The following is a 55,881-nucleotide window of genomic DNA, read 5'->3' on the forward strand; positions in this document are numbered from 1 at the left end:
CTAATTTTGAATGAAATATACTACATTAAGTTGAGTCAAATATAAAAATCCGTGTAAATCCGCGTTTTCGCTTTAGCGAATCCGTTTCATCCGCGTTCAACATCACACAATCTTAGTAAACGGAATTTCATCTTTTAATGCCCGCAGAATAAAATTATCATTTAATCCGTTGACGATCCAGGTTTCTATGTTGGCTGCTTTTGCGATTCCGGCTGCTTCGATTTTTGATTGCATTCCGCCTGTTCCGTGTGAGGATTTTGATTCGCCGATTTCTTTTTCCAATACTTTTAAATCATTTACCAAACCAATCGTTTCCGGTTTTTCATCGTGAATGGAATCTTTTTTATAGATTCCGTTTGTATTAGTGGCGATTATCAGAATATCAACATTTAACAGCACCGCGGTTAACGCTGCTAATTTATCGTTATCTCCAAACCTAATTTCGTCTGTTGCAACGGTATCATTTTCATTAATAATCGGAATGTAATTGTTCTCGACCAAAACGTTTATCGTATTGACAATATTTACTTTAGACTGCTCTTTTTCGAAATCAGAATACGACAATAAACATTGTGATGTCAATAACCCTAAATCGCTGAAATTCTCATGGAAAATCCGCATTAAATGGGGTTGACCAATTGAGGCTAATGCTTGTTTTAATGCAATTTCTTTGCCTTTACTCTCTAGTTTTACGAATTGTTTGGCGGCGGCAATGGCTCCTGAACTTACAATTACAAATTCGTAATCTTTGTTGAGAGCGGCAATTTGCATTCCGATATCTTCGATCTTTCCCCGCGAAATATGATTGGTTTCTTTGGTTAAAGTATTACTTCCTATTTTTAATAAAATCCTTTTTTTCATTGTTACTGTTTTTGCCACGAAGACGCTAAGACACAAAGTTTTTTTATATTGTAAATGTTTTTTACCGCAAAGGGCGCAAGGTTTTTTATTTTGATTGTGTTTACAAACGCTAAGTTCGCAAGGTTTTGTCTTTAATAAATTACAACAATCTGAAATCAGCAATCGTTAATCATCAATCTAAAATCTAAAATCTGAACTCTAAAATCACCTAATCTGTCCTTCTCCGTAAACGTACCATTTATTGGTAACCAAATGTTGTAAACCAATTGGGCCTCTTTGATGCAATTTATCGGTACTTATGGCTAATTCGCCTCCTAAACCAAATTGTCCTCCGTCTGTGAAACGTGTTGAGGCATTTTGATAAACGGCTGCGGTATCTACGGCATCCATAAATTCTTGCGCTGCTTTGTCGTCTTTGGTTATAATTACTGCGGAATGTCCGCCGCAATATTTATTAATTTTCTCGATTGCATTTTCTTCTGAATCAATGGTTCCAATTACAATTTTATAATCCAAAAATTCCTCGTACCAGATATCTTCGTTTTGAAGTGTTTCTGTATCTTCAAAACTCTCTAAAGATTTATCAACGATAACTTCTACATTAGATTCTTTTAAAGTCTCTATTAAAATAGCTGTAAAACCTTCAAAATTGGGCAATTTAGAATCTATTAAAACTTTATCAACTGCATTACAAGCCGAAATCTTAGAGGTCTTGGCATTCAAAATTATTTTTAAAGCCAAATCTGTATCTGCTTTTTCATGAACGTAAACAAAATTATTTCCTCGGCCGCTTACAATAACGGGACAAGTAGCATGTGCTTTTACAAACTCAATTAATTTCTCTCCTCCTCTTGGAACTATTAGATCAACTTTTTGAGTTGGTTTTTCTAAGAAAGCCTGAGTTTCTGTTCGATTATAATTCAGATACTCTACCCAATTCTTAGAAACTCCATTTTCTTCGAGTGCCTGATGCCATAAATCAACAATTTTCAAATTTGATTTTAAGGCTTCTTTTCCTCCTTTTAATAAAATCTTATTTCCGGATTTAAAGGCAATTCCGCCTGCTTCGATGGTAACATCAGGACGAGATTCATAAATGATTAATATTGTACCAAAAGCGGCAGTTTTATTAATGACTTTGATTCCATTATCATGAACAAAATGAAAACGCTCTACTCCAACCGGATCTTCCTGAGAAGCCAATTGGCTTAAGGATAAAATCATCTCGTCGACTTTTTTATCATCTACTTTCAGGCGTTCTTCCATTGCCAAATCTGAGCCATCGTAATCAGCAAGATCTTCCTGATTGGTCAAAATAATCTGAATCCGCTCCTGCTCGACCAGCTTTGCCATAGATCGCAAAACGAGATTGCGTTTTTCAATTGATAATGGATTCATTTTTTTGGTTTAATGGTTAATCGTTAATTCGTTTAATCGATTAACCAGTTAAACGATTAAACGAATTAGCAGTATATGGTAAACTTATTTTTGAAGTTCTTCTAAACTTTCTTTTAAAGCTACGATAAATGTATCAATATCAGCTTTTTTTACTGTAAGTGGTGGCAAAATTCTTAATAGATTTTTGTTGTTGGCACTTCCTGTAAAAATATGTTTCTCTATAATTAGCTTTTTTCTTAAAGCTGCTACATCAAAATCAAATTCTACTCCAAGCATTAAACCTTTTCCTTTTACTTGTTTGATTCCGGGAACTTCCTTGATTTTTTCTAAGAAATATTCATAAACTTCGTTTACATTCTTTTGTAAATCCAGTTTTTCAATTACATCAAGAACCGCAATTCCTGCTGCACAAGATAAATGGCTTCCGCCGAAAGTGGTTCCTAATAATCCGAAACTTGCTTCAAATTTTGGAGAGATTAAAATGGCTCCAACCGGAAATCCGTTGCCCATTCCTTTTGCTACCGAAATGATATCAGCGCTGATTCCGTGATGTTGGAACGCAAAGAATTTTCCGCTTCTTCCGTATCCTGATTGTACTTCGTCTAAAATCAAAACTACATCATGTTTTTTACACGCTTTTTCTAAAGCCTGAAAAAATTCTGTTGTTCCCTGATCTAAACCTCCAACTCCTTGAATTCCTTCGATAATTACTGCTGTAACATCTCCTTTTGCCAATTCAGCTTCGACTAATTCGATTTGGTTAAGCGGTAAAAAAGTTACGACTTGTTGTGCATTAATTGGTGCTACTATTTTTTTATTGTCTGTAACGGCAACAGCTGCAGAAGTTCTTCCGTGAAAAGAATTATCAAAAGCTACAACTCTGGATTTTCCGTTATGAAAAGAGGCTAATTTCAATGCATTTTCGTTTGCTTCAGCTCCTGAACTGCATAAAAACAATTCATAATCTTCTAAGCCGGAAAGTTTCCCTAATTTCTGAGCCAATTCTACCTGCAAAGGATTCTGAATGGCATTTGAGTAAAATCCTAAATGATCTAATTGATTCTTTAGTTTTTCTACATAATCAGGTTGCGTATGGCCAATCGAGATTACACCATGTCCGCTATATAAGTCTAAATATTCCACTCCGTTATGGTCTGTAATGGTGCAATCTAGTGCTTTTACAGGAGTAATATCATAAAGTGGGTATACGTTAAATAAATTCATTTTTCTTGTTGTTTAATTGTTTAACCTTTGATTTGTTTAATCGATTAACCGAATAACCGATTAACCGTTTTGACAACAATTTAAAATCCGCTTGGTTTCAAATGTAAACCGGTGGTTTCTTCTAATCCAAACATTAAATTCATGTTTTGAACCGCCTGTCCTGAAGCCCCTTTGGTTAGATTGTCAATGATAGAAGTGATTAAAATCCGGTTTCCTTTTTTTAATAAACTAATGATACATTTGTTGGTTTGAACGACTTGTTTCATATTGATGTTTGTCGTTGTTACGGTTACAAAAGGCTCATTTTTATAGAAATCCTGGTATTTGACAACTAAATCTTCTAAGCTTTCTTCAGAAGTTGTGTATAATGTTGCAAAAATTCCTCTGGTGAAATCGCCTCTATTCGGAACAAAAATCAATTCATCTGAATAATCAGCTTGCAATTGATTCACGCTTTGGTTGATTTCTCCCAAATGTTGATGTTCAAAAGCTTTGTAATGCGACATATTATTGTTTCTCCAACTAAAATGCGAAGTTTCGGCAAGACTTACTCCTGCGCCTGTACTTCCGGTTGTTGCATTAATATGAACATCGGATTTCAATAAATTATTTTTAGCCAAAGGCAATAAAGCCAATTGAATCGCTGTAGCAAAACAACCCGGATTTGCAATATAATTTGCTTTTTTAATTTCCGCTTTATTCAATTCCGGCAAACCATAAACAAATTCTTTTCCTTCGAAAATCGCATCCTTGGTTAATCTGAAATCGTTTCCTAAATCAATGATTTTGGTGTGACTTGCAAACTTGTTTTCTTCAAGAAATGAAATAGATTTTCCGTGACCTAAGCACAAGAAAACTACATTTACATCAGGATTTACAACATCTGTAAAATTCATTTCAATATCTCCCATCAAATCATGGTGCGCCACCGAAAGTGGTTTCCCGGAATTGGTTGTGCTGTAAACAAAATCGATGTTTACATTGGGGTGATACATCAAGATTCTGATAAGTTCTCCGGCTGTATAGCCCGAACCACCAATTATTCCGATATTAATCATGAGTTAAATGGTTTACGGATGAAAATATATTTTGTGCATTTCCAAGAATTTTGATAAATCCTTTTGCATCGTCAGATGTCCAGGCATTGTTCATTTCTCCATATTGACCAAAACCGGTATTCATCAAATCGTTTTTAGATTCGATTCCGTCAAGCGAAAAATGATATGGTTTTAATGAAACCGTTACAGTTCCGTTTACTGTTTTTTGTGTGTCTTGCAGGAAAGTTTCGATGTTTCTCATTACAGGATCTAAAAACTGACCTTCGTGAAATAACATTCCGTACCAGTTTCCTAATTGTTCTTTCCAGTATTGCTGCCATTTACCAAGTGTATGTTTCTCTAACAAATGGTGCGCTTTTATGATAATTAATGGTGCAGCAGCTTCAAAACCAACTCTTCCTTTAATTCCTATAATGGTATCTCCAACGTGAATATCTCTACCAATTGCATACGCATTTGCCAGTTTTTCAAGTTTTACAATATTATTTTCAGGTGCATCTTTTTTACCATTTAATGCTACTAATTCTCCTTGTTCAAAATGCAAAGTCACTTTTTCTTCTCCTTCTTTTTGCAATTGAGACGGATATGCTTCACTTGGTAGCGGCTGGCTAGAAGTTAAGGTTTCTTTTCCTCCAACGCTTGTTCCCCAAAGTCCTTTATTGATCGAATATTGTGCTTTTTCCCAAGAATAGTGTACGCCGTTTTGCGCCAAATAATCGACTTCTTCCTGTCTTGAAAGTTTTAAGTCTCTAATTGGAGTAATAATTTCGATTTCCGGAGCGATGGTCTGGAAAATCAAATCAAAACGAATCTGATCATTTCCTGCACCTGTGCTTCCGTGTGCAATAGCACTTGCGCCTACTTTTTTAGCATATTTTATGGCTTCAATTGCCTGAAAAACACGCTCTGCACTTACTGATAATGGATAGGTATTGTTTTTTAATACGTTTCCAAAAATCAAATATTTTATCGCTTTATCATAATATTTATCAATAATAGTCAAATTAGCGTGCTGTGCGCTTCCTAATTCGTAAGCTCTTTTTTCGATTGCTGATAATTCTTCGGCATCAAATCCTCCTGTATCTACAAGTACGGTGTGAACTTCGTATCCTTTTTCGTTTTTTAAATATTTCAAACAATACGAGGTATCTAATCCTCCACTATAAGCTAATACAACTTTTTTCATTTTTTATAATTTAGGCTAATACTTTCGTATGTAGCAAGTTTGAGATTTCTTTTTAATTTTTATTCTTAAGATAAAAAGCCAAAAGCCAATATTTTATTTAAGAATAAAGCTTGTTTTATTTTTTTTAATCTGCTCAAAACAGCTTCGTTAAAAGGGTGTCTTGGCGGATCTTTTTGTTTTTCTTTCGGGTCATACAACATTCCGGTACAAAGACACATTTTGTTTTCTTTGCTTTTTAGAATTTCATAATTGGTACAGGTTTTACAGCCTGCCCAAAAGCTTGGATCTGTTGTAAGCTCAGAGAAAGGAACTGGTTTATATCCCAAATCAGAGTTGATTTTCATTACAGCCAAACCGGTTGTTATTCCAAATATTTTAGCATCCGGGTATCTTTTTAGGGAGTAATCAAAAACTTTTGATTTGATTTTTTTTGCCAGACCTAAACTTCTGTAATCCGGATGTACAATTAAACCGGAATGTGCCACGAACTTGCCGTGTTGCCAACTTTCGATATAACAAAAACCTGCAAATTTTCCGTCTGCCAGAGCAATCATCGCATCACCGTTCGACATTTTTTTCTGAATGTATTCAGGAGTTCTTTTAGCAATCCCTGTACCTCTTAATAAGGCAGATGATTCTATTGTATCGCAAATTTCCTGTGCGAATTTGAAGTGTTCTTCCTGAGTAACAACAATAGAGATTTTCATTTCAATAGTTGAAGTTAGAGTTAAAAATTAAAACGTCTTGTTTAGTTTGAAATCCGGAAATCAATCCAATAAAAATAGACAAAATAGAAGTAACATTCTCAAAATCAAAAACTTGATTAAGAAAACTTAGAAAATAATATATACTTTTAGGATATGTTTGTCCAATGGACAAATGATGTGATTTCAAAATGAAAAATGAATATAAATAAATACGCGGCGAAAAACTCGGTGAATACTATAGAGATAGTATCCGTACTTCGGGAGAAGTAACAGGTGAGTTTGTCCGTGACAAAGAAGTTATATGTAAACTTATTTTATTCATTGGTGCAAAAGTACACTATTTTTTTATTTTCAAAACAAAAAATTAAAATTCTAACATTTTTTTAATGAAATGTTATTTTTTTAAGGTACTGAGATTCTGAGGCTCTGAGGTTTTGAGTTTTTTTTTAAAACCTGAAATTTGAAAATTGAAACAAAAAGAAAACCCGATAGTTAGTTATAGCTATCGGGTCTTAAACACTTTGTTGTTTTATATTTTTATTTTTTAGTAAACGGTATTGTTTCTCCGTTACCTAAAATGATCATATCAAAACCACTTTTTGCTTCGTTAAATTTAAATTTTAATCCTGCACTTGTAGATTGAAATGTATCTTTTTCGTTTTCTACAGGCACTACAGTAAATTTAGGAAAGTTCGTAATTTCGACATTTAAAGTACCATTTTTTTCTGTAAAATCTATTTTCAATGGTGCTCTTGTAGTTGAGTATGACCCCAGATACCCATCTAAAATTATATCTTTTTCTATTTTACCTTTCGCAGCTGTCCAAACATTGTTTGCTTCATTATTATCCGGGAAAAGATGCTCCGGGTCGAGTGTTATACTTTCGATTTCTTCAGTCGAATCGTGTTTAAATGTCCAAACATTATTACGTTGCCAAACTTCTACCGGTAAATTAATCCTTGATACTTTCCCGCTTTTTGTTTTTACATCCAAAATAACTGGCATAGGCATTTTATCAAAATTTTCGATTGTAATTGCTACTCCTTTTGATGGATCGTTTTTGATGTATTTAATCGAATTAATTCCCTGGTCAAAACGCCAGTTGTTTACAAACCAGCTTCTCCAGAACCAGCTTAAATCTTCGCCTGCAACATTTTCCATCGATCTGAAAAAATCATCTGGTTGTGGGTGTTTGTATGCCCAACGTTCGATATAAGTACGGAAAGCGGTATCAAAACGTTCTTTTCCTAATACTTGTTCTCTTAAAATTATCAAAGCCGAACTTGGTTTAAAATAACACAACATACCAATATTAGCTTCTTTCATATTGTCAGGAGAACTCATTACAGTCTCTAAATCAGGTCTTGTAAAAGACTCTGCTCCTTTATGAAAATCTGTTGGTGCTTCTACATATTCTCCTTTGTTAAATTCTGCTGTACTTAGTGAATTAATAAAAGTATTGAAACCTTCATCCATCCATCCAAACAATCTCTCGTTTGAACCTACAATCATAGGAAACCAAATATGTCCAAATTCATGGTCTGTAACTCCCCATAGATCTTGTCCTTTAGATTCCCATCCACAAAAAACAATACCGGGATATTCCATTCCGCCCTCATTTCCTGCTACGTTTGTTGCTACGGGATAAGGATATTCGAACCATCTTTTAGAATAATTTTCTATCGATGCTTTTACATATTCAGTAGAACGTCCGTAAGCTCCTTGTCCTGCACTCTCTACCGGATAAGCAGATAATGCCAATGCTTTTTTACCACTTGGCAAATTAATTTTAGCTCCGTCCAGAATAAAGGCAGGAGATGATGCCCAAGAAAAATCACGAGCATTTTTTATTTGATAATGCCAGGTTTTTTCTCCTGTTGCATTTGTATTTGCTGTTGCAGCAACTTCTTCGGCAGAGCGAATCGAAACTGTTTTATCACTCAAAGAGGCTTCTTTATAACGCTTAAATTGGTCTGCCGGCAATACTTCGGCTCCATTTAATAATTCTCCTGAACCTACAACAAAATGATTTGCCGGCACAGTAAGTTTTACATCAAAATTACCATACTCTAAATAAAACTCAGAAGCTCCCAAATAAGGTGCGGTATTCCAGCCTCTTACATCATCATAAACACACATACGAGGATACCATTGGGCAATAGTAAAAATTTTACCGTTTTTAGTTTCTAAAACTCCCATTCTGTCTGATCCTTCAAAAGGTGCAGTAAACGAAAATTCGATTCTGATTTTTACAGCTCCTCCTTTTGAGGCTAATTCTTCCGGAAGAAAAATTTGCATTCTGGTGTCTGTAATTACATATTTTGCTTCAATTTCAGTTTTTTTCTTTCCTACCGAAATTACTTTTACTGCTTTTATTTTATTCCCTCCGTCAAAAACCTGTCCTTGGGCACCATTACGACTACCTGTCAGAGGGACAACGGAATTTCCTCTGGAATCTTCTTTAAATAGGTTCTGGTCTACGTTTAACCAAACAAATGACATTTTATCCGGACTGTTATTAGTATACGTGATTTCATCTGTAGCAATGATTTCATTTGTAGTACCGTTTAATTTTGCCGTTATCTGATAATCAGCTCTGTTTTGCCAATATTCAGCTCCAGGCTGACCACTTGCAGACCGAGTGGATGTTCCGTTTTTTGTGTAAAAATGAGGTCCAAAGGCATCATGATAATTGTAATTATTAACTGGATTTACTGCTGTTGTTGCAGGCGTTTGTTGTGCCCAAACAGAAGAAATTCCAACAAACAAAGCCATGGCTAATAAGGCTTTTGAAGATTGTATTTTCATATTTTTTAGCTGTTTATGTAGCAAATTAATGAAAAAAAAAGCTATCTACAGAGAAAACAAGAATCATAAATTGAATTTTAGCAAAAATTTATCAAAAAAATAATTTGAAGCATTTTCTTAAAAAACTAAAATTTATAAAATATATTTACATCACTATAAAATTAACTCATTTCAATCTTAAGCACTTTGAATACAACTATTTCAAATTCAACACTAACTGCCAGTATAAATCATTCGGGAGCCGAATTGTTTTCCTTAAAAGACAACCAAAACAAAGAATATATCTGGGAAGGTAACCCTGATTTTTGGGGCAAGCATTCTCCTATACTTTTTCCAATTGTGGGAACTTTAAAAAACAACACTTATACAATTGACGGAAAAGAATATCAACTGCCAAGACATGGTTTTGCTCGTGATATGGAGTTTCAATTGATTGATAAAACCGAAAAAAGGGCTGTCTTTTCTTTACAATCTACACCAGAAACAGTTAAGAAATATCCTTTTGAATTTGAATTGCAACTTATTTATACACTTAAAGATACTTCTTTAAATATCGAATATAAAGTATTTAATAAAGGGGATATAAAAATGCCTTTTTCTATAGGAGCCCATCCTGCAATAGCTTTACCGGAAAATTTTGAAAATTATGCTCTTAAATTTGAAAAAGAAGAAGTTTTAAAATATTATCTTTTAGAGAATGATTTGATTTCTGACCGTACCAAGATTTTAGAAACTACTAATAATCAGGTTGCTTTAAATTATCAATTATTCGAAAATGACGCTTTAATTTTTAAAACTTTAGAATCAAATTCTCTCACTATTCTCGAAAATTCGAAACCTTATATAAAAGTCACTTTTGATGATTTTCCGAGCTTAGGGATCTGGACCAAAGAACAAGCGCAATTTGTTTGTATTGAACCCTGGTTAGGTTACTCTGATACTGCCAAAAACTCTGGAGATCTATATGAAAAAGAAGGAATTTTAATTTTAGAGGCACATCAGACTTTCAATTCTAAATTTACAATCAACATATTATAACTAAGAAAAATGCCAGAATTTAATTTTACTCCATTTCCTGTAATAGAAACAGAGCGTTTACTTTTAAGAAGAGTTACAATTGATGATGCAAATGATATTTTTATATTGCGTTCAAATCCTGAAACGATGAAATTCATTCCAAGACCATTGTTGAAAAGTGCTGAAGATGCTCTTGTACTTATCGCCGAGATTGAAAGCAAAATAAATACAAATGTTGGGATCAATTGGGCAATTACTCTAAAAGACAACCCTAAACTTCTTGGTATTATTGGATACTACAGAATGCAACCTGAAAATTATCGTGCAGAAATTGGATATATTTTACTACCTGAATTTCATGGAAAAGGAATTATTCCTGAAGCTGTAAACAGATTAATTACTTACGGATTTGAAGATCTAAAATTGCATTCGATCGAAGCTGTAATAGATCCCGAAAATTATGCCTCAGAAAAGGTATTACAGAAATGCGGATTTGTTAAAGAAGCACATTTTAAAGAATCTGAATTTTATGATGGTCGCTTTTTAGACAAGGTAATCTACTCATTATTAGAACCTAAATAATTTTGCCTGTTAATCGCAAAAATAAATCCTGTTAAATTAAAGTATTTGCATAATAGTAATTAATGGTTTACGTTATATTTGCACGCAAAATAAGCGATGAAGCATTATTTAATACCACGAAAATCTATTTTTATGAAAAAATACTTAATCCTGATTGTTCTTTTCTTTTCGATTCATTCTCAAAGCCAAACTTTTATTAAGTTTAATGCTGCAACTGCTTTGCTTGCAATACCAAATGTTGGTATTGAAACCAGTGTAGGCAAAAATTTAACTTTTAGCGTGGATGTAATGGCTTCTTTCTGGCAGTCTTTTAACGGGCATAGTCCTATGGAATTTTACACACTGACACCAGAACTTCGTTACCATTTTAAAGAAAAATATAATGGATTTTATGTGGGTGGTAATGCAGGTCCTGATTTATACAAAATACAAAAATGGAATTACTGGGATACTAACAAATACGAGCATGGTTTTGGATACCGTTTAGGGGTTACTGTTGGATATAATGTTAAGATTAACGATAAGTTTTTAATTGATATTTTTGCAGGAGGTGGCTGGCACCAGGGATTCTATCACGGATACTATAATGATGGAACTCCTGGAAGATATGAAAAAGCTCCAAACTGGAACAAAAGTGGAGAATGGCTTCCTTATCGTGGTGGTGTAATGCTTTCTTACAAACTATAATTACTTCGCCAATTTAGGCAGGGATTTTACATATAAATCTTCTACTTTTTTGCGAGCCCAATCGGTTTTTCTTAAAAAAGTCAAACTCGATTTTATACTTGGATTTGATGTAAAACATTTTACCGGAATTAATTCTGATAATGTATCAAAACCATAATGAGCAACCAATGCCTCGATTATTTTTTGAAGTGTTATTCCGTGTAAAGGATCTTTTAATTGATTTTGCATTTTATATCTTCTGTTATATACTATTAAAAAGACCGTACCAAAAAAGTACGGTCTTTCTTTTTTTTACAAAATTAGTAAATTGAAACGTAAATCAATCTACAAGTATTTAGAATATGAATTTAAATCCAACAGCAAGTGGACTTGTTAAATTTGAGCCTCCTACTAAATAAGCAGAATCAACATTTGCCATATGTGCTAATCCAAAATTAGTTACTGTCGTTTTTTCGCCTTTTTTAGGGTCAATTGTAGTTGATGTAAAATTAGCTAAATCATAAGAAAACTCAACAGAGAAATATTTCGTTACAAAATAATCAAAACCTCCTGATACAGACAGACCAAACTGGTTTATTTTTGTACCACTTTCTTTTTGTTTACCTGTAATAACTGGCAGAGCTGCCTGCCCAAAGAAATAAAGAGAACCTGCAACATTCCAATACTTTCTTGCTAATGGCTGAATTACAAATAAATCCATTTTTTCTCCAACTCCTACCCCTGGATCTGATTTCATATTAATATAACCCAGCCCAGCACCAACAGCCACTGATGGCGTAATGAATGTACCTACAATTGGTATTACTGATAAATTTGTGTTTTTAATATCTCCTGTTTTTGTTTGCTGATAACCAAATTGAGATGTTACAAACCATGCCCCTTTTAAACCTTGATTAGTATCTTGAGCTTTTGCAGTTAAACCCAATAATACAATGCTAACGAATGTTAAAAATTTTTTCATTTTCAGTTTATTTTTTAAATTTTTTAACAAACTTACCAGTAAGGTTTTCCTTCAAAAATGATTAAAATCATAGGTTAAAAAAAATCTTTAATTATCTTTGACTGCACCAAAGTTTTTTAATTTTGATTACATTTGCATTATGTTAAAAACAGTCAATATACTTAATAAAAGAGCTCGATTTGATTATGAGATAATCGATACTTATACTGCCGGAATTGTTTTATCAGGTACTGAAATCAAATCAATACGATTAGGAAAAGCCAATATCACTGAAAGTTTTTGTGAATTTAGCAATCTTGAACTTTTTGCCATTAATACTTATATTGAAGAATATACGTTTGGAAATCAGTTTAATCATAAATCAAGAAGCGAAAGAAAATTGCTTTTGAACAAGAAGGAATTAAAAAGCCTGCATAAAAGTGTTCAGGCAAAAGGTCTTACAATTGTACCCTTAAAATTATTTACCAATGAAAAGGGACTTGCAAAATTGCAAATAGGTCTTTGCAAAGGAAAGAAAAACTACGATAAGCGTGAATCTCTAAAAGAACAGGATACCAAACGCGATTTAGACCGAATAAAAAAGGCTTATAATTAAAGTTATTTTTTAAAGCAAGACACATTTCTTTAAATTTTATACGTATTTTTACTACAATAATTATAAAAAATTGTAATATGAAGAAATATTTAATTTTGCTAATTGCTGTTCTTGCATTTTCAAGTTGTGGCACCAATACTTCTATTGTTAATAGTTGGAGAGATCCTAAAATAACTGTTGCACAGGAAAATTTCAAAAAAGTCCTGGTTGTCGCTTTGGTCAAAGACGAAGCTTCAAGAAGGATAACTGAAAATAGAATTGCTGCCAGCAATGAGATTTTCAAGACTTCTTATCAATACCTGAACGAAACAACCAAAAGTCTGACTCAGGATCAAAAATTAAAAATACTTAAAGACGAGAATTTTGACGGAGTTATTACCTTACGTTTGGTAAGTACCGAAAAAGAAACTGACTATGTGCCAGGAACTTATACCGGTATGTATTATGGTGGTTTCGATGGTTTATATACAGGCATGTATGGTTATGGTTTTGGAAATTGGTACGGAATGTACTCTCCTAATTTTTATGATCCGGGATACTATCAGGAAACAACTTCGTATATGGTCGAAACCAATGTTTTTTCATTAAAAGAAAATAAATTAATTTGGACAGGAACTACAAAATCAGATTACGTTACTGATCTGGGTCAAACAGTCGATGCAATTATGCAAACTGTAGTTGAAGAAATGAGAAAAGATGGCTCTCTTCCTCCAAAGAGTAAAATATAATTTTAAAAAAGCAATATTTTAGATATTGCTTTTTTAATCCGGAAAAAAATGACTAAATTTGTCTTGACAATATAAAACATAAGATAAGTGAAAACGCTTCTAAAAAATGCAAGAGAAAAAAAAGGATTAAAGACTCGTGAAGTAGCTCAAATGCTGGGTATTGATCAGGCATTAATAAGTAAATTTGAATCAGGAACAAGAAAGCCTACTAAAGATCAGATTACTAAACTTGCTCAACTTTTAGAAATCGATTACGAAACCCTGATGATTGCCTGGCTTAAGGAAAAAATTCTTTATGAAATTGGAGATGATGAATTTGCCTTAAAAGCTTTAATGGTCGCAGAACAGGAAATTAAATATAATAGAACTGTTTCAAAATTAAAAATCTCTTCTACTCTGGAAAAACTTTTAAAAGAGATCGATCTTCTAAAAGAAAAATTAGATAGTTATCGTCAATATGACAGCTATAGAATCACTCAGGCATTAGAGTTAGAATATACTTTTGAAAGTAATCGAATTGAAGGCAATACAATGACACTTCGTGAAACAGATTTAGTTATCAATGAAGGACTAACTATTTCCGGCAAAAGCATGCGGGAACATTTAGAAGCTATAAATCATCAGGAAGCTATTGGATTTATTAAAGATTTGATGCAAAGAAATGTCTCCTTAAATGAACGTGATCTTTTATCAATTCATAATTTAATTTTACGCGGGATAATTCCAGAAGACGCAGGCCGTTATAGAAAAGTTCAGGTTATGATTAAAGGAAGTACACATATGCCACCACAACCCTTTATGGTTGCGAAGGAAATGGAAGACTATTTTATTTGGTACGAAATCAATAAAAACAAATTACACCCTGTTATTCTTGCTGCCGAAATGCATGAAAGATTAGTTACAATTCATCCATTTATTGATGGAAACGGGCGAACATCCCGTCTGGTCATGAACTTAATTTTATTGCAAAAAGGATATATAATTGCTAATATAAAGGGGGACTATGATAGTCGTATGCAATATTATCAAACTTTAGAAACTGCTCAGACCAAAAATAATAAAGAAGACTTCCTGCTCTTTGTTGCTCAAATTGAAAAAGAAAATCTCGAGCGATATATTGGTATTATTGGTCAATAAAACAAACACGAATTTCACGAATTACCACTAATTTTCCCTCATGAAATTAATTTTATAAAGGAATTTGATCCGCAACATTTGTGCAAATCAGTGAAATTCGTGTTTAAATTAATTTTTATCTTCTAATAAAGGAACAAATCGAAATTCTCCAAACTCATGTTTTTCAAACTGTGTTTCGTTCTTACGTATTAACAAAGTCATTATCTGAACATCTTCGCCAAGCGGAATAACCAACCTTCCTCCTATTTTTAATTGTGCCATTAAAGGCTGAGGAATAAATGGCGCACCTGCTGTAACGATAATACTATCAAACGGTGCGTAACTAGGTAATCCCTTATAACCATCACCAAAAGACAAATGTTTAGGACGAATATTTAATTTAGGAAACAAATTTGAAGTTGTTTTAAACAATTCATTTTGTCTCTCTACACTAAAAACCTTAGCACCAAGCATACATAATACTGCAGTTTGATAGCCCGAACCAGTACCGATTTCAAGAATTTTGTGCTCTTTTTTTACTTCTAATAGTTGCGATTGAAAAGCAACAGTATACGGTTGAGATATAGTTTGCCCCGCTCCTATAGGAAATGCCTTATCCTGATATGCATAATCTTCAAAACTTGAATTTAAAAAAAGGTGTCTTGGGATTTTTTTTATAGCATCCAAAACTGCTCTGTCAGTAATTCCTTTTTGTTCTAAAGTACTTACTAATTGATTACGGAGTCCTTGATGTTTGGCAGTATCTTTCAAAATGGGTAGGTTTTATTTTGGCAAAAATAAGAAACTAAATAGGAAATTAAATATTGATTTTTAATTATTAAATCGCTAAATCTTTATTGCATTCACTTTTACTTTCAACAAATAAATTATATTTTTGTTTAAAATACATTCTCATGTTAAAAGTAGGAGTTTTAGGTGCGGGTCATCTTGGTAAAATACATTTACGCTTATTACAACAATCTGACAAATACGAATTAGTTGGATTTTACGACGAAAATCAAGAAAATGCCGAAAGAATTTCAAAAGAATTTGGGTATAAAAACTTCAGCACTATTGCAAAATTAATCCACGCTGTGGATGTCATCGATATTGTAACTCCAACACTTTCTCACTACAAGTGTGCTAAAGTAGCTATTAAATCCGGAAAACATATCTTTATAGAAAAACCAATTGCCAATACTGTTGCCGAAGCTGAAGAGATTATAGCTTTAGCAAAAGAACACAACGTAAAAGGTCAGGTTGGTCATGTCGAGCGCTTTAATCCAGCGTTTATTGCTACAAAAAACATGATTGAAAATCCAATGTTTATAGAAACGCATCGATTGGCTGAATTTAATCCGCGTGGTACAGATGTTCCTGTAGTTCTCGATTTAATGATACATGATATTGATGCTATTTTGAGTGTTGTTCATTCAAAAGTAAAAGATATTCATGCCAGTGGTGTTTCTGTAATTAGTGATACTCCTGATATTGCAAATGCCAGAATCGAATTCGAGAATGGCTGCGTAGCCAATTTAACTGCCAGCAGAATTTCGATGAAAAACATGCGTAAAACCCGTTTTTTTCAAAAAGATGCTTATATTTCTGTTGACTTTCTGGAGAAAAAATGTGAAGTAGTCCGTATGAAAGATGCTCCGGAAATTCCCGGAGATTTTGATATGATTTTACAAAATGCCGAAGGCGTAAAAAAACAAATCTATTTTACCAATCCTGATGTCGAGCAAAATAATGCTATTCTGGATGAATTAGAGTCATTTGCAAATGCAATAAAAACGGATACTACGCCAGTTGTTACTCTAGAACAAGCTACAGACGCTTTGCGAGTAGCGTATCAAATTATAGATTGTTTCGATAAATAATTGAAAGATTAAAAAAAATAAAATTAGCCACGAATTCACGAATCAATTGGTGAATTCGTGGCTAAATCATAAATATAATATCTAATATAAAATGAAAACTATAGCTGTAATTGGTGCAGGAACAATGGGTAACGGAATTGCTCATACATTTGCACAAAGTGGTTTTACTGTAAAACTTATTGATGTTTCTGAGAAATCTTTAGATAAAGGAATGGCTACCATTGCTGCCAATTTAGACCGAATGCTTTCTAAAGGAACAATTACTCCCGAAGATGTTGCAAAAACTATCACCAATATTATTACGTATACTGATATAAAGGACGGTGTTGTAGGTGTTGATTTAGTAGTCGAAGCTGCTACAGAAAATGTTGAGCTAAAACTAAATATCTTCAAACAATTAAACGAAGCCTGTTCTCACAATACAATTTTGGCAACCAATACTTCTTCGATTTCGATTACGCAAATAGGAGCTGTAGTGTCACATCCGGAACGTGTTATAGGAATGCACTTTATGAATCCTGTACCCATCATGAAATTAGTTGAAATCATTCGCGGATATAATACCAGCGATGAAGTAACTAAAACTATCATGGATTTATCTGAAAAACTAGGTAAAACTCCTGTAGAAGTCAATGATTATCCTGGGTTTGTGGCAAACAGAATTTTGATGCCTATGCTAAATGAAGCTATCGAAACGTTATACAATAAAGTAGCTGGTGTTTATGAGATTGACACCGTGATGAAACTAGGAATGGGACATCCGATGGGACCACTTCAACTGGCAGATTTTATTGGTCTTGATGTTTGTCTTGCTATTTTGAACGTTATGTACGAAGGTTTCAAAAACCCTAAGTATGCGCCTTGCCCTCTATTGGTTAATATGGTCAGAGCCGGAAAATTAGGGGTAAAATCCGGAGAAGGTTTTTATGATTATAGTGAAAGCAAAAAGGCTGAGAAAATCTCCAAGCAATTTATTCTTTCCTAAAAAAAGAAATACCATGTCGATACAATCGAATCTAAATACAATAAAAACGAGTTTACCGGAACATGTAACTTTGGTTGCCGTTTCTAAAACGAAACCCGTTCCCGATTTGATGGAAGCTTATAATGCCGGTCAACGTATTTTTGGAGAAAACAAAATCCAGGAAATGGTTGATAAGTATGATGAGATGCCAAAAGATATTCAATGGCACATGATTGGTCATGTGCAATCGAATAAAGTAAAATTTATGGCTCCATTTGTGACCTTAATTCATGGTGTCGATAGTTTAAAATTATTGGAGCAAATTAATAAACATGCTTTAAAAAACAATAGAAGCATCGATTGTTTGCTTCAAATATATATTGCAGAAGAAGAATCTAAGTTTGGTTTGGATGAAAATGAATTAAATGAATTATTATCTTCACCAGAATTCAAAGAGATGAAAAATATTCGTATCTTAGGATTGATGGGAATGGCAACTTTTACGGAAGACCAAAACCAGATTAAAAAAGAATTTACACATTTAAAATCTATTTTTGATTCATTAAAACATATTAACGGATATGGTAAAAACGCACTGGAGTGCGTCTCTACAATTTCCATGGGAATGTCCGGAGATTATAAACTAGCCATAGAATGCGGAAGTACAATGGTTCGCATTGGAAGCAGCATTTTTGGAGGTCGTTGATTTTCAAGACCACATACCGTAAGACGCACTACTGTGCACCTCTACAGAAAACTGAATACTAAAAACTGAGACTGAATACTGAATTTGTACGCAATACTAGACATAGAAACCACTGGAGGACAGTTTAACGAAGAAGGAATTACCGAAATCGCCATTTATAAATTTGATGGCCGTGAGGTAGTTGACCAATTCATTAGCCTTGTTAATCCTGAAATTCCGATTCAGCCTTTCGTGGTAAAATTAACCGGGATCAATAATGCTATGTTGCGTTCTGCTCCAAAGTTTTTTGAAGTTGCCAAACGAATTATCGAAATCACATCTGATTGTATCATAGTAGCGCATAATGCCTCTTTTGATTACCGAATTCTGCGTACTGAATTTAGACGTTTAGGCTACGATTTTGAAGCCAGAACACTTTGTACTGTTGAACTTGCCAAAAAACTGATTCCTGAACAACCCTCTTATAGTTTAGGAAAATTGGTTCGTGCACTTGGAATTCCAATGGCAGACAGACATCGTGCCAGCGGTGATGCTATGGCAACGACCAAGTTGTTTAAAATGCTTCTGGAAAAAGATCTGGAAAAAACTATTGTAAAAGATTTTATAAAACTAGAAGTTGAAAAAGGAATTGCACCTAAATTTCTGGATCTTTTGGCTCAAATGCCTGCCAAAACCGGTATCTACTATATTTATAACGAAAGTGGCACGCTAATTTATATTGGTAAAAGTCAAAATATCAAGAAAAGAGTTAATCAGCATTTTACAGGAATTACAACCAAAAGCAAAAAAATTCAAGCCGAAGTTTTTACCATTACTTATGATGAAACAGGAAGTGAGTTGATTGCCTTGCTGAAAGAAAGCGAAGAAATAAAGATTAACCGTCCAAGATATAATCGATCTCAACGAAAAACAATCTTCCAGTATGCCTTGTATCCTGAAAAAGATTCAAATGGTTATGTAAATCTAAAGCTAGAAAAAGCAGATGGGCGAAAAAAAGAAATTACATCCTTTGCGACTTTACAAGAAGGAAAAAATGCCCTTTTTAAATTCACTGCAAAATACCATTTGTGCCAAAAACTGACCGGATTATATCAATCGAAAAAAGAATGTTTTCAATATAAAATAAAAGAATGTGATGGTGCTTGTATAGGAGAAATTACTCCTGAGGTTTACAACGCAAGGGTACAACAATTTATATCTGAAAATAGCTTCGATAATAAAAGTATGATCCTTATTGACAGAGGACGCAATGTAAACGAAAGAAGTGCTGTCTTGATCGAAAATGGAATCTATCAGGGATATGCCTTTTATGATTTAAATTATCAAATTACGAATATCGAAATTCTAAAAAATATTTTAATTCCGATGCAACACAATCGCGATGTCAAAAATATTATTCAAAATTACATCCGTAAAAGCAAAACGCTTAAAATACTGCATTTTTAATCCATCAAAACTTTCATTAGCTTTGTGGATATGAAAAAAATGAAATCAAAATACGAAATCTTCAGGGAGCAAATCAAAATCATTCTATATGGTACAAATACCATTTTAGGCCGAATGTTTGATCTAGTTTTACTTGGATTAATATTACTAAGTGTTATTTTGATCATGATGGAAACGGTTGAGGGAATTAATCAAAAATATCATTCTCAACTTATTATTTTCGAATGGATTATTACTGGTTTTTTTACTCTCGAATATATATTAAGGATTATTTCGATTCAAAAGCCCGTTAGATATATTTTTAGCTTTTATGGCATCATCGATTTACTGGCTGTTTTACCCATGTATTTATCAATTTTTTTTCCAGGAGCAAGTATATTATCCATCGTACGAGCCTTACGTTTTTTTCGATTATTCAAAATTCTTCACATCCCTCAAATATCACATCAATCGATACAACTTCGTGAAGCTATAGAAGCCAGCAAAGAAAAAATTCTGGTTTTTATTTATTTTGTCCTTATAAGTACGATAATAATAGGTTCGATAATGTATTTAGTCGAGGGCAAAGAATCAGGATTTACAAGTATCCCAATGAGTATTTATTGGACAATTGTAACCCTAACGACTGTTGGGTATGGTGATATTTCGCCACAAACCCCATTAGGTCAATTCATTGCCGCCTTAGTCATGATTTTAGGTTACGGGATTATTGCAGTACCTACAGGAATCGTAACAGCCGAGTTTGCAAAAAGTAGTCTGAAAAATAGCGCATTGAATACCAGAAAAACATGCAAAAAATGCAATGCTCCTATACATTTTGACAGCGATAAATTTTGCTACGAATGTGGCACTAAATTATAAAAAAACTAACCAACATAAGTTCGGGGTTTTCACCCGCATCCGGGCTAAGAAATATGAAACATTTAATTACCATTGTCGGACCAACAGCTATAGGCAAAACAGCTTTGAGTATTGCCTTGGCTCAACATTTTAAATGCGAGATAATATCTTGCGACAGCCGTCAGTTCTTTAAAGAAATGACCATTGGTACAGCAGTTCCAAACCAAGAAGAATTGCAGGCAGCAAAACATCATTTTATTCAAAATAAATCAATATTAGAAAATTACACGGTTGGCGATTACGAAAAAGAAGCTCTTACAAAACTACAAGAGCTATTTCTAAACAATGATTTTGCGATCCTTATTGGTGGTTCAGGATTATATGTTGATGCTGTTTTAAAGGGGTTCGATGAATTTCCGGAGATTAATCCCGATGTGCGTTCTGAAGTAAATTTAAATTACGAAAAACTAGGAATTGAGTATCTGCAAGAACAGTTGCTACAGTTAGATCCTGATTATTATCAAAAAATAACGGTAGAAAATCCACAAACACTTCAAAACCCACAACGAATGATGCGTTTTGTAGAAGTATGTATGGGAAGTAAAAAACCATATTCTTCTTTTTTAAATCAGAAGAAAAACAACAGAGACTTCACCTCAATTTTAATAGGTCTGGAAGCTGACAGACCCATCATCTACAACAGAATCAACCAACGCGTCGATATTATGATGTCTGAAGGTTTATTGCAAGAAGCAGAAGCATTATATCCTAATAAAGCGTTAAATGCGCTACAAACGGTGGGTTATAGAGAATTATTTAGTTATTTTGACGGAGAATTCACGTTGCCATTTGCAATCGAAGAAATCAAAAAAAATACCCGCCGTTTTTCCAAAAGACAACTTACGTGGTTCAAAAGAAATGAAGCCACAAAATGGTTTGATTACGCTACACCAAAAAGCGAAATTATTTCCTTTATTGAGTCTAAAATCTAAAATCAACAATTTAAAATTCAACAATGCCAATATCACCAAATTTCACTTCAGTTTTAAGCAAAGACTGGGAGATAAATTTTACACAATGCACGCCAACGGGCTTTTTAAAATATGCGGACTTATGTAATATTTTACAATTAACTGCTGCAGCTCATTCTGAAGTTGGCGGTATTAGCTTTTTTGACATGCAGAAATTTCATCAGGCTTGGGTTTTAAGTCGCATGCGCGTTGAAGTTACGGCTTTACCCAAATGGCAGGATATTGTTACTGTAAAAACGTGGATCAATAGTTTAGAGAACTCTCGTTCTGTTCGTGCGCTTGAAATGTATGTAAATGGTAAAAAAATAGTGGGTTGCGAAACCTATTGGGCTGTTTTTAATACACAATCGCGACGTCCTGAACCTTTGGCCCTGCCGTATGAACATTTTGAATTATTTCCTGACAACAGAGCAACTCAGGAAGGATTTTCTAAAATAAATATCAATCATGAAAAAGGAGCCGTTTTTGAAAAAACAGTTTATTTATCAGATTTAGATATTGTAAATCACGTAAACAATGTCAAATATCTAGAATGGTGCCTGGATCACGTCGATGAAAAAAGAATTCTAAAACAAGAAGTAAAAAGTTTTGAAATGAATTTTATGAAAGAATTGTCACTGAAAGATCAGGTTGTAATTCACGAAAGCGAAGATGATGATCACACTACTGCAACATTTAGTATTACAAAAGCTGATAAAACATGTTTTGCATTAGAGTTGCATTGGAAATAGCATCTATTTCCTTGTGTCGTACAGTCATTTTAATTCATGAACTCGTAGCCAATTATTATTAGAATCCAATAAAATAAAAACGATACTATTCAAAATTTGAATAGCATCGTTTTTCTATTTTTAAGCAAAATTAATTTGATTTTTTTCTGGAATATTTTTTCGATTTTTCAGGCTTCTTTTTCTTTTGTACCAAATCTATCTTATCTTTTATGCTTTTCTCTACTACAGTAAGTACTATCAAAATCAAATTGCAAAGTGTAGAGCTTCGTATTCTTAATTTCTATTAACGGTCCATCCTAACAATTTTTGGTGTAAAAGTACCCAGAACTTCCACCAGATCAGTTTGATTTCCCATTACTTTTACAATGTCTTTATAAGCCATAGGAGCTTCATCAATATTGCCGCCAATCAAGGTTACATCATTTGCTTTTAATGCCTTTTTAATATCACTTTGGGTAAAAGTACTTTTACATTTAGCTCTTGAAAATAAACGTCCCGCTCCGTGTGAAGCCGAATTTAAACTCTCAGCATTTCCTTTTCCTTTCACAATATATCCCGGAGCTGTCATTGAACCCGGAATTATTCCTAACTGACCTTCGGCAGCAGGAGTTGCTCCTTTTCTGTGCACAATACATTCCTGACCATTCACAATTTCTTTCCAGGCAAAATTGTGATGATTTTCAATCGTTACTACTACTCTTTTCCCGATCGCTTTGGCAATTCTTCTATGAATATCATCATGACAGGCTTTAGCATATTCACCTGCTAAGTTCATTGCTAGCCAATATTCCTGTCCATCGTGTGTATTCAAATCCAACCATGCCAGATGTTGCACATTTTTTGGCAACGGACATTGTTTGGTTGCTAAGTAGGTATAATGTTTTGCTATGTTGGCACCTAAACCCCGGGAACCACTGTGTGATAAAACGGCAAAATATTCTCCAACGCCTAACTTCCACTCATTTTCAGGGTTGTCAATTTTTGCAATACCAAACTCTACAAAATGATTTCCTCCGCCAGAACTGCCTAGCTGTTTGTAGGCTTTTGGTAAAAGATTTTTTAATAAAGGAATATCCTGAAACTCACTTTTATAAAATACTTCATGATCTGCTTTTATTGCATGCGTTTCATTCATTCCAAATTTGGTATTATCTTTCAAAATAGCCTGCAATTGATGTTCTTTTCCCTTAAAGTGTGAAGCAGGTAAATCAAAGATCGACAAGCTCATTCTACAACCAATATCAACTCCTACTCCGTACGGAATAACCGCATTATCTGTTGCTAAAACCCCGCCTATCGGCAGTCCATAACCTGAATGGGCATCTGGCATTAAAGCTCCGGCAACTGAAATTGGTAATTTTAAAGAGTCATACAATTGAAACTTAGCCTGATCATCAATTTCATTTTCTCCAAAAATGGTAAAAGGGACTCTTGTGGTTTTCAGCTGATGCATTCTTACCTGAATCGGTTTTATTAAACCTTCGGCTACTTTTCCCCAGGTTCCGTGACCTTCAAATTTTTCAGGATGCAACAATACCTCTTTGGCTTCTGTTAGAATAGATTCTTTTTTCTCTCTTTTTCTATATCTGTTTATTTGCCCTAAGGCGATGTTTATTGAATTGTTTTTTGGAAAACCTAATTTAATAAGGTCTTTTCCTGATAATTTATTTCCCATGATCTATATTGTTTCGTCTACATACTGTTGATACAATACATATAGACTTTTATTTTTAATTGGGTTTCTCTCTCGCGGATTTTCATTTTGATAATACCTGTTACGATAAGAAAAACCATCTACTAATTTGTTTATTTTATATCTTAAATTAAGATTAGTAATGTAATTGTCAAGAAGCTGAATTTCACTTTCCAAAACTGTATCAATCATTTTAGTATGCGTTATCATATTAGGTCTAACTTGAAATACATAACGCCAGGGTTCCCTAAATACATAATGAATTTTATACCGTTTACAGTTCGGACACCATCGTTCCCTCTTATAAAAATGAATTTTCTCTTTTTCTGTCAACTCTAATTTTGGACTCCTCCATTCTGATTCTGAAAACTCTTTTAAAGACTGAAGCTTTTCAACATAAACGTGTTTTCTTTTTCTCTTTTTCTTTTTCTTAAAAGATTTTTCAGAAGAAAATTGAACTGTATTTATCTTTTCCAGTAATACTGTGTAAAAAGAAGAATCATTTGATCTTGTTATATCTTCTCTTAGTACAAAGCTACGTTGCCACCCTTTTTGATATGGTGTTGTTAAAGGAACTAATGGTAAATCTTGTCGTTTCTTCCAGAGTTCTACTTCAAGCTTTCTTAACTGGATTAATTGTTTTTCAAAATCTTCTTTTACTACTCTTTTCTTTATTCTTTTACTCTTAAAACGAGAGCATAAAGCATACTCGTTTACCGTATAATTTTCCATTAAAAAATTATATGCATTAAATTAATAGCCAAAACGGGCTATAACATTTTATCTGTTAGGATAAATAATAAATCGATTATTCGGGAAAATTTGAAGTGTCTAGAATAAAAAAAGCCCGAAACTAAATGTCTTCGGGCTCTTTTATATATCTAAAATTGAATTTCTAAGATTGAAATAGGCCACGAAGAAGTGCTGCACCAAACTTGTTTGATGTGAAGCTCTGAAATGATAATGTAAATACAGACATTTTTCTTCGTTATTAAAGGTTTATTATTTTTTTCGTCTGCAAATATTCATAATACTTTTTCAATTTTCCAAATTAATTTAAAGAAAAATCGTGTAAAAAAAGAAAAGGCATTATTACATGTCTATAAGTATAGGATTATCTACCTGAAAACTAAAGCCATAGCCTTAGACTCCTTAAAATTTTAATATTTAAAATTAGTGCATAAAAAAAGCCCTGATTTCTCAGGGCTTATATTTCTTTCAGGTGATTTTTTTGTTATTCAGAAACTTTGCTTTTAACAACTAATCTAAAACCTTCTCCGTGAATGTTAAGTATTTCAACATCTTCGTCTGCTTTTAGATATTTTCTAAGTTTAGCGATGTAAACGTCCATACTTCTTGAAGTAAAGTAGTTATCATCTCTCCAGATTTTTGTTAACGCTAATTCTCTTGGCATCAAATCATTTTCATGAAGAATTAACATTTTAAGTAATTCATTTTCTTTTGGAGACAGCTTTATTGGCTCATCCGTTTCAAAAGTCAAAAATCTAAGCTTAGAATTTAAATGGAATTTACCAATATTAAACTCAAATTGTACTTGTTCTGCTTTTGTATCGGCAGATTTTCTTTGAATAATGGCTTTAATTTTCATTAATAAAACTTCTGAATCAAAAGGTTTATTCAAGTAATCATCAGCACCGGCTTTGTATCCTTTTAACACATCCTCTTTCATAGATTTTGCTGTTAAGAATATAATTGGCACTTCGCTATTCTTCTCTCTAATTTCTTTGGCTAAAGTATAACCATCTTTATAAGGCATCATTACGTCAAGAATACATAAATCATATACATCTTTCTTGAACTTCTCGAAACCTTCCATACCGTTTTTAGCTAAAGTAACTTCAAAGTCATTTAACATTAGATAATCTTTAAGAACTGCCCCAAAATTAAGGTCATCTTCTACTAAAAGTATTCTTTTGTTATTATTTTCCATATTTTAATTTATTAATGGTATTTTTATTATAAAGGTGCTACCTTTTCCTTTTTCGCTTTCAACATATACTTGACCATTGTGGTCTTCTACTATTCTTTTTACATAAGCCAGGCCTAAACCGTGCCCTTTTACATTGTGCAAATCTCCTGTATGCTCTCTGTAAAATTTCTCAAAAACTCTTTTTTGAGCTATCTTACTCATACCAAGACCATTATCTTTTACTTTTATCAGAATCATATCTTTGACATTTTCTGTAAAAATTTCAATTTCAGGAACATCCGGTGAATATTTAATGGCATTTTCCAAAATATTAACCAATACATTTGTAAAATGCACTTCGTTGATTAAACTAGTTGTTCTTGCTGCGTTATAATGCTTTACAACTGTTCCTTGCCTGTCTTCTAAAATTAAATTTACATGTTCAATTGCATCATCGATTATATCGTGTATTGCAGTTGGTTCTTTTGTAATGTCTAATTCTCTTTTTTCTAATTTAGAAATACGAAGAACATTCTCAACCTGAGCATGCATTCTTTTATTCTCATCCCGAATCATTTGCAGATATCGAAATACTTTTTCTTTATCTTCAATAATTTTAGGATTTTTAATGGCATCAAGTGCCAAATTTATGGTCGCAATAGGAGTTTTAAACTCATGTGTCATGTTATTAATAAAATCTGTTTTGATTTCAGAAATATGTTTTTGACGCAATAATTGATTTAAAGCACTCGTGTATGCTACTATTATAATTAGTGTAAAAATTATTGATAATATGGTAATACTCAATAATTCTGACAATAAGAATTTCTTTTTATGCGGAAAAGTAATGTATAATTCATACTTGCTATTTCCTTCATTATCTGTGTAAATCGGTACATGATAACTGGCATCTTTATCATAATGAAATCCATCAGACTTTACTTTCGTCGCCAAACCACTGTTAAGAACACCATATTCAAATTTGGTTTTTACACCATATTCTTCTAATTCTTTCTTTAAAAGTTTTTGAAGTTTATCCTTTGTAATTCTGCCTTCTATAGGTGTCAAAGAAGCAATATCCTTATATTGAATTTGCTGTTGCACTTTATTTAAGATATCTAAACTACCTGATTTTTCAATTTTAAGATCCGGAATAATACTTTGCCCTAAACCATTATTATCGATTCCGTTATTATTATTGTAAACTTCAGTTACTCTTTTTGAACTAAAATTTTTAAATCGCTCACTACTGAATTTCTTATTGAATAGTGATCCATTTATATCGTAATCTTCAGATGTAAGGGTATTAGAATATACAATAGTTTTATTTGTTTTTGTATTTCTCTGAACATACAGAACTTCAAGCAGATCTTCTTTTTTTGGAGTTTTACCTGTACTATCTTTAATACGATTGTACTTGTCATAAAAACTATATTCTTCTTGTTGTTCGAGTTTATCAGCTACATTACCTATTACTTGCGTAACGTGATATTTAAATTGTTCGTCATTATTTTTAAACGAAGAATTGAACCAATATACCTGTACCAGAATAATCCCTATTAAGGACAAACTCATCAGTAAAACAAGTATTCTAAAAAATAATTTATTCATCGAAACAAAATTAATATTTTAACAATATACTAAATAATACATTAACCAAATATTAACATTTAAGACTGATTTTGTTTTATATTCAAAATTTTAAGGATTTTAACAACTTCTTCTCTGGCAATTTTAAGATTACTGTTATTAATTACAAAATTACTTCTGGAAATACGTTTTTCGTCATCCCATTGCATTTTCATCCTGTTTAAAACTTGCTCTCGTGTGGTATTATCTCGCTTTAAGACTCTTTCTATTCTAATTTCTTCCGGGACAGTAACTGTTATGATAACATCACAATCTTTATAACGCCCGCTTTCAAACAAAATTGCAGCTTCATAAACTACATGACTATGGTTTTTATTTTCTTGCAACCATAACTCAAAATCCTGTTTTACCGCTGGGTGTACAATGGCATTTAATTGTGCTAATTTATCGGCATCCTTAAAAACAATTTCGGCTAATTTTGCTCTGTTTAAAATTTCACCTTCAAAAAGAGAATTTCCAAAAGTTGTTTTTATTTGCTGTACAATACTTTCAGACTTCATTACTTTTTTAGCTTCATCGTCAGCAATGTACACTGGCACCCCCATTTCTGCAAAAAAGTTTGCAATGGTTGTTTTCCCGCTTCCTATTCCGCCTGTTAAGCCAATAACTTTTGTCATATTATACTTTAAAAAACATACGAGGAAAAGCTTCTTGTGGTTTTTTCTTTAAGAGGATTATTTTTATAAACGATTTTAAAAATCCTGTTCCGTAACCATAAAACTGTTTCCATACTGCTATTACAGATAAGTATCCAATTTTAATGCTTTTATTTTGAATACTTGCTGTAAGAAAAATAATAACGAAATATACAAAATATAATTGTAATAAAATATCAATATTAAAAATTAATAGTAAAAAAGCTAATAATAAACCTAAGATAAAAACAGTAGGAAAAAAGAAAGTCAGCTTATTATGTTCTGGATACCAACTGTTTAAAATAGGTCTTGCTATCCCGAATTTATTCACCTGAACAGAAAACTTTTCCCAGTCAATTCTTCGTTTATGATACACATACGCTTCTGTAAACAACCTGGTTTCAAATCCTAAGTTCCATAAACGAATCGAAAGATCCGGATCTTCGCCAGGATGAATATTTCCAAAGCCTTTTGATGCTTCAAATGCCTTTTTTGAAATCCCCATATTAAAGCTTCTGGGCTGAAATTTATTAATTTTTTCAGATCCTCCACGAATTCCTCCTGTTGTAAGAAAAGAAGTCATGGCAAAATTAATAGCCTTTTGAACGTTCGAGAAACTATCTAATGCTTTATCGGGACCACCAAAACAATCTACATAACCTTCATTTAATGCTTTTCGAACCTCGGTCAAATAATTAGACGGAATGATGCAATCTGAGTCAAAAATGATAAAATAATCACCACGTGCTTTTTGCATTCCAAAATTTCTCGAATCTCCAGGTCCTGAATTCTCTTTAAAATAGTATGAAATATTCAATTTTCCCTGATAGGTCATTACCACATCTTTGCATGGTATCGATGATCCGTCTTCAACAAGAACAATTTCAAAGGCTTCATTATAGTCAGATTTTGATAGACTTTCTAAAAGTTCATCAACTTCATCTGGGCGATTATACACGGGTATAATTAAAGAAAAAATCATAACGGGATGTGCGGTATTAGAGTGGCAATTTTTTAAACTTCAAAATTTTAACAAAGATATGTTTTATTCATAAAAAAACCACCAACTTTTGGTTGATGGTTTTTCATTTATGATAATTTCTTTATCTACTTGATACTTTCAATTTCAACAACTTCATTTGTATCTGCATTATAATCTACTCCTGCAAATTCAAATCCAAAAAGATTTAAGAAATCGTTTCTATATCCTGCCAGATCTCCAATTGAAGGCAATGTTTCAGTTGTAGCTTCTAACCAAAGTTTAGCCACTTTTGCCTGAACATCATCACGCATTTCCCAATCGTCGATTCTGATTCTGCCTTTCTCGTCTACAGGAACCTCAGAACCGGAGTACAATCTGTCTTTAAACAAACGTTGAATTTGCTCGATACAGCCCTCATGAATACCTTCTTCTTTCATAATTTTATATAAAAGAGAAATATACAACGGAATTACCGGAATTGCAGAACTTGCTTGTGTTACTAATGCTTTGTTTACAGAAACATACGCTTTTCCCCCTATTTCTTTCAAACTGTCAGTGATCGAGAATGCTGTAGCTTCCAGATGGTCTTTGGCACGACCAATTGTACCTTTACGGTAAACTGCTTCTGTCAATGACGGCCCTATATAAGAATAAGCAACTGTTGTAGCTCCTTCTGCTAATAAGTTTTCCGCTTTGAGAGCATCAATCCACATTGTCCAGTCTTCACCGCCCATTACAGCTACAGTATTTGTAATATCTTCATCATTTGCCGGAGCGATAGAAACCTCTGTAACGTTTCCTGTATGAAAATCTACTGTTTTATTCGTAAAAGTTTGCCCGATAGGTTTTAAAACAGAACGGTGCAAAACTCCTGTTACCGGATGTTGACGAACTGGTGAAGCTAAACTGTAAATAATTAAATCAACTTGCCCTAAATCGGCTTTGATTAAATCTAAAGTTTGTCTTTTTATTTCATTTGAAAAAGCATCTCCATTGATACTTTTTGCATATAAACCTGCTTTATGAGCTTCTGTTTCAAATGCAGCAGAATTATACCAACCTGGCGAAGCTGTTTTGCCTTCTACGGGTGGTTTTTCAAAAAATACTCCAATAGTTGCAGCATCAGATCCAAAAGCACTTGTAATTCTTGAAGCTAATCCAAAACCTGTTGAAGCACCAATAACTAATACTTTTTTTGCACCTGCAATTGGTCCTTTTGATTTTATAAATTCTATTTGATTTTTAACATTTTGCTCGCTACCTTTTGGGTGTGCAGTCAAGCAAATAAATCCTCTCATTCTAGGTTCTATAATCATATTTTTCTATTTATTCGCAAATTCCGTTAATCTATCCTGAAATAAATGACTAACTTATTTACGTTTGTTTAATTAGCTTTGAGTTGACAAATATAAATTATTTCTTTAGTTCAACAAGGCTTTAGCATGATTTAAAGCCGAATCTGAAACAACTGCGCCTGATAACATTTGAGCAATTTCTATAACTCTTTCGTCCTGAGACAATAGCTTTAATTCTGACTGTGTATCATCGTCTACTGTAGATTTGAAAACTTTAAAGTGCGAATCTCCTTTTGCAGCAATTTGAGGTAAGTGAGTAATGGCAAAAATTTGCATCGTAGCACTCATTTCTTTCATGATCTCACCCATTCGAATGGCAATTTCTCCGGAAACTCCTGTATCGATCTCATCAAAAATTAAAGTAGGTAATTTTGAATATTGTGCCAAAATTGCTTTAACTGCCAGCATAATACGAGACATTTCTCCTCCGGAAGCTACTTTTTTCAGTAATCCAAAATCAGTTCCTTTATTGGCCGAAAATAAAAATTGTAATTCCTCTTTTCCATTTTGAAAATAGGTTTCTGATGGCAAAAGTTCCATATTAAAACGAACATTTGGCATCCCTAATGTCTCTAAAATCGAAATCAATTTTTGTGACAAAACCGGAATTGCAGTGGTTCTGTTCTTATGAATTGTCGCTGAAAAGGTATCTAATTCTATTATTTTTTGGTCTATTGCTTTTGACAAAACAGCAATTTCTTCTTCGATATTATCAAGCTCCAACAGCGTATTTCCTAAAGTTGCCTGAATTTCGATCAATTCATCAACTGTAGTAACCTGATGCTTTTTTTGCAAGTTATAAATCAATTGCAATTTTTGACTTACTAATTCTAATTGTGCCGGATCATTTAATAATTTTTCAGAAGAATTTTGAAGTTCTTTTGAAACATCATCAAATTCAATCGCCAAACTTGTCATTCTTTCAAATATATTTTGATATTCAGGAGAGAATGTCGCAATTTTTTGCAAAGAAGCTTTGATTTCATTTAGGTTATGAAAAACGCCAAATTGTTCTTCGTTGGCAATAACAAGTGACTTATCTAATGCCTCTTTTATAATCTCAACGTTATTTAATTTTTCGTAATCGGCTTCTAATTCTTCCTGTTCGCCTGATTTTAGCTTGGCCGTAACTAGTTCGTTCAGTAAAAAAGTATTGTATTCCTGCTCTTTTCCTGAATCACTTTGTTTTTTTAATAAAGCGTTCAATTTAGATTTATCTGCTTTATAAGCTTTTAATACTTTTTGATAGGATTGAATGGTATCAAAATTATTTGCTATGGCATCAATAATTTTGAACTGAACACTTTCGTCTGAAAGTTCTTGTGTTTGTTGTTGTGAATGGATATCAATTAAAAACAAACTTAAATCCTGCAATTCCTGAAGATTTACGGGACTATCGTTTATAAAAGCACGAGATTTTCCCGAAGGTAAAATTTCTCTTCTTATAATAGTCTCTTCTTCGTAATCAAGATCATTTGCTTCAAAAAATTCTTTCAGCTTGTATTTAGAGATTTCAAAATGTGCTTCGATAACACATTTTTCTTCTTTATTTTTTAATGAAGTTAAGTCAGCTCGTTTTCCTAAAACCAATCCTATCGCTCCTAATATAATAGATTTACCCGCACCTGTTTCTCCTGTAATTATAGAAAAACCTCTTGAAAAATCGATTGTGAGTTTTTCAATCAGAGCATAGTTTTTAATCGACAAGGACGTTATCATAAGGAAATTGTGTAAATATAAAATTTATTAAAGAAAGTAAATTGAAATAAAAATCAATTAGAATTTAATTTGTGACCATTTGGTCGAATTCAAAGGAGATACTTTGTTGAGCATATCCGTCAGGTCTCCAACGGGAATACTTGGTCCTCCTGAAAATATAGAAACGATTTCGTCTGATTTTGCATCAAAAAATACTCTTGTCAAAAAGGCATTTGGTTTTACTGAATTTAATTTCAGAAGATTCAATAATGCTGCTTTTATCTTTTCTTTTGATGCTTTTAAATCCACATTCATACCGTCTAAGCCTGTATGATACCCATAAACGGTCTGACGTAAATCGCTGTACATTGGCGAAACCATATCATTTATTAAAAAATAACGGTTTTGAACTCCATCAGACTGGCTCCAGCCTTTAGAACCACCTTGTTGTGCAACATTAGCAATGTTTTGAGCGGTTTCAAAATATTGATTTCCTCCCCCCATTTGAAACGTATCAGCATCCATTCCTAAAATCATATAACTATAGAACGAAACTACAGATACTAAATTGGAGTCGAAGGTAGTCGGGTTAAACAACAAAGGTTCGTACTCTGTATATCTAAAGTTAAAATCTTTATCGTTGTAATTTAAAACTGGTGAAGAATAGGTCGAATTAAAAATTAATCGAGAAGATTGTACCTGAATAGTCCCTGTAAACTGATCGGAACTGTTTGATGACAATGTAATATACATCGAGCAATTGATTCGCTCGTTTTGTTTTAAAACTGAACCTGTCCAATCTGTTTTATTTACAAATTCGGATAATGAGGTTTGAAGTGTTTTAAAAACTTGCTGATTTGGATTTGGTAATCTTTCAGTATTAATAGTTACAGTACAATTTAACTGTTGTGCTTGTGTAAAGCCAAAGATAAAAAAAGCGAAAAAGACAACTATTTTATTCATTTCAAAGATAATATTTGTGATTTAGCAGCTAATAGAATTTACTATTCTGCTTTTAATTTATATTCTAAATCATTACGATTTCGAAAAATGTGAAATCACTTTATTTAAAATATCAACGGCAACGGATTCTTTTGTTTTTAATTCCATAGGTTCAATTCTAAAATCACTATCAATAAATGTTACTTTATTGGTTTCTTTTTTAAAACCGGCGCCCTCATCTTGTAAGGAATTTAAAACAATCAAATCTAAGTTTTTTTTCTGAATTTTCAACTTAGCATTGTCAATTTCATTTTCGGTCTCTAAAGCGAACCCAATTAAAAACTGATTTTTTTTGATTTCGCCAAGCGATGCTAAAATATCTTTTGTCTTTTCGAGCTCTATCGTAAAATCATCTGATGCTTTTTTAATCTTTTGCAAAGCTACTACTTTTGGTCTGTAATCTGCTACAGCCGCTGCTGCAATAGCAACATCAGCATCATTAAAATACAAATGACAAGCATCATACATTTCCTGAGCCGAGATTACATTAATAACTTTAACTAAATTATTTTTTGCCTTATAATGCGTTGGCCCCGAAACTAAAATAACCTCTGCCCCCAAACTTGCTGCCTGATGCGCAATATCAAACCCCATTTTTCCTGAAGAATGATTTCCTATAAAACGTACAGGATCTATTGCTTCGTATGTTGGTCCGGCAGTAATTAGTATTTTTTTTCCTTTTAGGGGTAATTTACTTTCTAAGTCTGCTTCAAGAAAAGCAATAATATTTTCCGGTTCAGCCATACGTCCTTCGCCGGATAAACCACTTGCCAACTCTCCATTTTCAGCAGGAATCATTACATTTCCAAACTTTTTTAAAGCTGCAAAACTAGATAAGGTAGAGGGATGTTTATACATATCCAAATCCATTGCCGGAGCAAAATAAACAGGACATTTGGCCGATAAATAAGTAGCAATTAAAAGATTATCGCAGTTTCCTGTTGTCATCTTAGATAATGTATTGGCTGTTGCCGGAGCAATTAACATTAAATCAGCCCAAAGAGCCAATTCGACATGATTGTTCCAGACAGCATCTTCATCATCCTGATTAAAGAAACTGGAATGTACCGGATTTTTTGATAACGTAGATAACGTAAGTGGGGTTACAAAATCCTTAGAAGCAGGTGTCATTATCACTTGGACATGTGCACCTGCTTTTATAAAAAGTCGTACTAATGAGGCTGTTTTATACGCTGCAATTCCACCAGAAACTCCCAGCAAAATTTTCTTCCCGTTTAAAACTGACATTATACTATATATTATTTATTTGAACTTCTGTGGTAAGTTTTACCATCTAACCATTCTTGAACCGCTAATGCGTGTGGTTTAGGCAATTTTTCGTAAAATTTAGAAACTTCAATTTGTTCTTTATTTTCAAAAACTTCTTCAAGACTGTCATTATAAGTAGCAAACTCTTCTAATTTCTCAGTTAATTCTTTTTTAATTTCAGAATTAATTTGATTTGCTCTTTTAGCCATAATGGTAATCGCTTCATACACATTTCCTGTTGGCTCTTCAATAACTGTTTTATTGTAAGTTATTGTATTTACAGGAGCATTCGTCTTTTTTAAATCCATGACTTTATTTTATTTTAGTAAATTTTTGTAAATCAGTTTCAACCCTAGCATTCATCTCGTCTGCCTCTTTTTTATATTTTGTAGCGCTGTTAAACTTAATTAAGTTGTTGTAAGCTACTTTTGCAACATTTAAACGTTCTTCCATTTTTGCAGGAACACTATTTATTGCTAATTTATATGCCGAATCGTATTTGTAAAACAATGCATCTTCTTTGAAAGGTGTTCCCGGAAAATCTGCGATAAAATTATCAAAAGCAATCAATGCTGATTTATAATCTGAAATCGTATTGTATCCTTTGGCATTTTCGTATGCTTTTTTCTCCAATTTGCCATTTAAAACTTTTACAGCTTCGTTAGCCTGAACTATATATTCTGAATTTGGATAATTATCTATAAAAGCTTGCAATTTCTCTAAAGCTTTTTGTGTATCTGTTTGATCAAGACTATAAACGGGAGCTAGTTTCGAATAACTGTAAGCGCCTAAAAAAGCAGCTTCCTGTACTTTCTCGCTTCGGGGATAACCTGAAACAAAACTTTCGAATTGATAACCGGCCAAATAGTATTGTTTTGATTTATAATAAGATTGCGAAAACATATAAAAAAGTTTCTCTGCCTGTGGCTTTCCTCTGTAAGAAGGTGCTAATTGCTCAAAAAGACGAATGGCTTTAGAATATTTTCCAGCATCATACATTTTTGTTGCCACATCAAATTTGGCTGCAACATCTTCGTTTTTTAATGCTTTTTGGTATTCACTACAAGAACAAAAAAGGACAACAACAATTAATAGAGATACTATTTTTTTCATTTTCTTACTTTTATTATGATTTCTTAGACAATTATGCCAAAGCAAAATCACACCGAAGTTCCGGTGGCAAATTTAGTTATTAATTTAGCTACTACAAAATATTTTTTGGTATAATAAAATACCGGCAATCTCACTGTTATTTTATGCTGTTTTTTACAAATTCATTCAATCTGTTTGCTAATGATTCATCGACACTTACCAACGGCAAACGTACCACGTTCTCAGCAATACCAAGGGCTTGAAAGACTTGTTTGATTCCGGCAGGATTTCCCTGTTCAAAAATCATATCAATACAATCTGATAAAAAGTATTGGGTTTTAAACGCTTCATTTACTTTTTTATTGAGTCCTAAACGAATCATTTCTGTAAATTCTTTTGGAAAACCTTGTCCAATAACCGAAATTACTCCTGCTCCGCCGGCTAAAACAATTGGCAATGCGATCATATCATCTCCTGAGATTACAAGAAAATCTTTTGGCGCATTTTTTATCAGTTGCAGTGCCTGAGCCATATCGCCTGCTGCTTCTTTTATTGCAACGATATTACTAAAATCATTTGCCAGACGAATAACTGTTGCCGGCAACATATTACTCGCTGTTCTTCCGGGAACATTATATAAAATAACCGGTAAAGGCGATGCCTCGGCAATAGCTTTAAAATGCTGATAAATTCCTTCTTGTGTAGGTTTATTATAATAAGGAGAAACAGAAAGTATGGCTTCGAAAGCCGAAAAATCTCCTGTTTTTAATTCCTCGACTATTTGTAGCGTGTTATTACCTCCAACTCCAAGTACCAAAGGCAATCTTCCTTTATTGGTGTTGATTACAGTAGTAATAACCAATTCTTTTTCGGCTTGTGATAAGGTAGCATTTTCTGCTGTTGTTCCCATAACCACAAGATATTCAACTCCTCCGTCTATCGAAAAATTTACGATACGCTGCAAAGCTTCGATATCTATTGAAAAGTCTTTTTTAAATGGCGTTACAAGGGCAACACCAGTTCCTATTAATGATTGCATATTCTAATTTATAATTTTACTTTATACTCTTTAAATACTTGAACAATTCGAAAACGAAAAGTTTATAATTCTGCATAGCGGTATTAATCATCCATCGATTTAGATTTTTATCTACAGATGCAAATCCTACTTTAAATTTAGCCTTTGATTTATGGGTTATCATCATCAAAACTGCCGTTTCGGTATCATAATAACTAATCAAGAGGTCAAATTCTGTCTCCATAAATTCATTCAAAAAAACTGCTGTAATTTCTCCGTTCCAACTGATGTCTTTTTTACCAAATGTAGGCAGAGAATACGTTTCCTTATCCTTGAATTTACTTCTATACGCAACAATTTTTATGTTGTGAGGAGCTATCCCTTTCAACAAAAGTTCGTTTACTATATCTTGCGAATGGCGAAAATCGCTTTCATCAATCAGTAAACCAATTGTTTGTATATTACTTGTAAAGACTTCGTTTTTGACATTATGCAAGTGATTTTTTAATGATTTTTTTACAAAAAATTCCTTTATATAATTTAAAAACATAGTACTTTTACCAGATTACAAAATTAATTATTTAAGTCGCATTTAAGATGGTAAAACTAAAAAAGTATAACGGATTTTTAAAACTTTTTGTTATATTCTTAACACTTTTTTTTATATTTTCTTGCAGTCAAAAAAACTATAATTTGACGAAGATAGAAGGAAAACAACTTCCGATCAATGAAAAAGGTACTGAAACTCCTGAAATTGAAAAATTTATTAAGCCTTATCGGGATCATATCAATAAGGATTTAGACAGTGTTCTGGCTTATTCTCCTGAAACACTTGATAAAAGTACCGGAAAATGGCAAACAAGCATCGGGAATTTATTAGCCGATGTGTGTGTGGAGCGCGGGAATCTTGTTTTTAAAGCTCGTGAGAAAAAAAGTATTGATTTATGTTTATTAAATCATGGTGGAATTCGTGCGATCCTTCCTAAAGGTAATGTAACGACAAGAACTGCTTTTGAAATTATGCCTTTTGAAAACAATCTGGTTGTTGTCGCTTTAAAAGGACAACAAATTCTAGAAATAGCTGCTTATATTATTAAGGAGAAAAAACCTCAGCCTCTATCAGGTATGACTTTTACAATCGCAAAAGATAATACTGCCAAAAACATTTTGGTTCAGGGAAAACCTCTTGACCTTAATACCGTTTATTATGTAGCTACAAATGATTATCTGGCAAATGGTGGCGATAGCATGAATTTCTTTGCGAAGGGTGTTCAGAAATTTGATTTGAATTATAAACTTCGAAATGTATTGATTGATTATTTTAAACAAGTCGATACAATTCCGGTAGCAAAAGATATCCGAATTACAGAAGAATAAAAAAGTTCGCCACGAATTACACCAATTTACACGAATTCCAATTGTAAAAATTCAATACGAATTTGAGCGAATTCAAAAAAAATCAATTCATGCAAATTCGTGAAATTCGTGGCAAAGAAAAAAAACATTAGCAAATTACAGTTTTCGTAAAAAATATACAAAATGAAAAGAAGAGAATTTATCGAAAAAACAGCTGCAAGTACTGCCTTATTAAGTTTAGGTTTGTCCTTGAGTAGTTTTGAAACTAACGATATCAAACACTTAACGATTTTACATACTAATGATGTTCACAGTCATATTGACCCTTTTCCGGCTGATGATCCTCGTAATGCAAATAAAGGTGGTGTATCTCGCAGAGCTGCACTTATAGAAACTATTCGTCAGGAAAATCCAAATGTACTTTTGTTAGACGCAGGAGATATTTTTCAGGGTACTCCTTATTTTAATTATTACGGTGGAGAACTGGAGTTTAAGTTGATGAGTATGATGAAATATGATGCATCGACGATTGGAAATCACGATTTCGACAATGGTCTTGACGGTCTTTATGCACAAATGCCACATGCAACTTTTGAATTTATCAATTCTAACTATGACTTTAAAAATACGGTGATGAACGGTCTTGTAAAACCGTACAAAATCTTTAATAAAAGCGGAATTAAAGTTGGTGTCTTTGGTGTAGGAATTGAGCTTGCCGGCTTGGTAGACAAACAAATGTATAAGGAAACTGTTTATAATGATCCGGTCGAAATTGCCCAGGATATGACGCAATTATTAAAAAAACAAGAAAAATGCGATTTGGTAATTTGTCTTTCGCACTTAGGTTATAAATATAAGGACGACGAATCTAAAATCTCTGATTTAAAATTTGCTGCACAAACTCAGGATATCGATTTAATTATTGGTGGTCACACGCATACTTTTTTAGACAAACCTACTATTGTAAAAAATAAAGCAGGACAAGATGTATTGGTGAATCAGGTAGGTTGTTATGGTATTAATCTTGGGAGAATAGATTTTTATTTTGATAAGGATAAAGCGCACAGCAATCAGGGAAGATCAATTGTTGTATAAAAGTTTTTTATGAATTTTGACTTTTTCAAGAAAGTATTCTACCATAAAGAAATAAGCCAGAATTTGTGTTACATCCCGAATTAAAACGAGTACCACTGAATAAGAAAAGTATTCGTTGAAGATGTAGAATATATCCGAAAAAATATAACTAATGGCCATTAATGACATTAGTAATGTAATGTGTGTTCCTTTTGTAATGTAACTTACAAATGAAAAGTAGCTTAAAACGCCAAGCACAATTCCGTAAAAAGTATAAATTATATTAAACTTTTTCATATTGTCGGATTGCAAACTTAGCACTGAAATGAGCAGATAAACGATAAATATAATTACTATAGAAACTGGCAAAATATCTTTTTTTGCCAGTTTTATTTTTTCATGTTCTCTTATAAAAAGTTTTACGATCAAAAGGTACACTACGAGAAAACTTAGTACTGCACCAATTTCTGAAATTTCGATATCCATTAGATCAAAGACCTGACCTACAAAACAGAAGAGAAAAATCAAACCTTCGGTTTTTTTTATTTTAAACTCGTTACTTATCAAAAAATAGATAAAAATTGCAGGGAGCACAATCGCTTTAGCATAAAGTGCAAAAAAATCCTGCTCTGTCCAATCAAAAATAATTGTGCACAGTAACGCTACAAAAAATAAAATCAACGATGGTTTATTCGCTTTCATTTAATTTATTTATAAAATCTTCTTCTGATAATATTGGAATATTCAGTTTACTGGCTTTTTCTAATTTTGCTGGTCCCATATTATCTCCGGCTACTACAAAATCAGTTTTCGCAGAAATTGAACTTCCAACTTTCCCTCCGTTATCTTCGATTGTTTTCTTTAATTCGTCTCTTGAAAATTGTGCAAAAACACCTGAAACTACAAATGTTTTACCCATGAATTTTTCGGTAGCATTCGGATTTATTTTTTCGACGATTTCAAATTGAATACCATAGCTTTTTAAGCGGTCGATAATTTTTTGATTTTCTTCGTTTTCAAAAAACTCAATCACGCTTTTGGCAATTCTTTCTCCAATTTCATCTACTAAAATTAAATCCATTAGTGTAGCCTGACTTAGTGCCTCAATATTTTTATAATGTTTGGCTAGTTTTTTAGCTACAGTTTCTCCAACAAATCGAATTCCGAGCGCAAAAAGCACACTTTCGAACGGAATTTCTTTTGATTTCTCTACACCGTTTACCAGATTCTCGGCAGATTTTTTTGCCATTCTTTCGAGATGCAAAATATCATCTACTTTTAGCTCATACAGATCAGCATAATTATGAACCAGACCATTCTTAAATAGCAGGGCTACTGTTTCGCCGCCAAGACCTTCAATATCCATGGCTTTTCTTGATATATAATGCTGTATTCTGCCTATAATTTGCGGAGGACATCCGTAAAAATTAGGACAATAATGGTTGGCTTCTCCTTCGTTTCTTACTAACTGGGTCTGACATTCGGGACAATGTGTGATGTATTGCGTTACTTCTGAGTTCTCTGGTCGTTTTTCTAAATCTACTGCAATAATTTTTGGAATGATCTCACCTCCTTTTTCTACAAAAACGGTATCATTTATTCTGATATCCAGTTTTTCGATTTGATCTGCATTGTGCAGCGAAGCTCGTTTTACGATAGTTCCTGCCAATTGTACCGGTGCTAAATTTGCTACCGGCGTTATGGCTCCGGTACGACCAACCTGATAGGTAATCGAATTTAATTGGGTAGAAACTTGTTCTGATTTAAATTTATATGCAATTGCCCAACGAGGTGATTTTGCGGTATATCCTAACTCTTCCTGATGCTGAATGCTGTTTACTTTTATAACTACACCATCTGTTTCATAAGGTAAATTATGGCGGTGAACATCCCAATAATCAATAAAGTCAAAAACTTCCTGCAGGTTATTGACTAATTTTGCTTCGCCCGGCACTTTAAATCCCCATCTTCTGGCAGATTCCAATCCTTCGAACTGAGAGGAAAAAGGCAAATTATTACCGGTTACAAAATACAGTAAACATTCTAACGGACGTTTGGCAACCTCAGCGCTATCTTGCAATTTTAAACTCCCTGAAGCTGTATTTCTTGGGTTTGAATAGGGTGTTTCTCCTATTTCTATCAATTCCTGATTCATTTTTTCGAAACCGGCAAAAGGCAAAATAATTTCTCCCCTAATATCGAATTTCTCCGGATAGTTCCCTTTTAGTTGTAAAGGAATTGATTTTATGGTTTTGATATTATTGGTAACCTCATCTCCCTGAAAACCATCTCCACGGGTTAAAGCCTGTACCAGCTTTCCGTTTTCGTAAGTTATGCTTATCGAGGCTCCGTCATATTTTAATTCGCAGGTATATTGCAAATCAACATTTCCTAAAACTTTCTGAATTCGGGTTTCCCAATCCAGTAAATCTTCTTTAGAATAAGAATTGTCTAAAGAATACATGCGGTATTGATGGGCAATGGTTTTAAAATTTTTCGTCACAGTACCTCCCACTCGTTGTGTTGGCGACTGTGCGTCGAAAAATTCCGGATTTTTATTTTCTAAATCCTGAAGCTCTTTTAGTTTTATATCAAAATCATAATCAGAAATTGTGGCATTATCTAATACATAATAATTGTAATTATGCTGATTTAGTTCGTCTCTTAATGTCTGAATTGTTTCTTGAATACTCATAAAATATTATAATACTGCTGGTTGTGTTTTTGAATAACTGAATCTCAAAATTAGGATTATTTTTGTTCAAAAACAGCAAAAAGCAAAAGTTTTATAAATCAAAAATCAAGCTGCAAAAAGATGCAACTTGATTTTCTTCTTGCCCATTATTCTTAAAAAGAATTAAACAAAACCAACTTCCAAATGGTCTCTTCGTTTTATATTTTTATTCTAATAATCAAATTATTAGTCTATCAACATAAAACTATTTCTGAATAATGATAAAGTCTGAACGTCTGTTCAATAAATGTTCTGCCTCTGTACATTTTACTCCGTTTTTACATTTATTTATTAATCGGGTTTCGCCGTAACCTATTGCGCTTTCTATTCTTGAAGCGTCGATACCCTGGGAAACGATATAATCCCGTGTCGATTTGGCTCTGTTATCAGAAAGTTTCAGGTTATACGAATCTTTTCCCCGAGAATCTGTATGCGATTCTATTTTGATACGAATATTAGGAAATTTTCGCATGATAAAAACTACTTTGGCCAATTCATCGACCGCCAAAGGTGTAATATCGTATTTGTCATAATCAAAATAAATTGGGTTAACAGCTACTTTTTCTACTCCTTGTTTTTTTACTACTAAGTCATCATAATTGCTCAACTCAAAATTAACGTTGGTAATTTCGCCTTCATTTTCTTTTGTGGTTTCAACTGTTTTTTCGTCGCTGCTATAGTTTGTTTTTGTAGCTACTAATCGAACTGTTTTATTACAAGGAACTGTCACGGCATAATTACCCTCGTAGTTGGTTTTTGTTTCTGCCAAAATCTCGTTGTACGAATTGTAAGCAACAATAGTAACATCTGTAATTGGCAATTTTGATTTTCTATCGGTTGCTTTACCAGATATGTTCTGGTTGCAAACCGGTTCTCCTTTTACAAAAGAATAAATATCATCGTCTCCTTTACCTTCTGCCCTGTTTGAAGAAACATAACCATAACTTCCACTTTTGTCGATTATAAAAGTAAAATCGTCTTTATTACTGTTTATTGGCGTTCCAAGATTTCTTGGTGTAGAAAAACTTCCGTCTGGCAAAAATTTACTTTCGTATACATCCAGATCTCCTAAGCCATAATGTCCGTCTGAAGAGAAATATAGGATTCCGTTACGAAAAAATGGAAAAAGATCATTACCAATTGTATTGATTTGTGGTCCTAAATTTTTAGGAGAACTCATCGTGCCATCAGCTTCAATTTTTACCACATACAAATCTGTTTCACCGTAACCACCAGGCATATCTGAGGCAAAAAACAACCATTGTCCGTCATCGCTTAAACAAGGATGCCCTACAGAATAATCGTCATTATCGAATAAAACTTTTTCTGGATTTTCGACTTTTCCATTGACAATTGATCCTTTTAGGATTTGAAAATTATTGACTTTATTTTCATCAATTACCAGCCTCTTTTTTTTAATGATATTCGAAGCATAATAAATTGTTTTTCCGCTGGCATCAAAACTTGCCGTTGCTTCATGATATTTGGTCATAACATTGGGCATAAACAGGCTTTCGTTAAACAAACTTCCATCTGCAGGATTTCTTTCTGCTACATACAGATTCAGAAAAGGCTGGTTGTTCCAGGTATACAGTTTATCACTAAAATTTGTTGTATCTCTTGCTGATGTAAATACAATCCGGTCCTGATAGAAAGTGGCTCCAAAATCTGATTTACTGGTATTAATATCTAAATTTTTTATTTGATAAAGAGACTTTGCTTTCGATAAACTATCCAATTGCTTTTTTTGAGCAACATAGTGATTGATCTCTTTTTGATCTCCTTTTTTGTTTAGATACTCTTTTGTTATTTTATCAGCATTATTGTAATCCATAACTGCTTTCATAGACTGAATGTAACGCAGGTAATAGATATCTGTTAGATTATTGCCCTGAGCTTCATACAATCTTTTGTACCATTTAAGAGCATTCTTTGCATCTGAAATAAAATAATACGAGTCTGCAGCATTTTTTAATGTTTGTGTTGATGGATTCTCTATATTTTGCAAACACTCTTCGTAGGCTTTAGAAGCATCGGCATAAGAGTAATTTTTAAAGAGAGCATCGGCCTTTTTTAAATTAGTCTGAGCAAAACTAAACGCAAAACTCAATACTAAACTAAGGATATATAATTTTTTCATAAGTTTTATATTTAGAAGAATCGAGGAGATTTAATTTTACTTTGGTTTTTAGTAAATTGATAACGCAAGATGATTTCGTGTGTTCCATCGTTGTATTTATTCAAATCACTTACGGTATAATCAAAAGCATATCCAACATAAAAACTTTTGGATATTTGAAAACCTGCCAATATACTCACAGAATCATCTGTTCGATAGGATCCACCAATTACAAATTTCTCTGCAATCATAAAATTTGCCGATATATCTGCCGTAAGTGGTGCTCCGCTTACTGCTTTTACTAAAAATGCCGGCTTAAACTTTAAATTTGGATTCAGATCAAACACATAACCTCCCATAAAATAATAATGTAAACGATCGTAGTTTATCGATTCCTGAACATCATCATAATAATCACTTTGGATAAAACTTGGGATCGAGGCTCCTAAATACCATTTGTCTGTGTAATAGTAAATCCCTGCTCCCACGGCTAATTTCATCTGATTATCAATATTCTGATTCAGCAAAACATCATTATTATTGTAGTATCTCCCTTTTGTCCAGTCAATGTTGAGCATTCGCATACCGGCTTTAAGACCAAACGCGAGTCTTTTTTCATATCCAAGCGGAATTGAATAAGCGAAGTTTCCGTCAAGATACAATTCGTTCGACGGACCAATTTTGTCGTTTACGACGCTTAATCCCAGACCAATATTCTCGTTTAAAAGCGGTGAATGAACAGAAAACGATTGTGTCTCCGGTGCTCCGGAAATTCCAACCCATTGAGAACGGTGCAAAAGTGTTGCTTCTAATGATCCCGTAGATCCAGCATAAGCTGGATTTACGGACATTGTGTTGTACATGTATTGGGTGTACTCCGGATCTTGTTGTGCACTGGCACAAAATGTAATTAAAGAACATATTAAAATAAAATACGTTTCTAATGATTTTATATATAGTTTCATAACGATACTTATTAAGTTTAATTAATTAGATGATTAATCCGGCTGATTATCTCATGATAGATAACCATCCTTTTCTAGCCGTTCCATCTCCTATGGTTATCACATAAAAATAAGTACCTGTTGGCAACATATCTCCTCTACTAATAACTCCGGATACATTGGCAGTACCGTCCCAATCATTTTCATAATGTTGTTTACTATATACTAATGAACCGTATCTGTTATATACTTTCAACTCGTTATTTGGATATGATTCTATACAATCAATTCTGAAAAGATCATTAGCTCCATCATTATTTGGAGTGAACTCATTGTAAACAGTCAAACAAATTGGTTCAACAGAAGCTGAAGCCGAGTTATTTGACGGATCAACATCTAACGGAGTCGAAATTTCGACAGTTGCAACATTCAGGTAATTACCGCTTGACAATACTTCTGCCACAATTGTAAGTACAACACTTTGTCCCGCATTTAAGGTTGGAATTGTCCAAAGTGATGTTAGCAAATCATACGTTCCTGCTGTTGTACCGGCACTTACCAAATTATATCCGCTTGGTAGTAAATCACTAACTATTGTGTTAATAAAGTTTCCTTGTCCAACATTATTCACCGTTACCGTAAATGTTACCTGATCACCAAAATTAGGTGTCGGATTGCTCACTGTGTTGGTTATCGTTAGATCAGAACAAGTTGCAACAGTAACATTTAGCGTTTTAGTTGTGGTCTCGTTACAGGTATTGGTATACGTAACCGTAACTTTACCCGGTCCTATATCCGACCATGAAACAGTTACCGATCCATCTGCGTTTCCGCCACCAGAAGTAATTGTACCATTGGTAATTGACCAAACATAATCTGATTTTCCGTTAACAATTGAATAAGTAATTCCCTGAAAAACACATGGTGTATCATCTGTTGCCGTAATAGGAACTAATGCATCGTTTTCAAAAGAAACTGTTATCGCTAATCTTGTAGCACTTTGGCAACCATTTGTTGCATTGCTAAGCGCTGCAGCATAGTATGTTGTAGCAGTCAGAGGTGTATTTACAGCCAATGGTGTCCCGCCTGTTGCAGTACTGTACCAAACTACATTAGTCTCATTAACAAGGATACTTGCTATTGTTGGAACTGCTGATAAACAGAATGTTTGTGTTGGTTTTGGTGTCGTGATGATACCCGGGGTATTTACATTAACGACAACTGCCAATCTTACCGGATTTTCGCAACCTGAACCACTAGAGATAACACCGTAATAAGTAGCGGTAGTTAAAGCTGTTGTTGCCGGTATTGGAGTTCCGCCTGTTGGCGTGCTGTACCAAATAACATTTGATTCGTTTACCTGAATGTTCGCCACCGTGGCTGCGCTTACAGAACAGAAGTTTTGAGTTGCTGAATCTGTCGTAGGTGTTGGCATTGGATTTACAATGGTAATGGTAACCAGCAAACGAGTAGCACTTTTACATCCTGTTATCGGATTTGTAATTTCTCCATAATATGTACCGGAAGTCAATGCAGTTGTTAACGGAATTGCTGTTCCGCCAGAAGGGCTGTTAAACCAACTTACATTACTTTCGTTTACCTGAATACTCGCAAATGTTGGAGCACCTGTTGAACAGAAGTTTTGAGCTACATTGTTTGTTGTAGGAGTAACTCCGTTACCAATTGTGATTGTTATTTTCAATCTAATACTACTTTCACAACCTGTTATTGCATCTTTTAAGGCTGCAAAATAATCTCCGCTTACCAAAGGTGTTGTTGGGGCAAGGGCTGTTCCGCCACTTGATGCACTATACCACAACACATTAGTCTGATCTACCTGAATATTGGCAACAGTTGGATTATTTTCTGAACAAAAAGCCTGAGTAAGCAATGTGCTTGTAGGAGTACCAGGATCTGTTACGCTAATCGCTACTTGTAATCTCTCTACACTTTCGCATCCAGATACCGCATCTTTTAGTACTGCAAAGTATGTTCCGCTTGTCAATGCTGTAGTAGACGGGATTACTGTTCCGCCTGTTACAGCGGTGTACCAAACGATATTGGTTTGATTAAACTGAACACTTGCAAAAGTTGGTGCATTTACCAAACAGAAGTTTTGTGTGCCTGGTGTTACCAAAGTTGGTGTACCCGGATCGATAAGATTAATCGTTACAGATAATCTGGTAGTGCTTTCGCATCCTGATACCGGATCTTTTATCACCGCAAAGAAAGTTCCGTTTGTCAATGGTGTATTCGATGGTATCAGTATTCCGCCTGTTAAAGCTGTGTACCAAACAATATTAGTCTGATTAAACTGAACACTTGCAAAGGTTGGCAAGTTTGCCATACAAAAGTTTTGTGTACCTGCTGTTACTAAGGTAGGCGTTCCAGGATCAGATACATTGATTGTTACGGATAATCTGGTTGCACTCTCGCAATTTGTAGTAGCATCTTTTAAGGCTGCAAAATAGGTTCCGCTTGTCAATGGTGTAGTAGACAAGATTGCTGTTCCGCCTGTTAATGCGGTATACCAAACAATATTAGTCTGATTGAACTGAACGCTCGCAAAAGTTGGTGCATCGATCAAACAGAAGTTTTGAGTTCCTGCGGTTACTAATGTTGGTGTACCCGGATCTGTAACGCTTATGGTTACGGATAATCTGGTAGCACTCTCACAATTTGTAGTGGCATCTTTTAAGGCTGCAAAATACGTTCCGCTTGTCAATGGTGTAGTAGACAAGATTGCTGTTCCGCCTGTTAATGCGGTATACCAAACGATATTAGTCTGATTAAACTGAACGCTTGCAAAAGTTGGTGCATTTACCAAACAAAAGTTTTGAGTTCCTGCTGTTACCAAAGTTGGTGTTCCGGGATCTGTAACGCTTATGGTTACGGATAATCTGGTAGCACTCTCACAATTTGTAGTAGCATCTTTTAAGGCTGCAAAATACGTTCCGCTTGTCAATGGTGCAGTAGACAAAATTGCTGTTCCGCCTGTCAAAGCGGTGTACCAGACAATATTAGTCTGATTAAACTGAACACTTGCAAAAGTTGGTGCATCTGCCAAACAGAAGTTTTGTGTGCCGGCTGTTACCAAAGTTGGTGTACCCGGATCTGTAACGCTTATGGTTACGGATAATCTGGTAGCGCTCTCACAATTTGTAGTGGCATCTTTTAAGGCTGCAAAATACGTTCCGCTTGTCAATGGTGTAGTAGATAAGATTGCTGTTCCGCCTGTTAACGCGGTATACCAAATAATATTAGTCTGATTGAACTGAACGCTCGCAAAAGTGGGTGCATCGATCAAACAGAAGTTTTGTGTGCCTGCTGTTACCAAGGTTGGTGTTCCAGGATCTGTAACGCTTATGGTTACGGATAATCTGGTAGCGCTCTCACAATTTGTAGTGGCATCTTTTAAGGCTGCAAAATAGGTTCCGCTTGTCAATGGTGTAGTAGACAAAATTGCTGTACCACCTGTTAAGGCTGTATACCAAACGATATTGGTTTGATTGAACTGAACGCTGGCAAAAGTAGGTGCATCAATCAAACAGAAGTTTTGAGTTCCTGCTGTTACCAAGGTTGGTGTTCCGGGATCTGAAACAATTACTGTTACAACAGATCGAACTGAGCTCTCACAACCTGTTGGATCTTTTATAGCTCCATAGTAAGTTCCGTCTACCAATGCAGTTGTAGGATCTAATGCAGTTCCTCCTGTAGCTGCTGTGTACCAAACTACATTGGCTTCATTTGCCTGAAGATCTGCAACTGTTGGTGCATTTACTAAACAGAAATTCTGAGTATAAAGTATCGATGTTGGAGTTGCAGGGTCGTTAACCATTACAGTTACAACTTTAAGTTCTCCATTTTTATTAGGACATGTATTATCACTGCTAACAGCTACATAATACGAAATAGGACTCATGGCTGTTGTTAAGCCAGAAACTGTTAGAACTCCGGCAGGACTAACGGCATAAGTTACTCCGGCAACTGTACCATTTGTAACAGGTTGCGTTTTATTGGCATCTAAATACCAAAAGAAAACCGGATTTACCAGACTGCTTGTTGGTGTTAACACCGCATTTGTATCATGACAAATAGAAGCATTGTTTACTGTAATATCTGTTGCCAAAGAAGTAGGCAAAATAGTAAATGTTACCTGTTTTCTGTCTGCTGCCAAAGTTTCACAAAATTCATCTGAACTAACTCCTACAGAATAAGTATAAGTACCTGGAAGTAAACCGGTAAGTACCAATTTAGGAGTTGTTTCCCCTGCAATTAACTGGCTTGTTGTTCCATCAAAGCTATACCAGTGATATACAGGATTTACAAGCACTGGTGTAGCACTCAGGATTGCGTCAAGAGTTACTTTGCCATCTTCGGCACAAATTACAGTACTGTTTCCACCGTTTATTGTTACGCTTGCTATGGCACCTGCAGGAGTAGTTGCAGTAACAACCACTGTTACTTCTCCTCTTTCAAGAGCCGGACAACCATAACGAATTGGTTGAATATAATATTTATAAGTACCTGCAGCCAATGTAGCCGGAAGTGTATACGTTTGACCACTAGCCAGAACATTGCCTCCGGTTGGAGAATCATACCAGGCATAATTCGCACAAGATTTAGGCGGTACCTGGAGTGTAATAGCAGCTCCCGGACAGACTGTGAGTTTATTGTCGAGATCACCTCCTATAACCTTGGTATTAGTTACACGATCAATCGTATGAACTCTAAGTTGATCTAAAACACTCGCAACACCTCCAAAAGTAATTACTACTTTATCATAAGGTTGTGTTTGTGGAGCAACAATTGTCATTGCCATTGTATCTCCGGAAAGTAGTTTTAAAGTCAATAAACTACTTGTATTTTGTATTGGTGCACCAACAGCAATATTTCCTGAATAAAGCTGAATAGTGAATCCGGTAAGTAAATTAAGATTTAAAATTGTTCCCGGTTTCGAGATTGTAATTCTTAAACTGTCGCCCACCATAGAAGGTGTTCTAAAAGTTGTGGTTAGCTCTGCAGCAGCAAGTACTCCTGCCCCGCTAAACATTGTAGCATAAGTAGCAATATCGCCATCGGCAACGTTCCACGGATTAGAAACTCCTACCGTAGCTGTCAATGCCCCAACTCCCATATCTTTTACACCAGAGAAAATATCTTCGATATCACCCTGACCACAAGCAATTTGAGTTACTTGTTTTTTATAGTAAGCATCATATACATTAACATTTTGTGCCACACTCAAAATAGATCCCAACTGAACTCTGATTCCATCAAAATCCTGAAGACCTGAAACATTAGAAGGAACAAATGTATATTCGAATGAATTTTGACCCGGTAACAAATTTAACAAAGAACCTGATACAGATTGTAAAGTTCCAATATCGATTGGATTGTTAGATCCGTCACGTTTTGTACCAATCACCGAGATACTTTGTCCTACTGCAATTAGACTATTTTCTAAACCTAATTTTACTGTTATAGGAGTTCCTTTAGGGATAGTTGTAGGCCATTGCAAATTTTGCCATGTAGTACCAATACCTAAAAGTCCTAAACCTGTAGTTATTGTCGAGAAAGTACCAGGGTCATTATCTACAGCCAAAGGTCCGTTTGTAACTGATCCTGTAATAATTGATCCTGATAATTGAGAATTAGCATAAACCCTTTCTAATAAAGAATCACAAGCCGCAGGATCAATCACACTAATCGTTACCGTTTGGCTGGTAGTACAATTTCCGTTACTCGCAATAACTGTGTAAGTAAAAACACCAACAGTATTAAGAGGTCCTGTGCTATTTGATGCCAAAACATTTCCTTGAGGATTATACCAGGTAATTGTTCCGTTTGATGTTGCAGTTAAGGCAACCGAAGATCCTACATTTACAGCGATCGAACTTGTCACCCCTGTTAATGTTGGCAACGGGTTTATTGTTACCGCTACCGGTAGTTTAACTGACGGACAAGCAACTCCTGTTGTTTGAGCCTGAATATAATACGTACCACTTGCAACAATATTTGCCGCAACCTGATCTGTAATTGGATTATTTGATGCATCAAAGAAAGTATAAGTTGTATTTCCTGAGGTATCAAAATTTGTAATGGCATCTTTCAGGTTTACTTTTGCACAGCCCGCAAACGGAGTTGTCACTGCCAAAACTGAAGCTGCCGGATAATTGACAACAACTTGTTTTAATGTCCCATTAATATTTTCGCAAGTACCGCCGTTAAGTACAGATACATAATAATTGTATGGCGCATTTGCAGCAATAAGACCACTAATAGTAAGTGCTCCCGTTGCAGGATCTTTTACGTAAGTTACTCCTGCAAGAGTTCCTGTTGTAATTTCCTGTGTTTTATTTTGATCTGTATAATATTTAAAAGTTGCTCCCGCTAAGGCAGATGTTGGAGTCAATACAATACCTCCCGCACAAGTAGCGGTAACCGGGCTTGTAATTGCAATATCTGCCGCTGTTGGTATAGGCAATACTGTAATCGTAACCGGTTGGCGAACACTATTAATACAAGTACCTGCACGAGTAGCTTCAAGATAATAAGTGGTTGTAGCACTTAACGGACCCGTAGGATTAACTGTTACTAAATTCCCTCCAGTTGGAGCATCGTACCAGGTAAAAGTTTCTGTACCTGTAGAAGATGCTGTTAGCGTAGTAGTTCCTCCTGCACAAACTGGTGCTGTTGCTCCGGTTATTGTTGCATTTGGAAATCTGTACGAAGCTTCATAAATATTCAAAGTAGTCAATAAAGTAGCTACTCCGCCTCCAATACGAATTTCAAGTTTATCGAATGCCGCTGTCGCAATAAAACTCGCTTTAAATTTATTTCCTGATAATAACTGCAAGCTCAATAAATTATTAGTAAGCAAAAATCTGTCGTTATTATAGGTTGCTCCATTATAGGTTGCCAAACTTATTCCGCCCCCTAATAATGAAACATCTGCAAGTCCTGCCGGCAATTCTAATTCAACATCGATAATATCTCCTGCCTGACCTGGTGTAGGAAAAGTTAATTGTTGTTGTATATAGGCACCAGCTGCTGCAACAGGAGTAAAAAGTGTGGCAGCTGTATTTATGTTTCCGTCTACAGAATCATTTGGATTAGTAGCATTACACAAACCACATAATATAGGATCTTTTGAAGTTACCTGCGCATTTGGCTGCAAACAGCTATTAACTGTATTAATCACCATAACAGTAATTACAGCTCTTGTACTACTGGTACAATCTGAAGATAAATCAGTAGCTTCAACATAAAATGTTTTATTTGCTGTTAAAGCCGGACTTGGAGTATAGGTACTGCTGTTATTTACTAAAAAAGTACCACCTGTAGGAACATCATACCAGGCGTATGAAAATCCTGCGGTAGCTGTAACTGCTAATGTTACCGTCTGACCAGACTGGATCACTACATTTGAAGATACAGGAACAGGTGCCGCAGGTCGTGGACTTACAGTAACAGTAACCGGTGTACGGGTCGCGCTTAGACACGTTCCAATTCCTGCTTCGACATAATAGGTTGTAGTAGCCGTTAAATTGGGTGTTGCATACGATGTACCTGTAAATAATAAAGTCCCGCCTGTAGCTGCATCATACCATTGGTAGGTTGTTCCTGCAACAGGCGAATTAACGGTTATTGTTGTTACTGATCCGCTACATAAATTTGTTGGACTTGCAGCAACTGTTGGCGCTATAGGATTATTTACGGTAACAAGTACAGGGAATCTTTCGCTATTGACACAACCATTGCGGGTAACCTCTACATAATAAGTTGTATTGGCAGTCAAAGGCAAAGTTGTATAAGCAGCTGTACTACTTAATAAAGTTCCTCCCGTTAAGGCACTGTACCATTTGATCGTTTCTCCCAAAGCTGCACTGGAAACCAAAGCAGCAGTTTGCCCACTACAAATAGTTGTATTTCCTGAAATTGTTGGCGCTTTGTATCTGTACGTTGCCTGATAAATATCTAAATTAGTTAGCGCAGTTACCACACCGCCTAATCTAATTTCGACACGATCAAAATTTGCACCCGCAACGATACTTGCTTTAAACTGATTACCGGATAATACTTGTAAAGTAACCAGAGGATTATTGATAAATACCCTGTCACCATTATAAGTTGCACCATTATAAGTTGCTAAGCTCACAGCTCCCAATAAGGACAAATCAGCAATTCCTCCCGGCAATGCAAGTTGTACATCTACGATATCCCCTGCTTTACCGGGATTATTAAACTGTAAGGTTTGTTGAATCCATCCGTTTAACAAACCTACCGGTAGCGATATTCTGGCTGCTGTAGCACTATTGCCATCAACAGAATTATTTGGTGTTGTAGAAGAACAAAGTAAACAAAGTCCGTTTTGAGTAGTTTGTTGACTATTAGCTTCCAGACATCCACCCAATGCAGCAGGCAAAACCGTTACCGTTACCGGAACTCTGGTTGTACTAACACATCCTCCCGCACTATTGCGTGACTCTACATAATAAGTTTTGGTTGCTGTTAAAATTGGAGTTGTAAATGTATTTGAATCTCCTAATAATTTAGTTCCTCCTGTAGCCGCATCATACCAATCTAAAGCAACACCTGCCTCACTTGTTGACGCGGTTAAAGTTGCATTTTGACCTGACAATATCGATACACTTTGTGTTAATACCGTTGCAAGTCCGGGAACTGGAGTAGATGTAACATTAACGGCAGTTCGTGTTGGTGTTTTACAAGCGCCAATCGAAGCCTCTACATAAAAAGTAGTGACACCTGTTGGTACAGTTGGACTATAGGTATTGCCTGTACTTAAAGCAACCCCTCCTGTTGCAACATTGTACCAGGAATAAGTGGTACCCAATACCGGATTTATAACAGATAATGTGGTAGCCTGAGTTGCTCCGCTGGAACAAATTGATGTTCCGGTAGTGCTAATAGTAGGCAATACAGGCTCTATAACATTTATTGTTACCGGTAATCGCTGATCACTCTCGCACCCTCCAATTCTTGAAGTACTTATATAATAAGTAGTTGTTGCTGTCAATGCTGGTGTAGTATAAGTACTAACATTAGAAAGAGCTGTGGCAGATGTCGCTGAATCATACCAGGCTATTGTTGTTCCCGGTGCTGCTGTCGCAGAAAGGGCTACTGACTGACCTGTACATACAGATTGTGTTTCGCCATTGGCAACAGTAGGTTTTGCAAATTGCAAACGTACATCATACACTCTTAAATTAGATAATAAACTAACCAGTCCTCCTACTTGTATTGTAAGTTGGTTAGCATCTGCGGTAAGCGTATACTTTATAACCGCCACTGTATTCCCCGGCAAAACCTGAATGTTTAGCAAAGGATTATTTAGTGCCAGGACAGGACCACTAGTTCCTGCGACTGAATTTTTTGCCTGAATACTTGCATTAGATAATAAACCAACATCTAATAAAGCCGAATTCGAGCCATAATAAATAACAATCTGATCACCAGCTTTTGCTGTCTGACCAAATGTTACCGTTTCCTGCGCGAAACAAAGTACACCAAGCGCATTTGTTAATGTCGCATAAGTACTTAAACTCGAATCGTAAGCAAAAGTTGGATTAATAATCTCTGTAGTACCAAGGCACACTCCACCAATACCAGAAGTATGGGAAGCGGGTCTACAAAAGGTTTGTGCAAAGTTTTTATTGCACAGAAGCAATAAAAACAATAAACCTAACAATCTCGTCTTTACGATGAGATCATAAAAAGTAAAATTTTTTTTCATAATTTGGAAGATTAGAAAATGGACAATAAAATACCTGTTGCGATAAGCATACATGCTTAGGCAATTTTAAAAAACGTTAATAATCAGCTAGTTAAAATGAAATTTAAATTACTAGAATACTAAGAATGTAAACTCCACTTCAGTAAAAAAATCATATTGTAATCTGTATAATAATGCATACTTATGAGTACTTATTATTTTAAAAATAAAAAGTAATTCAATTTTTTTGAGGAATATTGATCAATATCAATCTTCCGGAAGGAGTGATTTGTTATAGTATTAATTTTCTAAAAGAAAATTATAGTTGATCTAGAATCGGGGGGATTCTATAAATATATAGTTGATTCAATGTTTATAGAAAGTTGATTAGGCCATCTATACTTTTTTATGTTTTAGAAACTCAATCTAAAAATTGAATCCTTTATTATAATTTAGAAGCATTATTGCATTTAGAAAAATTTAAACACAACAATACTTCTCATCTACAAAGTCGGCATTGGGAGACTTTGAAAATAAAAAATTGGCATAACCGGAAAATTGATTTGAAAAATTTGCACCAGCACGAAAATCAAAGTTGATAATAAATTTGATTATTGGTAAACCGATAAAAAATAAGGCTAAAATAATATTAACACCTAATGCAAACTTGATAAAGAAAGTAATTGTCAATTCCATACGCAAACTAATTAAGTTATTATTAAAAGCTCCAATTTCAAATTCCGGTAAGTGACATAATAAGTCTAATCTGTTTCGATTAAAAATAGCAATCAAAAATTACTGTTTAATTATGTTACTTTAAAAAGTACAAAAAACTACTTTGTTTAACTTTTCTATACTAAAGTTATAAAAAACAAAAATGTAAAACAAGAATAAAATTCTTATTTTTTTAGAAATTGGAGAATTAAAGAATTGGAAAAATGATGTAAATATCAGAAAAACCTACACTTTTAGGTTAAAAAAAACTGTTACAAAAATCACAAAAAAAAAGAATGGGATATGTTAAAACTTAAAAAAGTAAGTTAAATATTACTTTTAAAATTGATTAAT

General features: G+C 34.1%; 45 protein-coding genes. 15 read left to right on the forward strand and 30 right to left on the reverse strand.

Annotated features, from left to right (window positions below):
* Nucleotides 1–102: 102 nt before the first annotated feature.
* The 7 genes from proB to B0A64_RS22035 all read right to left on the reverse strand — a co-directional run bounded on the left by proB (nt 103) and on the right by B0A64_RS22035 (nt 9,242).
* Nucleotides 103–861, reverse strand: coding sequence for a glutamate 5-kinase (gene proB / locus B0A64_RS22005; protein WP_089481620.1), 759 nt, complete (start codon nt 859–861; stop codon nt 103–105).
* Between the two features lie 204 nt (nt 862–1,065).
* Nucleotides 1,066–2,259, reverse strand: coding sequence for a glutamate-5-semialdehyde dehydrogenase (locus B0A64_RS22010; RefSeq protein ID WP_089481621.1), 1,194 nt, complete (start codon nt 2,257–2,259; stop codon nt 1,066–1,068).
* A gap of 84 nt (nt 2,260–2,343) precedes the next feature.
* A complete protein-coding gene (locus tag B0A64_RS22015) occupies nt 2,344–3,483 on the reverse strand; it encodes an aspartate aminotransferase family protein (protein ID WP_089481622.1) in 1,140 nt (379 codons plus the stop codon).
* 80 nt (nt 3,484–3,563) lie between these two features.
* Entirely contained in the window at nt 3,564–4,541 is a 978-nt protein-coding gene (argC, locus tag B0A64_RS22020; RefSeq protein ID WP_089481623.1) for an N-acetyl-gamma-glutamyl-phosphate reductase, read from the reverse strand.
* A complete protein-coding gene (locus B0A64_RS22025; protein WP_089481624.1) occupies nt 4,534–5,727 on the reverse strand; it encodes an argininosuccinate synthase in 1,194 nt (397 codons plus the stop codon). The genes argC and B0A64_RS22025 overlap by 8 nt, the downstream gene beginning before the upstream one ends.
* 65 nt (nt 5,728–5,792) lie before the next feature.
* Entirely contained in the window at nt 5,793–6,434 is a 642-nt protein-coding gene (locus B0A64_RS22030; RefSeq protein WP_089481625.1) for a GNAT family N-acetyltransferase, read from the reverse strand.
* Between the two features lie 537 nt (nt 6,435–6,971).
* Nucleotides 6,972–9,242: a M1 family metallopeptidase gene (locus tag B0A64_RS22035; RefSeq protein ID WP_089481626.1), complete on the reverse strand. Its 2,271-nt coding sequence runs from the start codon at nt 9,240–9,242 to the stop codon at nt 6,972–6,974.
* Between the two features lie 186 nt (nt 9,243–9,428).
* Between B0A64_RS22035 and B0A64_RS22040 the strand changes: the two genes are divergently transcribed.
* The 3 genes from B0A64_RS22040 to B0A64_RS22050 all read left to right on the forward strand — a co-directional run bounded on the left by B0A64_RS22040 (nt 9,429) and on the right by B0A64_RS22050 (nt 11,528).
* The gene (locus tag B0A64_RS22040; RefSeq protein WP_089481627.1) at nt 9,429–10,280 is read left to right on the forward strand and encodes an aldose 1-epimerase family protein; all 852 of its coding nucleotides are present in this window, start codon (nt 9,429–9,431) and stop codon (nt 10,278–10,280) included.
* A 9-nt stretch (nt 10,281–10,289) separates the two neighbouring features.
* Nucleotides 10,290–10,841 (forward strand): GNAT family N-acetyltransferase, encoded by a 552-nt coding sequence (locus B0A64_RS22045; protein WP_089481628.1) that lies wholly within the window; start codon nt 10,290–10,292, stop codon nt 10,839–10,841.
* A 132-nt stretch (nt 10,842–10,973) separates the two neighbouring features.
* Complete coding sequence (locus tag B0A64_RS22050) at nt 10,974–11,528, forward strand: DUF3575 domain-containing protein (RefSeq protein WP_089481665.1); 555 nt, start codon at nt 10,974–10,976, stop codon at nt 11,526–11,528.
* On the opposite strand, the gene B0A64_RS22055 is transcribed toward B0A64_RS22050, so the two are convergent.
* A complete protein-coding gene (locus B0A64_RS22055; RefSeq protein WP_089481629.1) occupies nt 11,529–11,756 on the reverse strand; it encodes a VF530 family protein in 228 nt (75 codons plus the stop codon).
* Between the two features lie 106 nt (nt 11,757–11,862).
* Entirely contained in the window at nt 11,863–12,489 is a 627-nt protein-coding gene (locus B0A64_RS22060) for an outer membrane beta-barrel protein (protein WP_089481666.1), read from the reverse strand.
* Nucleotides 12,490–12,628: 139 nt separating this feature from the next.
* On the opposite strand from B0A64_RS22060, the gene smpB reads away from it, so the two are divergent.
* The 3 genes from smpB to B0A64_RS22075 all read left to right on the forward strand — a co-directional run bounded on the left by smpB (nt 12,629) and on the right by B0A64_RS22075 (nt 14,949).
* Entirely contained in the window at nt 12,629–13,084 is a 456-nt protein-coding gene (gene smpB, locus B0A64_RS22065) for an SsrA-binding protein SmpB (protein ID WP_042564375.1), read from the forward strand.
* Between the two features lie 77 nt (nt 13,085–13,161).
* On the forward strand, nt 13,162–13,812 hold the full coding sequence (locus tag B0A64_RS22070) for a hypothetical protein (RefSeq protein ID WP_089481630.1): 651 nt from the start codon (nt 13,162–13,164) through the stop codon (nt 13,810–13,812).
* Nucleotides 13,813–13,899: 87 nt separating this feature from the next.
* Nucleotides 13,900–14,949 (forward strand): Fic family protein, encoded by a 1,050-nt coding sequence (locus B0A64_RS22075; RefSeq protein ID WP_089481631.1) that lies wholly within the window; start codon nt 13,900–13,902, stop codon nt 14,947–14,949.
* Nucleotides 14,950–15,057: 108 nt separating this feature from the next.
* On the opposite strand, the gene B0A64_RS22080 is transcribed toward B0A64_RS22075, so the two are convergent.
* Nucleotides 15,058–15,699 carry a protein-L-isoaspartate(D-aspartate) O-methyltransferase gene (locus tag B0A64_RS22080; protein WP_041518722.1) on the reverse strand — a complete coding sequence of 214 codons (642 nt, stop codon included), beginning with the start codon at nt 15,697–15,699 and terminating at the stop codon, nt 15,058–15,060.
* Between the two features lie 143 nt (nt 15,700–15,842).
* Here B0A64_RS22080 and B0A64_RS22085 point away from each other — a divergent pair, with 143 nt between their 5' ends.
* From B0A64_RS22085 to B0A64_RS22115, 7 genes are all read left to right on the forward strand, one after another.
* Nucleotides 15,843–16,808, forward strand: a complete 966-nt coding sequence (locus B0A64_RS22085; RefSeq protein WP_089481632.1) for a Gfo/Idh/MocA family protein — start codon at nt 15,843–15,845, stop codon at nt 16,806–16,808.
* Nucleotides 16,809–16,899: 91 nt separating this feature from the next.
* Nucleotides 16,900–17,793, forward strand: coding sequence for a 3-hydroxyacyl-CoA dehydrogenase family protein (locus B0A64_RS22090; protein WP_089481633.1), 894 nt, complete (start codon nt 16,900–16,902; stop codon nt 17,791–17,793).
* A gap of 13 nt (nt 17,794–17,806) precedes the next feature.
* On the forward strand, nt 17,807–18,478 hold the full coding sequence (locus B0A64_RS22095) for a YggS family pyridoxal phosphate-dependent enzyme (protein ID WP_089481634.1): 672 nt from the start codon (nt 17,807–17,809) through the stop codon (nt 18,476–18,478).
* An 84-nt stretch (nt 18,479–18,562) separates the two neighbouring features.
* A complete protein-coding gene (locus tag B0A64_RS22100; protein ID WP_089481635.1) occupies nt 18,563–19,924 on the forward strand; it encodes an exonuclease domain-containing protein in 1,362 nt (453 codons plus the stop codon).
* 30 nt (nt 19,925–19,954) lie between these two features.
* Nucleotides 19,955–20,785 carry an ion transporter gene (locus B0A64_RS22105; RefSeq protein ID WP_089481636.1) on the forward strand — a complete coding sequence of 277 codons (831 nt, stop codon included), beginning with the start codon at nt 19,955–19,957 and terminating at the stop codon, nt 20,783–20,785.
* Nucleotides 20,786–20,838: 53 nt separating this feature from the next.
* Entirely contained in the window at nt 20,839–21,756 is a 918-nt protein-coding gene (gene miaA, locus B0A64_RS22110) for a tRNA (adenosine(37)-N6)-dimethylallyltransferase MiaA (protein WP_089481637.1), read from the forward strand.
* A gap of 23 nt (nt 21,757–21,779) precedes the next feature.
* Nucleotides 21,780–22,526, forward strand: coding sequence for an acyl-[acyl-carrier-protein] thioesterase (locus tag B0A64_RS22115; RefSeq protein ID WP_089481638.1), 747 nt, complete (start codon nt 21,780–21,782; stop codon nt 22,524–22,526).
* A 283-nt stretch (nt 22,527–22,809) separates the two neighbouring features.
* On the opposite strand, the gene B0A64_RS22120 is transcribed toward B0A64_RS22115, so the two are convergent.
* From B0A64_RS22120 to B0A64_RS22185, 14 genes are all read right to left on the reverse strand, one after another.
* Nucleotides 22,810–24,201: an RtcB family protein gene (locus B0A64_RS22120; protein WP_089481639.1), complete on the reverse strand. Its 1,392-nt coding sequence runs from the start codon at nt 24,199–24,201 to the stop codon at nt 22,810–22,812.
* A 3-nt stretch (nt 24,202–24,204) separates the two neighbouring features.
* On the reverse strand, nt 24,205–24,951 hold the full coding sequence (locus tag B0A64_RS22125) for a hypothetical protein (protein WP_089481640.1): 747 nt from the start codon (nt 24,949–24,951) through the stop codon (nt 24,205–24,207).
* Nucleotides 24,952–25,453: 502 nt separating this feature from the next.
* Nucleotides 25,454–26,170, reverse strand: a complete 717-nt coding sequence (locus B0A64_RS22130) for a response regulator transcription factor (RefSeq protein ID WP_089481641.1) — start codon at nt 26,168–26,170, stop codon at nt 25,454–25,456.
* 3 nt (nt 26,171–26,173) lie between these two features.
* Nucleotides 26,174–27,760, reverse strand: a complete 1,587-nt coding sequence (locus B0A64_RS22135; RefSeq protein WP_089481642.1) for a sensor histidine kinase — start codon at nt 27,758–27,760, stop codon at nt 26,174–26,176.
* 59 nt (nt 27,761–27,819) lie between these two features.
* A complete protein-coding gene (gene coaE, locus B0A64_RS22140; protein WP_089481643.1) occupies nt 27,820–28,416 on the reverse strand; it encodes a dephospho-CoA kinase in 597 nt (198 codons plus the stop codon).
* 1 nt (nt 28,417) lies between these two features.
* A complete protein-coding gene (locus tag B0A64_RS22145) occupies nt 28,418–29,416 on the reverse strand; it encodes a glycosyltransferase (RefSeq protein WP_089481644.1) in 999 nt (332 codons plus the stop codon).
* 125 nt (nt 29,417–29,541) lie between these two features.
* Entirely contained in the window at nt 29,542–30,732 is a 1,191-nt protein-coding gene (gene fabV / locus B0A64_RS22150; RefSeq protein WP_089481645.1) for an enoyl-ACP reductase FabV, read from the reverse strand.
* Between the two features lie 105 nt (nt 30,733–30,837).
* Nucleotides 30,838–32,490, reverse strand: a complete 1,653-nt coding sequence (gene recN, locus B0A64_RS22155; protein WP_089481646.1) for a DNA repair protein RecN — start codon at nt 32,488–32,490, stop codon at nt 30,838–30,840.
* Nucleotides 32,491–32,547: 57 nt separating this feature from the next.
* Complete coding sequence (gene porD, locus B0A64_RS22160; RefSeq protein ID WP_089481647.1) at nt 32,548–33,432, reverse strand: type IX secretion system protein PorD; 885 nt, start codon at nt 33,430–33,432, stop codon at nt 32,548–32,550.
* 72 nt (nt 33,433–33,504) lie between these two features.
* Nucleotides 33,505–34,719, reverse strand: a complete 1,215-nt coding sequence (gene coaBC / locus B0A64_RS22165; protein ID WP_089481648.1) for a bifunctional phosphopantothenoylcysteine decarboxylase/phosphopantothenate--cysteine ligase CoaBC — start codon at nt 34,717–34,719, stop codon at nt 33,505–33,507.
* An 11-nt stretch (nt 34,720–34,730) separates the two neighbouring features.
* A complete protein-coding gene (locus B0A64_RS22170) occupies nt 34,731–35,048 on the reverse strand; it encodes a DNA-directed RNA polymerase subunit omega (protein WP_008463064.1) in 318 nt (105 codons plus the stop codon).
* A 4-nt stretch (nt 35,049–35,052) separates the two neighbouring features.
* On the reverse strand, nt 35,053–35,853 hold the full coding sequence (locus B0A64_RS22175; protein WP_089481649.1) for an outer membrane protein assembly factor BamD: 801 nt from the start codon (nt 35,851–35,853) through the stop codon (nt 35,053–35,055).
* Nucleotides 35,854–35,989: 136 nt separating this feature from the next.
* On the reverse strand, nt 35,990–36,871 hold the full coding sequence (gene dapA, locus B0A64_RS22180; RefSeq protein ID WP_089481650.1) for a 4-hydroxy-tetrahydrodipicolinate synthase: 882 nt from the start codon (nt 36,869–36,871) through the stop codon (nt 35,990–35,992).
* Between the two features lie 16 nt (nt 36,872–36,887).
* Nucleotides 36,888–37,400 (reverse strand): DUF6913 domain-containing protein, encoded by a 513-nt coding sequence (locus B0A64_RS22185; RefSeq protein WP_089481651.1) that lies wholly within the window; start codon nt 37,398–37,400, stop codon nt 36,888–36,890.
* Between the two features lie 47 nt (nt 37,401–37,447).
* Between B0A64_RS22185 and B0A64_RS22190 the strand changes: the two genes are divergently transcribed.
* Nucleotides 37,448–38,227: a 5'-nucleotidase C-terminal domain-containing protein gene (locus B0A64_RS22190; RefSeq protein WP_089481652.1), complete on the forward strand. Its 780-nt coding sequence runs from the start codon at nt 37,448–37,450 to the stop codon at nt 38,225–38,227.
* 162 nt (nt 38,228–38,389) lie between these two features.
* Complete coding sequence (locus tag B0A64_RS22195) at nt 38,390–39,301, forward strand: bifunctional metallophosphatase/5'-nucleotidase (RefSeq protein WP_089481653.1); 912 nt, start codon at nt 38,390–38,392, stop codon at nt 39,299–39,301.
* On the opposite strand, the gene B0A64_RS22200 is transcribed toward B0A64_RS22195, so the two are convergent.
* The 6 genes from B0A64_RS22200 to B0A64_RS22225 form a co-directional block, all read right to left on the reverse strand.
* Entirely contained in the window at nt 39,287–39,982 is a 696-nt protein-coding gene (locus B0A64_RS22200; RefSeq protein WP_089481654.1) for a lysoplasmalogenase family protein, read from the reverse strand. The genes B0A64_RS22195 and B0A64_RS22200 overlap by 15 nt on opposite strands.
* A complete protein-coding gene (gene ligA / locus B0A64_RS22205; RefSeq protein ID WP_089481655.1) occupies nt 39,969–41,975 on the reverse strand; it encodes an NAD-dependent DNA ligase LigA in 2,007 nt (668 codons plus the stop codon). The genes B0A64_RS22200 and ligA overlap by 14 nt, the downstream gene beginning before the upstream one ends.
* Before the next feature lie 244 nt (nt 41,976–42,219).
* Complete coding sequence (locus B0A64_RS22210; protein ID WP_089481656.1) at nt 42,220–44,154, reverse strand: OmpA family protein; 1,935 nt, start codon at nt 44,152–44,154, stop codon at nt 42,220–42,222.
* Between the two features lie 11 nt (nt 44,155–44,165).
* Entirely contained in the window at nt 44,166–45,098 is a 933-nt protein-coding gene (locus B0A64_RS22215) for a PorP/SprF family type IX secretion system membrane protein (protein ID WP_089481657.1), read from the reverse strand.
* Nucleotides 45,099–45,144: 46 nt separating this feature from the next.
* A complete protein-coding gene (locus B0A64_RS22220) occupies nt 45,145–54,834 on the reverse strand; it encodes an Ig-like domain-containing protein (protein ID WP_089481658.1) in 9,690 nt (3,229 codons plus the stop codon).
* A 459-nt stretch (nt 54,835–55,293) separates the two neighbouring features.
* Nucleotides 55,294–55,605 carry a hypothetical protein gene (locus B0A64_RS22225; RefSeq protein WP_089481659.1) on the reverse strand — a complete coding sequence of 104 codons (312 nt, stop codon included), beginning with the start codon at nt 55,603–55,605 and terminating at the stop codon, nt 55,294–55,296.
* Between the last annotated feature and the right edge of the window lie 276 nt (nt 55,606–55,881).

Source organism: Flavobacterium araucananum (assembly GCF_002222055.1).
Taxonomy (GTDB): Bacteria; Bacteroidota; Bacteroidia; order Flavobacteriales; family Flavobacteriaceae; genus Flavobacterium; species Flavobacterium araucananum.

What these genes read in the sequence shown, in the direction of transcription:
- B0A64_RS22085 (WP_089481632.1), top strand. Translation starts at nt 15,843, where the DNA reads ATGTTAAAAGTAGGAGTTTTAGGTGCGGGTCATCTTGGTAAAATACAT.
- B0A64_RS22195 (WP_089481653.1), top strand. Translation starts at nt 38,390, where the DNA reads ATGAAAAGAAGAGAATTTATCGAAAAAACAGCTGCAAGTACTGCCTTA.
- dapA (WP_089481650.1), bottom strand. Translation starts at nt 36,871, where the DNA reads ATGCAATCATTAATAGGAACTGGTGTTGCCCTTGTAACGCCATTTAAA.
- fabV (WP_089481645.1), bottom strand. Translation starts at nt 30,732, where the DNA reads ATGATTATAGAACCTAGAATGAGAGGATTTATTTGCTTGACTGCACAC.
- B0A64_RS22210 (WP_089481656.1), bottom strand. Translation starts at nt 44,154, where the DNA reads ATGAAAAAATTATATATCCTTAGTTTAGTATTGAGTTTTGCGTTTAGT.
- B0A64_RS22130 (WP_089481641.1), bottom strand. Translation starts at nt 26,170, where the DNA reads ATGGAAAATAATAACAAAAGAATACTTTTAGTAGAAGATGACCTTAAT.
- porD (WP_089481647.1), bottom strand. Translation starts at nt 33,432, where the DNA reads ATGAATAAAATAGTTGTCTTTTTCGCTTTTTTTATCTTTGGCTTTACA.
- B0A64_RS22125 (WP_089481640.1), bottom strand. Translation starts at nt 24,951, where the DNA reads ATGGAAAATTATACGGTAAACGAGTATGCTTTATGCTCTCGTTTTAAG.
- coaBC (WP_089481648.1), bottom strand. Translation starts at nt 34,719, where the DNA reads ATGTCAGTTTTAAACGGGAAGAAAATTTTGCTGGGAGTTTCTGGTGGA.
- B0A64_RS22095 (WP_089481634.1), top strand. Translation starts at nt 17,807, where the DNA reads ATGTCGATACAATCGAATCTAAATACAATAAAAACGAGTTTACCGGAA.
- B0A64_RS22120 (WP_089481639.1), bottom strand. Translation starts at nt 24,201, where the DNA reads ATGGGAAATAAATTATCAGGAAAAGACCTTATTAAATTAGGTTTTCCA.
- B0A64_RS22170 (WP_008463064.1), bottom strand. Translation starts at nt 35,048, where the DNA reads ATGGATTTAAAAAAGACGAATGCTCCTGTAAATACAATAACTTACAAT.
- B0A64_RS22035 (WP_089481626.1), bottom strand. Translation starts at nt 9,242, where the DNA reads ATGAAAATACAATCTTCAAAAGCCTTATTAGCCATGGCTTTGTTTGTT.
- B0A64_RS22050 (WP_089481665.1), top strand. Translation starts at nt 10,974, where the DNA reads ATGAAAAAATACTTAATCCTGATTGTTCTTTTCTTTTCGATTCATTCT.
- miaA (WP_089481637.1), top strand. Translation starts at nt 20,839, where the DNA reads ATGAAACATTTAATTACCATTGTCGGACCAACAGCTATAGGCAAAACA.
- B0A64_RS22215 (WP_089481657.1), bottom strand. Translation starts at nt 45,098, where the DNA reads ATGAAACTATATATAAAATCATTAGAAACGTATTTTATTTTAATATGT.
- recN (WP_089481646.1), bottom strand. Translation starts at nt 32,490, where the DNA reads ATGATAACGTCCTTGTCGATTAAAAACTATGCTCTGATTGAAAAACTC.
- argC (WP_089481623.1), bottom strand. Translation starts at nt 4,541, where the DNA reads ATGATTAATATCGGAATAATTGGTGGTTCGGGCTATACAGCCGGAGAA.
- B0A64_RS22055 (WP_089481629.1), bottom strand. Translation starts at nt 11,756, where the DNA reads ATGCAAAATCAATTAAAAGATCCTTTACACGGAATAACACTTCAAAAA.
- B0A64_RS22220 (WP_089481658.1), bottom strand. Translation starts at nt 54,834, where the DNA reads ATGAAAAAAAATTTTACTTTTTATGATCTCATCGTAAAGACGAGATTG.
- B0A64_RS22175 (WP_089481649.1), bottom strand. Translation starts at nt 35,853, where the DNA reads ATGAAAAAAATAGTATCTCTATTAATTGTTGTTGTCCTTTTTTGTTCT.
- B0A64_RS22030 (WP_089481625.1), bottom strand. Translation starts at nt 6,434, where the DNA reads ATGAAAATCTCTATTGTTGTTACTCAGGAAGAACACTTCAAATTCGCA.
- B0A64_RS22105 (WP_089481636.1), top strand. Translation starts at nt 19,955, where the DNA reads ATGAAAAAAATGAAATCAAAATACGAAATCTTCAGGGAGCAAATCAAA.
- B0A64_RS22090 (WP_089481633.1), top strand. Translation starts at nt 16,900, where the DNA reads ATGAAAACTATAGCTGTAATTGGTGCAGGAACAATGGGTAACGGAATT.
- B0A64_RS22045 (WP_089481628.1), top strand. Translation starts at nt 10,290, where the DNA reads ATGCCAGAATTTAATTTTACTCCATTTCCTGTAATAGAAACAGAGCGT.
- B0A64_RS22185 (WP_089481651.1), bottom strand. Translation starts at nt 37,400, where the DNA reads ATGTTTTTAAATTATATAAAGGAATTTTTTGTAAAAAAATCATTAAAA.
- B0A64_RS22010 (WP_089481621.1), bottom strand. Translation starts at nt 2,259, where the DNA reads ATGAATCCATTATCAATTGAAAAACGCAATCTCGTTTTGCGATCTATG.
- B0A64_RS22200 (WP_089481654.1), bottom strand. Translation starts at nt 39,982, where the DNA reads ATGAAAGCGAATAAACCATCGTTGATTTTATTTTTTGTAGCGTTACTG.
- B0A64_RS22015 (WP_089481622.1), bottom strand. Translation starts at nt 3,483, where the DNA reads ATGAATTTATTTAACGTATACCCACTTTATGATATTACTCCTGTAAAA.
- B0A64_RS22025 (WP_089481624.1), bottom strand. Translation starts at nt 5,727, where the DNA reads ATGAAAAAAGTTGTATTAGCTTATAGTGGAGGATTAGATACCTCGTAT.
- B0A64_RS22070 (WP_089481630.1), top strand. Translation starts at nt 13,162, where the DNA reads ATGAAGAAATATTTAATTTTGCTAATTGCTGTTCTTGCATTTTCAAGT.
- B0A64_RS22060 (WP_089481666.1), bottom strand. Translation starts at nt 12,489, where the DNA reads ATGAAAAAATTTTTAACATTCGTTAGCATTGTATTATTGGGTTTAACT.
- B0A64_RS22190 (WP_089481652.1), top strand. Translation starts at nt 37,448, where the DNA reads ATGGTAAAACTAAAAAAGTATAACGGATTTTTAAAACTTTTTGTTATA.
- coaE (WP_089481643.1), bottom strand. Translation starts at nt 28,416, where the DNA reads ATGACAAAAGTTATTGGCTTAACAGGCGGAATAGGAAGCGGGAAAACA.
- ligA (WP_089481655.1), bottom strand. Translation starts at nt 41,975, where the DNA reads ATGAGTATTCAAGAAACAATTCAGACATTAAGAGACGAACTAAATCAG.
- B0A64_RS22135 (WP_089481642.1), bottom strand. Translation starts at nt 27,760, where the DNA reads ATGAATAAATTATTTTTTAGAATACTTGTTTTACTGATGAGTTTGTCC.
- B0A64_RS22115 (WP_089481638.1), top strand. Translation starts at nt 21,780, where the DNA reads ATGCCAATATCACCAAATTTCACTTCAGTTTTAAGCAAAGACTGGGAG.
- smpB (WP_042564375.1), top strand. Translation starts at nt 12,629, where the DNA reads ATGTTAAAAACAGTCAATATACTTAATAAAAGAGCTCGATTTGATTAT.
- B0A64_RS22145 (WP_089481644.1), bottom strand. Translation starts at nt 29,416, where the DNA reads ATGATTTTTTCTTTAATTATACCCGTGTATAATCGCCCAGATGAAGTT.
- proB (WP_089481620.1), bottom strand. Translation starts at nt 861, where the DNA reads ATGAAAAAAAGGATTTTATTAAAAATAGGAAGTAATACTTTAACCAAA.